57 protein-coding genes, 2 tRNA genes and 1 pseudogene are annotated in these 52,141 nt (G+C 56.2%); 28 read left to right on the plus strand and 32 right to left on the minus strand.

Features of this window, described 5'->3' with window-relative positions; translation table 11 throughout:
* Positions 1-22: 22 nt before the first annotated feature.
* A tRNA-Gln gene (locus tag NDI85_RS20765) sits at positions 23-98 on the minus strand.
* Between the two features lie 805 nt (positions 99-903).
* On the minus strand, positions 904-1,416 hold the full coding sequence (locus NDI85_RS20770) for a hypothetical protein (protein ID WP_310916871.1): 513 nt from the start codon (positions 1,414-1,416) through the stop codon (positions 904-906).
* Positions 1,417-1,636: 220 nt separating this feature from the next.
* Here NDI85_RS20770 and NDI85_RS20775 point away from each other — a divergent pair, with 220 nt between their 5' ends.
* Positions 1,637-2,014, plus strand: a complete 378-nt coding sequence (locus tag NDI85_RS20775) for a helix-turn-helix domain-containing protein (protein ID WP_251331570.1) — start codon at positions 1,637-1,639, stop codon at positions 2,012-2,014.
* Positions 2,011-2,361: a type II toxin-antitoxin system PemK/MazF family toxin gene (locus NDI85_RS20780; protein WP_310916872.1), complete on the plus strand. Its 351-nt coding sequence runs from the start codon at positions 2,011-2,013 to the stop codon at positions 2,359-2,361. The genes NDI85_RS20775 and NDI85_RS20780 overlap by 4 nt, the downstream gene beginning before the upstream one ends.
* A 220-nt stretch (positions 2,362-2,581) precedes the next feature.
* Here the strand turns inward: NDI85_RS20780 and NDI85_RS20785 are convergent, their stop codons facing one another.
* The 4 genes from NDI85_RS20785 to NDI85_RS20800 all read right to left on the minus strand — a co-directional run bounded on the left by NDI85_RS20785 (position 2,582) and on the right by NDI85_RS20800 (position 4,950).
* Positions 2,582-3,304, minus strand: a complete 723-nt coding sequence (locus NDI85_RS20785; protein WP_310916873.1) for a site-specific integrase — start codon at positions 3,302-3,304, stop codon at positions 2,582-2,584.
* A 72-nt stretch (positions 3,305-3,376) separates the two neighbouring features.
* Positions 3,377-3,937 (minus strand): hypothetical protein, encoded by a 561-nt coding sequence (locus tag NDI85_RS20790; RefSeq protein WP_310916875.1) that lies wholly within the window; start codon positions 3,935-3,937, stop codon positions 3,377-3,379.
* Positions 3,938-3,939: 2 nt separating this feature from the next.
* Positions 3,940-4,335: a hypothetical protein gene (locus tag NDI85_RS20795; protein ID WP_310916876.1), complete on the minus strand. Its 396-nt coding sequence runs from the start codon at positions 4,333-4,335 to the stop codon at positions 3,940-3,942.
* Positions 4,336-4,464: 129 nt separating this feature from the next.
* Positions 4,465-4,950: a hypothetical protein gene (locus NDI85_RS20800; protein ID WP_310916877.1), complete on the minus strand. Its 486-nt coding sequence runs from the start codon at positions 4,948-4,950 to the stop codon at positions 4,465-4,467.
* A 528-nt stretch (positions 4,951-5,478) separates the two neighbouring features.
* Here NDI85_RS20800 and NDI85_RS20805 point away from each other — a divergent pair.
* The 5 genes from NDI85_RS20805 (at position 5,479) to NDI85_RS20820 (ending at position 8,880) form a co-directional block, all read left to right on the plus strand.
* Positions 5,479-5,640: a hypothetical protein gene (locus NDI85_RS20805; protein ID WP_310916878.1), complete on the plus strand. Its 162-nt coding sequence runs from the start codon at positions 5,479-5,481 to the stop codon at positions 5,638-5,640.
* A gap of 275 nt (positions 5,641-5,915) precedes the next feature.
* Positions 5,916-6,149 (plus strand): SWIM zinc finger family protein, encoded by a 234-nt coding sequence (locus NDI85_RS22415; protein ID WP_396275605.1) that lies wholly within the window; start codon positions 5,916-5,918, stop codon positions 6,147-6,149.
* A 147-nt stretch (positions 6,150-6,296) separates the two neighbouring features.
* Positions 6,297-6,668 (plus strand): hypothetical protein, encoded by a 372-nt coding sequence (locus NDI85_RS22420; protein WP_396275606.1) that lies wholly within the window; start codon positions 6,297-6,299, stop codon positions 6,666-6,668.
* 467 nt (positions 6,669-7,135) lie between these two features.
* On the plus strand, positions 7,136-8,092 hold the full coding sequence (locus tag NDI85_RS20815; protein ID WP_310916880.1) for a hypothetical protein: 957 nt from the start codon (positions 7,136-7,138) through the stop codon (positions 8,090-8,092).
* Between the two features lie 65 nt (positions 8,093-8,157).
* Positions 8,158-8,880, plus strand: a complete 723-nt coding sequence (locus NDI85_RS20820) for a hypothetical protein (protein ID WP_310916881.1) — start codon at positions 8,158-8,160, stop codon at positions 8,878-8,880.
* Positions 8,881-9,145: 265 nt separating this feature from the next.
* Here the strand turns inward: NDI85_RS20820 and NDI85_RS20825 are convergent, their stop codons facing one another.
* Together NDI85_RS20825 and NDI85_RS20830 are read right to left on the minus strand one after the other, a co-directional pair.
* Entirely contained in the window at positions 9,146-10,114 is a 969-nt protein-coding gene (locus NDI85_RS20825) for a hypothetical protein (RefSeq protein WP_310916882.1), read from the minus strand.
* Between the two features lie 150 nt (positions 10,115-10,264).
* The gene (locus tag NDI85_RS20830) at positions 10,265-10,579 is read right to left on the minus strand and encodes a hypothetical protein (RefSeq protein WP_135806802.1); all 315 of its coding nucleotides are present in this window, start codon (positions 10,577-10,579) and stop codon (positions 10,265-10,267) included.
* Between the two features lie 774 nt (positions 10,580-11,353).
* Here NDI85_RS20830 and NDI85_RS20835 point away from each other — a divergent pair.
* On the plus strand, positions 11,354-11,743 hold the full coding sequence (locus NDI85_RS20835; protein WP_396275607.1) for a hypothetical protein: 390 nt from the start codon (positions 11,354-11,356) through the stop codon (positions 11,741-11,743).
* 2 nt (positions 11,744-11,745) lie between these two features.
* The gene (locus NDI85_RS20840; RefSeq protein WP_310916884.1) at positions 11,746-12,075 is read left to right on the plus strand and encodes a hypothetical protein; all 330 of its coding nucleotides are present in this window, start codon (positions 11,746-11,748) and stop codon (positions 12,073-12,075) included.
* A gap of 124 nt (positions 12,076-12,199) precedes the next feature.
* On the opposite strand, the gene NDI85_RS20845 is transcribed toward NDI85_RS20840, so the two are convergent.
* Entirely contained in the window at positions 12,200-12,760 is a 561-nt protein-coding gene (locus tag NDI85_RS20845) for a hypothetical protein (RefSeq protein ID WP_310916885.1), read from the minus strand.
* A gap of 119 nt (positions 12,761-12,879) precedes the next feature.
* Here NDI85_RS20845 and NDI85_RS20850 point away from each other — a divergent pair, with 119 nt between their 5' ends.
* Positions 12,880-13,002 carry a hypothetical protein gene (locus tag NDI85_RS20850; RefSeq protein WP_310916886.1) on the plus strand — a complete coding sequence of 41 codons (123 nt, stop codon included), beginning with the start codon at positions 12,880-12,882 and terminating at the stop codon, positions 13,000-13,002.
* Positions 13,003-13,301: 299 nt separating this feature from the next.
* Positions 13,302-14,381 carry a transcription initiation factor IIB family protein gene (locus NDI85_RS20855; protein WP_310916887.1) on the plus strand — a complete coding sequence of 360 codons (1,080 nt, stop codon included), beginning with the start codon at positions 13,302-13,304 and terminating at the stop codon, positions 14,379-14,381.
* A gap of 123 nt (positions 14,382-14,504) precedes the next feature.
* Here the strand turns inward: NDI85_RS20855 and NDI85_RS20860 are convergent, their stop codons facing one another.
* Complete coding sequence (locus NDI85_RS20860) at positions 14,505-14,789, minus strand: hypothetical protein (RefSeq protein WP_310916888.1); 285 nt, start codon at positions 14,787-14,789, stop codon at positions 14,505-14,507.
* Between the two features lie 259 nt (positions 14,790-15,048).
* Here NDI85_RS20860 and NDI85_RS20865 point away from each other — a divergent pair, with 259 nt between their 5' ends.
* Entirely contained in the window at positions 15,049-15,672 is a 624-nt protein-coding gene (locus NDI85_RS20865; RefSeq protein WP_310916889.1) for a hypothetical protein, read from the plus strand.
* A gap of 14 nt (positions 15,673-15,686) precedes the next feature.
* Here the strand turns inward: NDI85_RS20865 and NDI85_RS20870 are convergent, their stop codons facing one another.
* The 6 genes from NDI85_RS20870 to NDI85_RS20895 all read right to left on the minus strand — a co-directional run bounded on the left by NDI85_RS20870 (position 15,687) and on the right by NDI85_RS20895 (position 20,269).
* Positions 15,687-15,854, minus strand: a complete 168-nt coding sequence (locus NDI85_RS20870; protein WP_310916890.1) for a DUF1931 domain-containing protein — start codon at positions 15,852-15,854, stop codon at positions 15,687-15,689.
* 201 nt (positions 15,855-16,055) lie between these two features.
* The gene (locus NDI85_RS20875) at positions 16,056-16,283 is read right to left on the minus strand and encodes a hypothetical protein (RefSeq protein WP_310916891.1); all 228 of its coding nucleotides are present in this window, start codon (positions 16,281-16,283) and stop codon (positions 16,056-16,058) included.
* Positions 16,280-18,004: a DUF2254 family protein gene (locus NDI85_RS20880; protein ID WP_310916892.1), complete on the minus strand. Its 1,725-nt coding sequence runs from the start codon at positions 18,002-18,004 to the stop codon at positions 16,280-16,282. Before NDI85_RS20880 ends, NDI85_RS20875 begins: the two co-directional genes overlap by 4 nt.
* Before the next feature lie 179 nt (positions 18,005-18,183).
* Positions 18,184-19,578, minus strand: coding sequence for a ThiF family adenylyltransferase (locus NDI85_RS20885; RefSeq protein ID WP_310916893.1), 1,395 nt, complete (start codon positions 19,576-19,578; stop codon positions 18,184-18,186).
* Complete coding sequence (locus NDI85_RS20890; protein WP_049983777.1) at positions 19,578-19,964, minus strand: E2/UBC family protein; 387 nt, start codon at positions 19,962-19,964, stop codon at positions 19,578-19,580. Before NDI85_RS20890 ends, NDI85_RS20885 begins: the two co-directional genes overlap by 1 nt.
* A gap of 5 nt (positions 19,965-19,969) precedes the next feature.
* Positions 19,970-20,269: a multiubiquitin domain-containing protein gene (locus tag NDI85_RS20895; protein WP_049983778.1), complete on the minus strand. Its 300-nt coding sequence runs from the start codon at positions 20,267-20,269 to the stop codon at positions 19,970-19,972.
* A 732-nt stretch (positions 20,270-21,001) separates the two neighbouring features.
* Between NDI85_RS20895 and NDI85_RS20900 the strand changes: the two genes are divergently transcribed.
* The 5 genes from NDI85_RS20900 to NDI85_RS20920 all read left to right on the plus strand — a co-directional run bounded on the left by NDI85_RS20900 (position 21,002) and on the right by NDI85_RS20920 (position 29,302).
* Positions 21,002-21,193 (plus strand): hypothetical protein, encoded by a 192-nt coding sequence (locus NDI85_RS20900; RefSeq protein WP_049983779.1) that lies wholly within the window; start codon positions 21,002-21,004, stop codon positions 21,191-21,193.
* Between the two features lie 3 nt (positions 21,194-21,196).
* Positions 21,197-25,363 (plus strand): Eco57I restriction-modification methylase domain-containing protein, encoded by a 4,167-nt coding sequence (locus NDI85_RS20905; RefSeq protein ID WP_310916894.1) that lies wholly within the window; start codon positions 21,197-21,199, stop codon positions 25,361-25,363.
* On the plus strand, positions 25,356-28,325 hold the full coding sequence (locus NDI85_RS20910) for a helicase-related protein (RefSeq protein WP_310916895.1): 2,970 nt from the start codon (positions 25,356-25,358) through the stop codon (positions 28,323-28,325). The genes NDI85_RS20905 and NDI85_RS20910 overlap by 8 nt, the downstream gene beginning before the upstream one ends.
* Positions 28,322-28,870 carry a TATA-box-binding protein gene (locus NDI85_RS20915; protein ID WP_310916896.1) on the plus strand — a complete coding sequence of 183 codons (549 nt, stop codon included), beginning with the start codon at positions 28,322-28,324 and terminating at the stop codon, positions 28,868-28,870. The genes NDI85_RS20910 and NDI85_RS20915 overlap by 4 nt, the downstream gene beginning before the upstream one ends.
* A 159-nt stretch (positions 28,871-29,029) precedes the next feature.
* The gene (locus NDI85_RS20920) at positions 29,030-29,302 is read left to right on the plus strand and encodes a hypothetical protein (protein WP_310916897.1); all 273 of its coding nucleotides are present in this window, start codon (positions 29,030-29,032) and stop codon (positions 29,300-29,302) included.
* A 14-nt stretch (positions 29,303-29,316) separates the two neighbouring features.
* On the opposite strand, the gene NDI85_RS20925 is transcribed toward NDI85_RS20920, so the two are convergent.
* The 5 genes from NDI85_RS20925 to NDI85_RS20945 form a co-directional block, all read right to left on the minus strand.
* Positions 29,317-29,547 carry a hypothetical protein gene (locus tag NDI85_RS20925; RefSeq protein ID WP_310916898.1) on the minus strand — a complete coding sequence of 77 codons (231 nt, stop codon included), beginning with the start codon at positions 29,545-29,547 and terminating at the stop codon, positions 29,317-29,319.
* 78 nt (positions 29,548-29,625) lie between these two features.
* The gene (locus tag NDI85_RS20930; protein WP_310916899.1) at positions 29,626-29,955 is read right to left on the minus strand and encodes a hypothetical protein; all 330 of its coding nucleotides are present in this window, start codon (positions 29,953-29,955) and stop codon (positions 29,626-29,628) included.
* A gap of 56 nt (positions 29,956-30,011) precedes the next feature.
* Positions 30,012-30,704, minus strand: coding sequence for a hypothetical protein (locus tag NDI85_RS20935; RefSeq protein WP_310916900.1), 693 nt, complete (start codon positions 30,702-30,704; stop codon positions 30,012-30,014).
* A 94-nt stretch (positions 30,705-30,798) separates the two neighbouring features.
* Positions 30,799-31,089 (minus strand): hypothetical protein, encoded by a 291-nt coding sequence (locus tag NDI85_RS20940; protein ID WP_310916901.1) that lies wholly within the window; start codon positions 31,087-31,089, stop codon positions 30,799-30,801.
* Between the two features lie 64 nt (positions 31,090-31,153).
* The gene (locus tag NDI85_RS20945) at positions 31,154-32,035 is read right to left on the minus strand and encodes an MBL fold metallo-hydrolase (RefSeq protein WP_310916902.1); all 882 of its coding nucleotides are present in this window, start codon (positions 32,033-32,035) and stop codon (positions 31,154-31,156) included.
* 101 nt (positions 32,036-32,136) lie between these two features.
* Between NDI85_RS20945 and NDI85_RS20950 the strand changes: the two genes are divergently transcribed.
* The 4 genes from NDI85_RS20950 to NDI85_RS20965 all read left to right on the plus strand — a co-directional run bounded on the left by NDI85_RS20950 (position 32,137) and on the right by NDI85_RS20965 (position 36,154).
* Positions 32,137-33,183: a hydrolase gene (locus NDI85_RS20950; protein WP_310916903.1), complete on the plus strand. Its 1,047-nt coding sequence runs from the start codon at positions 32,137-32,139 to the stop codon at positions 33,181-33,183.
* A 144-nt stretch (positions 33,184-33,327) separates the two neighbouring features.
* Entirely contained in the window at positions 33,328-34,140 is an 813-nt protein-coding gene (locus NDI85_RS20955; protein WP_310916904.1) for a hypothetical protein, read from the plus strand.
* A 244-nt stretch (positions 34,141-34,384) separates the two neighbouring features.
* Positions 34,385-35,215: a type IV toxin-antitoxin system AbiEi family antitoxin gene (locus NDI85_RS20960; RefSeq protein WP_310916905.1), complete on the plus strand. Its 831-nt coding sequence runs from the start codon at positions 34,385-34,387 to the stop codon at positions 35,213-35,215.
* Positions 35,216-35,278: 63 nt separating this feature from the next.
* Entirely contained in the window at positions 35,279-36,154 is an 876-nt protein-coding gene (locus NDI85_RS20965; protein WP_310916906.1) for a hypothetical protein, read from the plus strand.
* Between the two features lie 174 nt (positions 36,155-36,328).
* On the opposite strand, the gene NDI85_RS20970 is transcribed toward NDI85_RS20965, so the two are convergent.
* Both NDI85_RS20970 and NDI85_RS20975 read right to left on the minus strand, forming a co-directional pair.
* Positions 36,329-36,997 (minus strand): helix-turn-helix domain-containing protein, encoded by a 669-nt coding sequence (locus tag NDI85_RS20970; protein WP_310916907.1) that lies wholly within the window; start codon positions 36,995-36,997, stop codon positions 36,329-36,331.
* A 181-nt stretch (positions 36,998-37,178) separates the two neighbouring features.
* Positions 37,179-37,475 (minus strand): hypothetical protein, encoded by a 297-nt coding sequence (locus tag NDI85_RS20975; RefSeq protein WP_310916908.1) that lies wholly within the window; start codon positions 37,473-37,475, stop codon positions 37,179-37,181.
* A gap of 163 nt (positions 37,476-37,638) precedes the next feature.
* On the opposite strand from NDI85_RS20975, the gene NDI85_RS20980 reads away from it, so the two are divergent.
* Complete coding sequence (locus NDI85_RS20980; RefSeq protein ID WP_310916909.1) at positions 37,639-38,214, plus strand: hypothetical protein; 576 nt, start codon at positions 37,639-37,641, stop codon at positions 38,212-38,214.
* Between the two features lie 75 nt (positions 38,215-38,289).
* On the opposite strand, the gene NDI85_RS20985 is transcribed toward NDI85_RS20980, so the two are convergent.
* Positions 38,290-38,910 (minus strand): hypothetical protein, encoded by a 621-nt coding sequence (locus tag NDI85_RS20985; protein ID WP_310916910.1) that lies wholly within the window; start codon positions 38,908-38,910, stop codon positions 38,290-38,292.
* A 98-nt stretch (positions 38,911-39,008) separates the two neighbouring features.
* Between NDI85_RS20985 and NDI85_RS20990 the strand changes: the two genes are divergently transcribed.
* Positions 39,009-39,419: a transcriptional regulator gene (locus NDI85_RS20990; protein WP_251331554.1), complete on the plus strand. Its 411-nt coding sequence runs from the start codon at positions 39,009-39,011 to the stop codon at positions 39,417-39,419.
* A 1,125-nt stretch (positions 39,420-40,544) separates the two neighbouring features.
* Here NDI85_RS20990 and NDI85_RS20995 read toward each other — a convergent pair.
* Entirely contained in the window at positions 40,545-41,801 is a 1,257-nt protein-coding gene (locus NDI85_RS20995) for an orc1/cdc6 family replication initiation protein (RefSeq protein WP_310916911.1), read from the minus strand.
* Between the two features lie 802 nt (positions 41,802-42,603).
* Here NDI85_RS20995 and NDI85_RS21000 point away from each other — a divergent pair.
* The gene (locus NDI85_RS21000; RefSeq protein ID WP_310916912.1) at positions 42,604-42,942 is read left to right on the plus strand and encodes a DUF6788 family protein; all 339 of its coding nucleotides are present in this window, start codon (positions 42,604-42,606) and stop codon (positions 42,940-42,942) included.
* Positions 42,943-43,056: 114 nt separating this feature from the next.
* Positions 43,057-43,506 (plus strand): winged helix-turn-helix domain-containing protein, encoded by a 450-nt coding sequence (locus tag NDI85_RS21005; RefSeq protein WP_310916913.1) that lies wholly within the window; start codon positions 43,057-43,059, stop codon positions 43,504-43,506.
* 222 nt (positions 43,507-43,728) lie between these two features.
* On the opposite strand, the gene NDI85_RS21010 is transcribed toward NDI85_RS21005, so the two are convergent.
* Positions 43,729-44,208, minus strand: a complete 480-nt coding sequence (locus tag NDI85_RS21010) for a winged helix-turn-helix domain-containing protein (RefSeq protein WP_310916914.1) — start codon at positions 44,206-44,208, stop codon at positions 43,729-43,731.
* Between the two features lie 261 nt (positions 44,209-44,469).
* On the opposite strand from NDI85_RS21010, the gene NDI85_RS21015 reads away from it, so the two are divergent.
* Positions 44,470-45,876 (plus strand): ATP-binding protein, encoded by a 1,407-nt coding sequence (locus NDI85_RS21015; protein ID WP_310916915.1) that lies wholly within the window; start codon positions 44,470-44,472, stop codon positions 45,874-45,876.
* A 356-nt stretch (positions 45,877-46,232) separates the two neighbouring features.
* On the opposite strand, the gene NDI85_RS21020 is transcribed toward NDI85_RS21015, so the two are convergent.
* Positions 46,233-47,000: a hypothetical protein gene (locus tag NDI85_RS21020; protein WP_310916916.1), complete on the minus strand. Its 768-nt coding sequence runs from the start codon at positions 46,998-47,000 to the stop codon at positions 46,233-46,235.
* Positions 47,001-47,097: 97 nt separating this feature from the next.
* Positions 47,098-48,324 (minus strand): hypothetical protein, encoded by a 1,227-nt coding sequence (locus NDI85_RS21025; protein WP_310916917.1) that lies wholly within the window; start codon positions 48,322-48,324, stop codon positions 47,098-47,100.
* Between the two features lie 277 nt (positions 48,325-48,601).
* Here NDI85_RS21025 and NDI85_RS21030 point away from each other — a divergent pair, with 277 nt between their 5' ends.
* Positions 48,602-49,468 (plus strand): ParA family protein, encoded by an 867-nt coding sequence (locus NDI85_RS21030; RefSeq protein ID WP_310916918.1) that lies wholly within the window; start codon positions 48,602-48,604, stop codon positions 49,466-49,468.
* Positions 49,461-49,850 (plus strand): hypothetical protein, encoded by a 390-nt coding sequence (locus tag NDI85_RS21035; RefSeq protein ID WP_248898450.1) that lies wholly within the window; start codon positions 49,461-49,463, stop codon positions 49,848-49,850. The genes NDI85_RS21030 and NDI85_RS21035 overlap by 8 nt, the downstream gene beginning before the upstream one ends.
* A 67-nt stretch (positions 49,851-49,917) precedes the next feature.
* Here the strand turns inward: NDI85_RS21035 and NDI85_RS21040 are convergent, their stop codons facing one another.
* The 4 genes and pseudogenes from NDI85_RS21040 to NDI85_RS21055 form a co-directional block, all read right to left on the minus strand.
* Positions 49,918-50,868 (minus strand): MarR family transcriptional regulator, encoded by a 951-nt coding sequence (locus NDI85_RS21040; protein ID WP_310916919.1) that lies wholly within the window; start codon positions 50,866-50,868, stop codon positions 49,918-49,920.
* A 160-nt stretch (positions 50,869-51,028) separates the two neighbouring features.
* The gene (locus tag NDI85_RS21045; RefSeq protein ID WP_310916920.1) at positions 51,029-51,367 is read right to left on the minus strand and encodes a hypothetical protein; all 339 of its coding nucleotides are present in this window, start codon (positions 51,365-51,367) and stop codon (positions 51,029-51,031) included.
* A gap of 15 nt (positions 51,368-51,382) precedes the next feature.
* Positions 51,383-51,455: transfer RNA gene (locus NDI85_RS21050), tRNA-Gly, on the minus strand.
* 27 nt (positions 51,456-51,482) lie between these two features.
* Positions 51,483-52,141 (minus strand): annotated as a pseudogene (locus NDI85_RS21055) (TROVE domain-containing protein); the annotation flags it as partial.

The following is a 52,141-nucleotide window of genomic DNA, read 5'->3' on the forward strand; positions in this document are numbered from 1 at the left end:
CGGATTACACCACGTCGGCATGTCGCCCCGGCCGGAATCGAACCGGCGACCTCCGGATTCAAAGTCCGGCGTCCCTCGCCAGCGGAGACTCCGGGGCTCGACGTAGCCGCAGCTCTCGCTGCGGGGCTGTTGGCTAACGACTTCCGTACGCTCAGCGCGGACGAAGTCCGCTCGCTCCTGTATCGAACGAACGGAAACCAATCAGCCGCGAGCCTGGCACCCCGCACTCACATCAGGCTGTGTCCTGAGCGAGTACTGGGCACAGGCAGGCGGCAATCCCGTGTTCCCCGACCCCTGACGGGTAGTCCGTATGGGGGCCGAGTTATGCGGGTGAGAGTGTCCGGACGTCGCCGGATTGCGTCGAACTCTCGTATTCGAAGTCGACGTGGATCCGGCGGTTTGCGCCCGGGTTCTTCGCACGCTGATCTTGTAGGCACTCGCCGAACACGGGACCCGCGGCTAAGCGAGAACGAGCACGCCGCGGGGTGAGGCGAGTGATGATCATCGTGTTGAACTCTCTCGGTTTGAGGGGTGTATCGGACGTCAGCCTGAAATATCGTGGCAATTGTATTAAAATTAGTTAGGGTGTGTTACCCACAGACACGGCAGTCACACTCCAAGATACGGTTGCACACGACGTTTAATGTCCTAGCATTGGCTGTCGTCGATAGCCGGACGCTGGCCGGTGTTCTCGGTTGGACCCACAGAAACTATTTACACCAACCTGCTCTCTGTGGCGATAGATGAGTGGCCGATCGCCGGTCCGGTGCTAGCCGGGAGCCCAGTCACACGGCGTGACTGACGGTTCTCGGTTAGATACCAATGACCGAGAATACCGACTCAAACGAATCTCAGAAGCCAGGGAGTGCAAACAGCGGGTGTTCCAACCACACAGAACAGCGATCATCCTCCGGATGCCAGTGCAGTGGTGCTTCCCCGCCGTGCGATGCATGTGACACCACCCAGTACGACAAACTCCACGAAGTCTCTCTCGGTGAACGGGCATATGATGTGTGTGGTGATTGCCTCCAGCTCCTCGTTGACGATGTCGAGGAGTACCACTGGTGGGACCGCCTGACTGAAGCGCACTACAATCGCGCTGCGGAGTTTCTCCGCTCCCTCGATGCAGTCTGGTGCGTCAAAGATCAGGCGTACGCTGGCGGGGAACTGTGGGTCCACACGCCCTATTGCGATGCTGCAGTCGTCAGAGATGTGTGTGACCACTTTGGCTTTCAGATTCGCTGGTTTAGCGTTGTATACCCCGTTGACGATGGCTTCGAATGCGTCTCCGAGCACGGCCCCTGTGTCGAAATCAACCTCACGTTCACGACCCACCGTTCGGATCCACTCCCGCTTGAATACGACATTCAGAACGACGTGACGTACCACGAGATCGAGTGGCTTGACCACCATCATCGCCTGTTCGACTCGATTCTCGATTGAGATAGAGGGAGCGAACGCACTCGAATTCAGTGATGGCGACGCGGACGCCGAGGAGTTCTCCCGGAGAGACAGTAGGTGAGACTGCCTGTTCCGATGCATACGGTCTTCGCGATTGACAGTGATTCACCTTCAAAAATTTCACGACTTTCATACCTAACACTCTTTACAGCAGACGACGTACCTATTTTCAACGATGTCCATCGACCGAGACACATTCGAGAACACGAGCGAGGACGAGCTCGCCGATCTTTCGGTTCCTGATCAGGTCCTCGGCTTCCTCATAGCAAACGACGACTATGCGTTCAAGGCCCGCGAGATTGCGTCTCAGACCGGTCTTGACGAAGGCGCGGTTAGTACGGCACTCTCTCGGTTGAAGGATCGTGTGCTGGTCGAGCACAAAGCAACGTACTGGGCAGTGACGGACGACGAAGAACGCCTCGAGGGATATAGCGGGTATGAGCGGGCGACTGCCCTCTTTAACGAACAGCTCGGACCGGAGGACAAGGACGCTTGGCGTGAACACGCGCCCGAGAAGGCGCATCCAAGCGTCGATACTGAGGACGACCAGTGAGCGACACATCCCAACCAATCTTCGAACGAGGGGATGTCGTGTATGGTGACGATCCATTCAAGGGTGAAGAAGAGGCTCGTCCGTGGCTGATCCTCTCGAACCACGAGGGCCGTCCATTCCACGGCGATCAGTATATCGCGCTGACACTGACCACTAAATCGTGGCTGAATGACCTCATCGAGATCCCCGAGGAGAGTTGGATTCGCGGTGGAATGCCGGATGACAGCAGAATTGTTCTTTGGGGCGTTCAATCAGTCAATCGTGATGATATCGATTTCTGGCAAGGACGTCTTGATGCTGAGCTAGTCGATGTAGCCGCCACAGCGCTTGTTAAGGAGCTCCGGTAGCACCTGATGTAGTTGCTAATCATATATCGATATGCGCTATATCGATTGCTTCGGGTGATTGGGTCCTGAGCTCTGACGACGTCTTCTTACCTCCGTTTCTAGCCAATCAGCCTTCCTATGCTTCTATATGATATTCTATAATATTTGCTATAGGATTCTCTATATGGATAAAAACGGGGTAGTCAGGAGTTAGCGCCGTACACTTCCTGAGAGAGGTTGCTTAGATTGTGCGGAAGTGATCGTACTCTCGGAGCGTCGTCTGGAGAGAGGCGTGGCGCAACCGATTCCGGACAAAGTAGATGTCGAACCGATCGTTATCGCGCTCGTGCAAGAGTCGATAGGCGAGACTATGACGCAGGACGTGAGGATGGACGTCCTCTGGATCCCCACGACCGAAGTTCCCATCCTCGTATTTGTAGGGACGAACGTCGGCTTCGACCGCAGCCCGTTTGACGAGATTCCGAACTGACCGCGTCGTGATCTGCTCTTTCTGGCGGCTCGGGAACAGATAGGGACTCTCCTTCCATCGATTGTCGAGGTAACTGTTCAAAGAGCGCTGTGTGCCCAGCGTTCCGTCGACGTCGAGCTCGAGGTGGTGAGACCGTGGCCAATCAGAGCGGCCGTTGTGACTCGATTTCTGGATCTCTTTCGGGAGATAGAGTTCTCCCTGGTCACGTAGGTACATCTCGACCGTCAGCTGCGTGAGCTCCTCGTTACGGAGCCCGGTATCCGCGAGCAACGTGATGATAGCTTCGTTGCGCTGTCGGAGGTACTTCGCCCCGGTATCGATCGCTACATCACGCATCGCGTCGACCTGGTCGGGCGTGAGCCAGACATCGGCCTGTTCGTTCGGCTGAGTTTCCGAATTCGTATCGGTGGACATCGGTTTATATACAGTTACCCGCGAGAACGCCCGCCAGCCACTTTGAGTTTCCGACTCCATTAACAAAGTCGGAAAGTGAGCGCTCTATGGGATGACGACAGGAGAAGCATCCATCCATTCCCAACGAGGGAGTCACTCTTTCAGATATTGTTTCCGTAGCTGGGAGACATAGTGTGTATCCCAGCCTTTGGTTTCGACGTAGTAGGTGAGCACGGCCTCAACGTATTCTACAGGTAGAATCTCATGCGTTGCGAACGTGCAGAGGATGTGTGGTGTCGTGAAGAGGATATTCCGATCGTCGAGCGCGAGGTTGACGAACAGGTAGTTGGTTGTATTGAACTCGTCCGTGATGAAGAGATCCGCCTCCAATTCGTTAGCCAGCCAGATGCATTCGGATTCCCCACGATCGAGCCCATAGTCGAGCGGTTCGTCGATCTGTGCGTCGATATCGTGTGCCGTTAGATGATGTGCTGCCTGAAGCACGAGGTCGGCAGCTGCAGCCAGGAGATCATCGCTCCCAGTTGCATCGGTGAGCTCTCCCAACACGCTCGCAGGTATCTGGACATCGTACCCGCTGAGTAGTGCTTTGAGCGGATCCGCACCGGAGGGGGCTTGCGGACGGCCGTCGACGACGGGGGTGGCGAGATTCAACAAGACGTTGGTATCAACGACAGCAACCGCTTTCTCCGACATCGTCAAGCGTGGGACTCGTCATCTGACGACTCAGACGAACTCGAGTCCGTCCATTCGGCAACCTCGCCGTCGTAGAACGCTTCGTCGCTGGGGAGGTCGTCCTCAAGCTGGGGGATGGCGGGTGTCCGGTCGATCGACTCCCGGAGGAGTTTCATTCGCATTGCTTCTTCGCGCCCGAGGATTGCTTCGACCGTGTCGTAGTCGACGCGCCCGTCGTAGTAGGCGTCGCTAAGCCGCCGGCGGAACTCCTTGTCGTTTGCGAGTGCTTCGAGTTCGTCCTCAAGAGCGTCGATGAGAAGACGAGTCCGGGAGGTATCGAGGATCTCAACGACGCTGTCGGCGCGCTCGACGAGGGACTTTGGGGCATTGAAATCGACCCGTGTTTTCTCTTCGGCCATCAATCGATGTGTAGAGTCTACACATACTTAGTTTCGTCGTCCGGCTCGAACGAGTCCAAAAATCACGATAGCGATGGACCTTCGATGAGATAGCTGCTCACTCAACCCACTGAGTGAGGCGGACCCATCTTAGAAGTCTATCTCAATATCTGCCACTTCGAAGCGACGTCCCAAATTGCTGATCAGACCAAAAACAAAGCCTACCAGAACAAACAACACTCCGCCAATAAACAGGAGTACAGCAATTGTGTAGATGTCTTGACCGATAGAGATGAACGGCAATTCCACGCTCCTGAGTAGGAGAATTGCAAAACCAACAGCTGCTGGAATCGCAGCATCTCGGGCCATATTCTCCCCTCTATCTCGAAGCTTCTCCCACCGATCAGGGTCGGGGTAATCAGGGTGAGCTTTGATCATCGACGTAGGAATCTCTTCAGGATCGATACCGGCCCAGTAGATCGACGAGGAATCGTTATCGCTCTCTTCGTCGCCTTCGTTCTGTGGGATCCACCAGACACGACCTCGTGAAACTTTGAGGCTACTCACTCTTCCTTCTTCTTCGAGGCGATCTAAACGCCTCTTGACCGTTTGTGGCTTGACGTCGATGAATTCCACATCAGCTACATCTTTTGTCTTAGCTACTGGGGGCTTCTGCGTCCGACAACAGTGCGCTACAGCGCGCTCTAATTCGTCATCGGTTACCTTCGGTCTGGATGGTGGTGGGTCGATGGAAATCGTCATTCACCCCTGTTCTTGGTTGACTATAGGTGATTCATAGTCAACCGTAATACTACTTTGGGGGATCTTACTTGACCGTAGGTGGAGTCCGGACAACCGGGACAGTACGTTTTAGTGACATGCTTGTGTATGGATAATCACGGCATGACAATCGCGCCAAGCATATCTCACCCTTGCTTGGCTCTGGTTGGGGAAACGGTCCCCGACTGGGCTGCTCAGCCAGCCGAGGACATCTTTGGTAGGGTGGTCTCGGCTGGTTGGCGTGCCCGAGTCGTGGAATCAATTACTCGGCTGACGGGCAGTGCCCGTAGTGCCCCGTATGTTGTCGAGCCCAAAGTGTTTGTGGCTCAGGCATTTCGGGAATTCTGCTCGTCGCCATCTCAGTGCCACAACGGAGGTGAAAATATGGCGACGATTCGACCCGATTCAGGAATCCAGCTACTCATCATCATCGGCGCGATGTTCATCTTCGCGAGTGTCCGGCCGGATCTCGGGATGATGCTACTCGTGCTCGGTGTTGGTGCCTGGGCCCTGTACAACGTAGCAAACCTGACGCGGCAGTTCTGAAACTACTTGGTGATTAGGATTGGGTTCTATTGCTGGAACTCAATTCCCGACCACCAAGCTCAGCGTTCAACTCCTGCTTTTCGAATTGCGCGGTCTCAGTTTGCACCCTAACCGGTCAACGATTCGTTCTCTTTCCGAGCTTTCGCTGTCTTCGTCAGCACCCACTTGTTGGCAGCGTTACGCCACCCCATCGGCTCGTACGTACGCCCGCGGCTCACGTCGTCGCTCTCGATGACTGCCGTAACCACATCGTCGAATCGGACGATCCGCACGATATGATCCGTGGGGTTCGTGAGCGCGTCTTCGAGCGATACCTCGACGTCTACTGCAGCTGCGGCGACGGCACGAAGCGTTGTCGGCATATCCTCGGGGTCCTCCTCGCCGCCAGCCTCCGTCTCGTCGGTCTCATCTGGCTCGACATCTTCGGGTTCTCCGCCGTCAGCGACCGACTGAGTCTCGTCGTCGCCGGCGTCTTCGGAGTCCAGCGCTTGGCTTTCTTGCTCATGTAGGTCCTCGAGGAACCGCGAGATCTCTTCGTCGAGGAGTGGCAGCATCTCTCTGTTGTTCGGGTCGAAGAACGCCCGTCCAGTCCGCTCATGTAGAATGAACCGACCGCCCCCTTGTGAGACTTCGTCAACGACGTTGATATCTTCGAGATGGTCAAGGAGTGTGTCCACGCCGTATTCAAGCCGGTCGCCGAGGATCTCTTTGAGATCGCTCGTGGGGACCACGCGGTCATTGGTCTCGAAATACTCGTTCGCGTAGAGCCAATTCGCGAGCGCGATCATGCTCTCGCAACTGTCGAGATGGCCCTTCTCGTCGCGGATATACTGTTCGAGTCGGTCAGTGTCGTCGGAATCGCTGGTACTCATTGTGTAGTGTGGTGGGTTCTCGATCACTACGGGTGGCAGTTCCTCGGCGTGAGTCCGGGTTCTGTTCGAGAAGTAGGCGTCCACGGCACTCTGAGCGGGCTCTCACCGGACGACGTCGCATTCCCAACGGCCTACTCTAACAGAGGTTCTGTCTGAACTTAATGGTTTTCCACCCTATTCTCTGTATTACTATTGTCTTATACGCAACAGACATATCCTGAAACACCGAAATAAGTCCGAGTAAGCGATTTTACCCCGATATTTCTGGATACAGATCTCTTAGAATCAAACGAATTGTATCAAGATATTGTAACGGTCGCTCTCGGATAATCAATTCAGTCAGCTCCTCGTCAGTTTTCCTAGCTCCGATTCACCCCCTGATTTCGGAGATACTCTACGAATAAGGCACTAAAACTGGATTTCACAATTGGAATTCGGTCCGCTAGTAGACGGAGTTATCCCGATTATGATCGAGTGTGAGACTTCTCCGCCCCCAGAGAGTACAAGTTCCATGCGGTCCTGTTACTCACTAATGTCGCCCTCCAGGTATCGACGCTCTACAGGACTGTGGCCCAGTTCGGACAAGACGAGGCGTCCCGGCCATCAAGAGGGGGGTCATACCGATGCTCAATGAACACATTCCCGATTGGGAGACAGTTCCCGAGGCGCTTCGCAAACGCGAGCAGTGGGTCTGCTGGCGTGCAGTTGACACTGATGACTCAGCAGACGGAATTTGGCTTACACCGATCGATCCGGCCACTGGCGAGCGCGCAACCTTTGATGATGAAATGACCTGGGGAAGTTTTGAGGATGCATACACCGCGGCAACGACTTCCGAGATGGATGTCAACGGACTCGCTTTCTACCCGACTCGTGAGGACCCATTCACTGGCGTCGTACTCGGCAGCTGTCGCGACCCAAAGACGGGCGATCTCGATGACTGGGCCCAGACGGTGATTGAGACGCTTGATTCCTACACCGAAATTGTATCTGGCGGCCAAAGCATTCGGATTATCGTTGCGGGGCAGCCACCGAGTTGGACCTCCAGGCCGATCAATATCTGTGATGCGGAGTTCCATATCCCAATCACGGGCGAGCAGTTGTCGTCGACATCGGCGACGATTACCGAGCGGACGGCGGCACTCCGGGCCGTCTACAAGGCGTGGAAAGGAGCTACCGACCCAGCCGAAGCTGCAGCCACGCTGTCTGCCGTCGATATTCAGGAATTCGGTGGACTACCATCAGAGTCTGGTGTCGACGTTGATTTGAGTGATACCACCGTCATCGAACGGGCACAGTACGGGCCCGCTGGTGACGTCTTCCGGCGGTTATGGACTGGCAGTAGTGCAGGGTATGCGAGTCAAACAGAGGCTGACGTCGCGTTCTGCAGCCAGCTTGCGTATTGGACTGGTGGTGATGGCGAACAGATGGAACAGCTGGTTCGACAATCGGATCGACATCGGGCCAGGTGGGTGCGTCTTGTTTCAGAGGATACGCTGTACGACGAGCGAACTATCGAACAGGCACTCGAGCTTGTCGACGATTACCACGATCCCCAGTCAGAACCTGGTAGGCTTTGAGAGCTCTCCGGATCCCGATTCAAAAAGCCGGTAAGATTGTACGTCGCGGCCTTGAGTGACTGAGTATGAAATTCAGCGGTGAGATCCTCGTTGAGCACACACATAGCGAGGTCAAAACACATTGGCTCGAGCGATCTGGGCCTCAATTAGTTCTTGATATCGACGACGCCGAACTATTGGATGAAGAAATCGAGAACACGATTGAACAGTACATAGCAGACACGGGGATACATTACGTGGATGAGTTCGCCAGCGGTGGTGACTGGGTGACCTGCCAATTCGGACGAGTTGAAGTTCCTATCGATAGTTGGCATTGCAAGATTACAGGTACTAACTGTCCGATCCAAGCAAAAATCGATCTAACCAACAAAGAGCGATTCCTCCATGGATGTAACATAGAAGCCTCTGAGGAGACTGTCCAAGCGAAGTATGATCGCAGCCCAGAAGAGTTCAAGGAAGACATCTGGGACACTGTTACTGACGGTGATTATGAGGGTCATCATCACCATCCAGGAACTGCGCCCTGCTCTTTCTGTGAAGACGCTAACCGACGTGACTCGTATTATCTCCCTTGGGAAATGACCAGACTAACTGACCATCTCGGTGATTACGAAGATGCTAGAACGTCTGTAGAACTTGTTCAGGAGGGTATTGCGTACAAATTGGGGAATGCTATTTGTTCAACGTGTTTCGTCTCTCTGGAAGAGTCTTACCCGTCAGTCGATTTCAGTGAGTATGGGCTTGACTTGAATACCTATGATACGGTTGAATATACGTTTGAGCCATAGATCCAACGCAGCAATTTGTGCGATCCGTCAGGGTATATTCTAGTATTTTTACCACTCCGGATTTGAACCTCCGTAAATTAGTCCCGATCTGAGAGTGGGCATTTACACAGGTATTTCAGGACTATTCTGCAGGTTCTGGGTACTGAAACACTCTCGAACCGGTGGCTCTCACCTCTGTAAATCTCCGCGATTATTAGGGGTAGTGAGGGTTGGTTATTCTGCGAGAGAGGTGTCTAGGTGAGGTATGTTCGAGAAGTGAAAGGTATCAGGAGTGGGTGGTGGATGTCGATGTCGCGAGGTGGGTGCGAGCGGCGTCGTCGTAGTGGCGGCCGTACCAGCCGGTGATCGTGTCGATCCGGTCGATGCCGGGACAGTGGTAGTCGGCGTCGGTGTGGCTCTGATCGAGGTAGCGGTTGCCGACCTGGATGCTGTAGTTTTCTGGCGTATCGAACGGCGCGTTCGCGATCCGGCAGTCGACGTCGTCGGCCTCGTGGAGGCGGTTCAGCGTCTCAAAAGCAGTTTCTCTGTTCTCGAAGATCCAGAGGTGCTGGCGCTCCGGCTGTTCGGCGAAGGTCGCGAACTTCGTGCGAGGCATAGCCCGGTCGTGGTGGTCAGTCAGCACCTCGGCTTCCCAGGTAGCCCCGTCGAGTGCTGTACTCCGGACGTCCGGCTGAGCCTGCCCCTGTTCACCGGGATACAGCTCGACGGAGCGGCCCTGCTGGCGCCAGATTGCGGAGACGACGGCGACGCCGGTGCGGTGGAGAAGCGATTCGTCCCAATCACCGACGAGCCCAGTGTCGGGCTTGAGCTGGTGCTGTGGAAGCTCGTCGTCATCAAACAGGCCGGCGAAGAGCGTGTCCATCGCGGTTCGAGCGCTCCGAGTCGGTGTCCATCGAACCTTGCGCCGGAGGATGTACTGCTCCGTGAGCCACGGCTGTGACTCCTCACTCTGGCCGCTGTGCCGGTCGTCGACGAGCGGCGGCGCCGTCGTGGGAGCCTGGAGGTCGGTGAACGCAGCTTCGTATTGTTGCTCCCACTCCACGTCGGAACAGCCGAGGAGCGTCTGGAGGTCCGGCGGACGATGCCATCCGATGTGATAACGCTGGTTGTCTCGCTCCAGCACGGCGCCGTTGTACCACTGCGCGATCGCCCAGAGAATATCGAGCGCCGGCGGGGACCAGTCCTCGAGGACGTCGTCAGCTCGCCTTCGAGCTTCTGGCGGTGCGTGATCCATTCGTTGTGCCCTCGGTTACACTCATCTAATTGTGCTGTCGTCTTGAAACTCATCTTGCGGCATTCACCCAGAGAAACTGAGCCGCTCTCCCGGTCGATAGCTTCTAAGAAAGTCCGCCCGTTTGACGCTCTTATGCGTATTTAGAACGGCCTACCAACCGCCGAACAGTTGATCATCATCGTCGATTTGGACCAAGCGCTCATCTGGACCAATCCCAGACTCAAGATCATCTAGTTGGCGTTGATCGCGTTTGGAGGTCGTCGTACCGCTATCTATCTCGACTACGGGGTCACGGCCAAACGGGCTATCAGCTGTTACATCGGGTACTCGTCCGTTTCGTTGCTCGGGATCAGGGTAGTCCGATGTGTGATCCGCCCGCACATCTGAATAACCGAGTGTATTGAACAGATCTGCTTGGGCCTCCACACGGTCGTCGTGGCCGTCGTCGCCGAAGAGATCGAACATGTGCTTCGATAGCACGCGCCGCCCCTAAGGATTATCGGTGGACTGACCGTATCAGGCAGTTCCTGGTGCTACTTCACCGCACATCACGCCCGGACAAAGCTCCGGAAACAGTGGAGGGGGTAGATTATTAACCAACAGGCTCTGGTTTTGATTCGGATTGTTGGTTAATACTCCGAACGTGTCTACTGTCGAGTACGGGCTGTGAACAGGCCGAACTCTCAGGATATTGAGAGGATGGCTGTCGTACTGTCGAGCTTATACTGAAACCTCGTCGGGCAATTTTGAGTGGGTTCAACGTCCCGAATTCGCGAGAATCGGGGATTTCTTTCGCCATCTCCAGGGGCGCGCGGCCATCCAGCGAGGCGTTCTTGACACAGAGTCGTTCGTGGCTCTCATCGGTACTCCCCGAATTTGCCCCGTTTATCCCGTAGTCGAGCAATTTTAGCGAAATAGTGGTGAGGCGGCAGCTCGTCGAGGTATTTTCTATCGGCTCAAATCGGCCCGACGGGGTTCTTCTGCGATTTGAGTGCGTTATTCCGCCCTGCATATCGCGGAATTCGTCCAAAGAAAGAGGCGATATGCAATGTGCGAAGGCCTCCGGCTCTCTCCGGCCGAGGGGCCATCTGTGGAGTCCTGACTTTCGGAATGTATCAATTTGAAAGAACAGTCTGGTGTACTGAGTCACCGGGGCGATTGTCGTTCCAACGACCAGCCGGAGGTATCGGGTTCGCCGCCTTGACGGCACTATTTGTGAGTCCGTCTCATGGGCCCCTGATGTTGATGACCGCGGCGCGCATCCTGTCGGATATGGACTGTCCTGCGTGCGGTGGCCCGGTCACGCTCGAGGTCGGGCCGGACCGACCGCCGTCGACGTCACTGTCCGACGCGGTTCTCGATGCTGCTGAAGACGAGCGTCTCGACGTCGTCCGGACGTGCTGGGACTGTGGGTGGCAAGAGGAGCGCCGGCTCCGCGTGGAGGCAATCGAGACGACCGCCGGCGATGCAGACGCAATCGAGCGAGCCCGCCTTCTGGAAGAGATTACCGATGAACTCGAAGCCATCGAGGCTCTCGGGACGCTGGAGGACACGCTTGCGGAGGTTCGTCGACAGCGACGGCTGGAGCCAGCGGCGGAAGACACGAACGAGAACGCGACGGAGGAGTAGTGATGGCCGACTCTGAGCCCCTCTATGACGTTCGTGAGCGCACCGGGAACCCCGAGCATCCATCGGTTGATGACGTCATCGACCTCGTCCTCGAGCGAGCAGAGAACCCACGAGCGGATCATCAAGACGCCCACCTGGACGAAGCGATGGCGACTCTCGTCGACAGATATGACTCGGAGACCGTCCGGACCATTATCCATCGGATTCTCGTAGAGGAGTATCCGTTTCGCACTGCGACGGCGGACCTCGACGTCGACAACATCGACGGCGTTCGAATCGGGACGGCGGCCGGCCAATTTCTTGCAGAGCTGAACGCGCGAGAGGACGATTGAGATTGATTCCTGCCGCAGCGTCCGGGGTATCCTTCTGACAGTGGCGTTGGTTGTTAGCGAAGCCTGTAGTAATTCCTATAGTCCCCGAACACGGCCACCTACCGCAATATTTCCTGTTTCTGTCCTACAACAGGTATGGGACATAGGGGCCGAAGGCAATGAGCAGCCCACTCAGTACGTGGGGCCACTCGTTCGACAGTTTCCAATTCTCGATCAGCAGATGCAGGTACCACATACCGACTACGAGCAGGAGGCCGGTAGTCTGGACAACGACGAACGGGAAGGGCTCCACCAGCTGGGGAATGACGACGTCAATCAGGAGGCCAGCGCCGACACCGACGCCGAGAATGATCAGGAGCGCCCGTTCCTTGCTCTGGAGTGTCTGCCGACTCCGGAACGAGATGTCGCTCGTACTGTAGGCGAAGTGTGTAATCATCCCGGCGGCAACCCCTTTCAGTGCCATCACCAGCAACTGTCGTAGCTGCGTGAATCCGTCAAGCGACGCCAGAAGTTGGTCCAGGGGCCGGACATCGACGAGCGCAACGAGGACGACGATGGAGCCAATCCCGAGCGGCCAGACGTGTTCGGGATCGATGTACTCACTGTCCGCAGCCCACGACATAATCGCATCATACAGGCCAGACATTCGGGTGCCGATAGCCAGCCCGCAATTGTAAAGCATCATCGTCGAAAGCCCTCGGCCGCTCGACGCCCCGCGACCGCCCCTGCGCGCCTCGTCCCTGCGGTGCTTGCGGGGTCGGGGGACGACCGAGGCGGCCTCGCCCTTTCTGAGTCCGCCAGGTAGTGGCCTGGTTCCTCATCGACGATCTCGGCTGTCCGGTGTGTCTCGAACGGCTCGCGCCGCTCGCCGCTGCCGCCCTCCGCGTCGCTCGCGACCGACCATTCCGGGCGGTCTGCCTGCAGTAGCGGGCGGACTGCCGGGCTAAAGTGAATGTGCCCTCGACGCCAGCGGGAAAGCGCGGGGGCTGCGCGGCGTCGCTGCTCACCCCCCACGCTTTCTCCGCTGGCCGCTCGCTCCGGGCGGGTCGGCGCGCGGCGCTGGTTGTGTCCCTCCGTGCGGGCGCGCTCTCGCTCGCGCCCAGGAGGGCGCTCGCGAAGGCGCGAGCGAGAGCGCGCAGACGGCTCTGTCGGTCGTGACGTCGAGGAAACCCCGTGCTGGAACACGGGGAGTCGGGCGCTGTGGTGAGCGCCTTCGGGATACTGCAATGACGAGTAACAACGCGAGCGAAAAGACGGTTTCGGACGTACAGAGTACGACCACCGAGGAACGCGGTCACGAGCCGACGGTCGAACACGAACCGTCGGGGCGGTCGGCCTGTCCGGAGTGTGAGGGCCAGGTGATCACCGAAGACGAGCAGTCGTTCTGCACGGACTGTGGGCTGATTGTCGCCGACGAGTGGGTCGACCTGAGCCCGACGCTGAACGACCTGGGCCTGGTCGGAGACGCCGACCAGAGCATCGAGACGGTGGACCCGCTGCGAACGGACAAGGGCCTGCACACGAAGATTGGGAGGAACACAGACGGTCGGGGTAATCCCCTGAGCAACGAGCAGTGGGAGAAGGTCCAGCGCCTCCGGAAGTGGCACAAGCGGATGCAGTTCGGCGAGAAGCGCAAGCGAACGAAGCGGCTCAACGAGGGGCTGCGGGATGTCGAGATGATCGGCGGCAACCTGAGCTTGCCGGACCACGTCGTCAAGATGGCGGCACAGTTCCTCCGGAGCGCCTCGGAAGCGCGGCTGCCGGGCGGGCGGATGGCCTGGGAGGCACTCGCCGGCGGCGCCGTCCTCCTGGCCGCGCGGGCCTCATCGGTCGACCGGGACGAGATCGATATCGCGGTCGCGACGCACACCAAAGCGCCCCACGAGCGGGTGTGCGCTGCGGCGCGGAAGATACGGTGCGAATGCGGGTTCGACGCGCCGCTCATCAGACCCAACGCCGTGATGGAGGTCGTCGACGCGCTCGATGACGACGCTATCCCCGGGGCGCGAGCCGTGCGGACGTGGCGGCTGGCTCAACACCTGATGAAACTCGGCGACCAGGTGCCGGTCGGGCCGGGAACGCCACGGTGCACCGTCGCGGCGTCGGCGCTGTACGCGGCGGATCGCTTGCTCTCGCGCAAGCATCTCACCCAGGAGCAGGTCGCTGTGGCGGCGAGCACGATTGTGCCGACGTCCCGAAACCGGATCGCGCGGTACAGTCGGGAGCTCGTCGACGCCTACGAAGCCGAACACGGTACGAACGACCCGGGTGTCGGGCTCGAGGCGGAACGGGACACCCTGCGCTGAGCGGGGCGCTCCCTCGTTTTATTGGTGACCACCGCCCGTGGACGCCCCTCCGCCCCACCCACCGCTCCGTGCTCGCTCCCTGCGGTCGCTGCGCGCGCAGCCACAACCTCGCTGACAGCCGTGTCATACACCTCTCGGGACCTCTGTTGATCCTTTAGGAGAGGATTCATTTGGGGACGAAGCCGAAAGATACAGTGTATCCACTAGCCGGGTTGCCGGCAGGGAGAGGGGAGTGTGGGGGAAACGGGCCTTCGCCCGATTAACGACCTTCTTGCCCCACGTGGCCGCTTTTGATTTGATGCTGTACTTCTCGTTCAGCCTCGCCGCAATCTTGTGCATCATCTGTTTCGTAATGTAGATGAACACCTCCTTGACGCCGCCCGTGACCGCCACCTTGCCCAGTTTCAATAGCGCCTTCCCAACCGACTGGGAGTCAAACCCATTCCCCTCCGGGGATTTGAACCCCGACTATCTCCCCTGGAAGGCGGACACGGGTATGTCAACGTTAGACGTCCACAATAATCGAAGTTATGGTCGGTCTGAGAGGGGAATACCGACTATTTCACCGTCGGCTCTCTACTCGAGCTGATTCCAACAGGGACGCTCTCGACAGTGCCTATGATCTCTGTAGGTTTGTCGTACCCACGAGGAGCGGAGTGAGAAACAAATGAAGGCTGTTCCATCATATACCGTCGATAGAGAAATCGCGGCGACGCTCCGCGAATGGCTGTTCGAGAGCGCGGTCGAGAAACACGGTGAGTCCGAGATCTCCGAGCCACTCGCTGAACTGGCGGCTGCCATCGACGGCGTGCTCTACGAGGAAGCGGAGGCCGTCGAACTCGGTGCGTGGACACAGACGGATCCTCCCAGTCACCGAGATGCATCACACGTCGATGGGAGCCCAGTCGGTGAATCTCGATCAGATGACGCACGCGAACCAGCTGAGCCTGATACTCTCGATATGAGCATCAGCAGGCCAAATCGTATCTACGACACGCTTCCCGATTCGGCCTGGCAGCTCGATCACGATCAGTCCACGACGAACCGGGAGCGACCGCCGACAGTAGCGTCTCACGGCAAGGCGATACCGGCAGCGAACCCCCGTACACGACGGCAACAGCACCGTCCGTCAGTCCGGTATCGCACCGCGTACAAGTGCTCCGTGTGCAGCAGCGTTCGTGAGTTAGAAACCACGCTTCGAGTCTGTGCGTTCGTCGACGAGTGTTCCAGCTGCGGAGCGGTCGCTCGCTTTACTGCAGACGGAATCCCCACGCCGCTCAGAAAGGACTGATCGCAGCACGTCAGTTACAGATCGCGCGGCTGGACCGTCTTCCGGTCGTTCGCCTCAGCCCGTCGTGCGGCGTCGTCGAGCAGCTCGGCGACTTCGTCGTCCAGGGCCTCGTAGAAGTCTGTGGAGACGTTGTTGTCGTCGAGTGCCTCCTTCACGGCCGATTTGACAATCAGGTCTGCCATACGTTCTCGTTTCAGCCACCGCTCACATAAGCGTAGATATTCAATTGCGGCTCTCGACTGCGAGTCGTCGATATAGCGGGTGATTTGGGATGGTCTGACAATATCTTACCAAACAGTAGGAGTGTATTGCAGACGCTGAGTTTGGTAAGAGTGTGTTGTCCAAATACAGCCACCGCTTGGACAATAACGTGCGACGATACCTCAGGGTGGCCGGAGATCGCGCCACCGAACATCCGTCTTTGTCCCGTCGTTCAGCTGAACACGGTACAGCACGGCGTCACGATCATCACCCGTGACGGCGCCGGCGTCGTCCTCTAAGATAGCGATGATTTCGCCGTGCCGCCCGTGGAGCCGGTCATAGTCCGGGTCCGTCTCATCAGGAATATCGATTCGCACACGGTCACCCTCCTCGAACTGGTGATCGGTCATTCTCGGTCCCGGAGGTACTCCGTTCGTTCGTGGACGTCTTCCTCGAACTCAACGAGCCACTCTTCGAATGGTGCGTCTTCCTCTTCAGTACTAAGGAACCGTTCAATGAACCCCTCCTCTGCATCTGCCGACGCCGGGTCGACGGTCCTGACCGAGATGTTTTGCCCCTCCGGCTGTTCGCCCGCCTTCAGGAGTTCGAATGCCCTATCGACGATGGCCGGATCATAGTCCAGTCGGAGACGTCCGAGATTATTCGTCCACATCCCGAGGCGGCCGTTCTCGAGCTGGTCAACGCGATACGCGAGTTGAAGCGTCGTCATACAGCACAGCGTTGCCAGATCGTCGATCCCAGCATCAGCAGCGCACTGCGTGATCCGCTTCCAGCCGTCATCGATTGACCCCTCCACAAATGGGTACTCCTCTTCCGAGACGCGATACTGCAGAACGGTTTCTGTGAAGCTGGCGTATTCACGCCAGACGTGTCGAAGTGGTTCTGCTTCATCGGGAAGCGTCCACTTCCGCCCCTCTGTTGGGGAAATCCAATTGATGTCCTGATCTTGTACAGCGGGGCCGTACCGGTCGACAAGAGCCTCGAATATTTCGACGATTTCTCGGCTGTAGTAGTCTCCAACGACGTGGTGGGTCACGTTCGAATCCGGTCGGCGTCGCAAGAGGAGCTTCATTTGGAAATTCAGTGGATGGAAGACCGCTCGAAATGTCGAGTACTCGGCGTCGCTGGCTGTAGCTTTCGTCAGTTCGAGCAGTGACTCTTTGACTGGGGTTCGAAGGCGGTTCCCCTCCCACGTCAAGGGCGCCGCATCGAACGTGTCTCCGAGTCCCTCAGCAGCGTCCTCGGCGACGTCAGTAAAGCCGCGGTCGAGCCCGTTGAGAGCGACCGCTTCGACATCGTCGACTGCGTCCGAAACCAGGTCGTATTGCTCGTGGGTGTATGCTTGCTCCAAGATCGGCGGGACATACTCCGTGAGGACCTCAGTCGAAACAGCCGATGCGTACTGTGCGGCGTCTTCCTCGGTGTGCTCGCTTTCGAGGTACTCGAACGTCCGGATGAGAACCGTCCGAAGTCCGTCGATTCCCTGTTCTGCGGTTTGGTATTCGCCCAGCTCGATGGCCCGGGCAATCGTTCGGTACAGTGGCCGAATCGGATGGACCTCGATTTCGGTGAATATCGTTGCGGTCGCTGGAAGGTATTCGTCGGGTGCGAGTTCCCGTTCGACCAACACCGAGATGAGATCGTCGGGCGAGCTGCGCTCGATCATCAGCTGGATGAATTGGTACAGCGCAAACGTGGAGACAGCAGCAAGCGCAAACGCGATCCCGACGACTGCGTTCAGTAGGCGACTGTTCTGTATCGGGAGCAGATAGACGACCAACAGGTTGAACCCGATGGCACCAACGAAGAGCGCGAACGTCGTACGGAACAACGGCTCCTTGATGAACAGTGAGGTGAGGCGGGCCGAATATCGCGTCACAACGAGTTGTAGGGCGACGACGGTCACGGAGAACACGATTGCCAGAACGGAGGCTTCTGCCGTCGCTAACGTCGTCAGTAGCGCCCTGATATTATCGGTCTGAACAGCAGGGTTGAGGAGAGCGGTCAGCGTCGCGACCACCGTAGCCGTAGCCACTATCAGGGCAGTATATCGAACAATTAGATTGTGGGACCACTCTCGGATGGAGTCCTTCAGATTCTGGCCACTCATACCCTTGTTCTCATAGAGACTCCTTTACTAGCTTAACATAAGTAATGAATTCCACTCCTTTCTTACCAAACAAACTGAGGTTAAATTCCGAAATTGTTTGGTAAGGTAGCGGATGTTTGGGACACATGTCAATCTGAGATGCCTGACGTGTATGAGAATGTTCGAGCCGAAGAAGGGTGTTAAATCTCCCAATCGGTGATCTCTGCAGCATCTCCATCGCCAGCACGTGAACACGTGAAGCAATCTGAATCAACGTTTACACGGCGACTTGCAGTCCGTTGAGTTTGCTGTCCTGGCTCCCGAAGGTAGTGGTAGTGGAGGGGTGATATAGCACCAAACTGCGTGGCGTAGATCAGGATCTCACTGACCCCCATTGACGCAACTTCGCCATTTAGCGAGACGACGGATGGATCAGTTACGTCATCAATATACCCGAGATCACGGTCCTCAGCACTGACTTCAGCTGGTGCAAGGAAGTCCCGAGCTTCTTCTCGATCGATCTCGTCCAAACAGTGAAGGCAAGGCCCATCCGGGTGGATAAACGCTATACGGCCGCCCAGTTGCTCAACTGGGCCGTCTGGAGGATTGATTCCTGTGGCCAAGTCTAAATAAGGAAGGTGGGCTGCACGTGCGAGTCGGTTGAGGACAAGCCGTGGCCCATCATTATCCAGACACCCGACTACGAGATCTGTTGTGAGGAGGGTCTGAAGAGCTTCTTTGTCTCGAACGTCGGTCTCAAACACTGCCATACCAACGTCATCGCTGGTGATCTTCTCGATAGAGTCCGCAGCTATTCTGGCTTTTGATTTGCTTACGTCATCAGGGGCAGCGGTCACCGTCCGGTTAAGATTGGATACCTCAATCTCGTCCGGGTCCACAAGAACAAAGTCTCGAACACCAGCGAAGGCTAGCTGCTGCACTACGTGTGATCCGAGGCCGCCGAGCCCGACGATTCCTACCCGAAGGGTCTGTAGCCGGTCTTGTCCTTCTTTGGAGAACGCCCGAATCTGGCGATCATATCGATCATCCAAGCCGTCAGGTGCTTTTGATGACTGGGACCCCGAGGTTGGGAATTGGACATCGAGGTGTTCACCTGCGACAACTACTCGCTCAACAGCGGTCCCATTTCCTGGTTCATTCCAGTATCGCGCATCAATCGACTCTCGCCCCAGAACGATTGCTCCATACGGCGTGCCGTCCAGCGAGTCAAGCACGTACGCTGCGAAGTCTGGCATTTCCTGCTCATCCGTGAAAGAGGAGAATGTGACGTTTTTCTTGGTGAGCGGGTGTGTGTGGGCTTCGATGATTGCCAGATCCTGTCGCTTTGCCTTGTTGATCACATCCAGTATCGGATCGAGATCAACCTCATAGGCTCCGCGACCGTGGAACTCTACATCTTCATCAGCGATTGGAATGAACTCTTGAACCGTGAATCGAGGGCCGACGGTTGTTTTTGCCACACCGGCGAGGAAGAACCCGAACTTTTCGGAAGGGCTCTGCCGATCGTCGTCAATATCCCAGAGATGTTCCTCTGCTTCACTCCAAGTAGACTCTGGCGTGGCAATAACAGCCATCAGACGCCCTCCTCAAGACGTGCTTCGACGGAGCTCATGAACGTCAGCAAGTTTGACCCGTCTTTGACGTCCTCTGATGGCTTCCAATTGTTTTGTACCCGCCACGAGAACCGGTCCCAGTCCCGGCCATCGTGACGCTTGTGGTTGGTAGCAAAGCTCCCAGGCTGCTGCCCATTACACTTGAGACCGGCAGGAACCCAGAAGTTCCGTGGTGGTGTCTCCGGGTAGCCGGACGGCAGCTGGAGTAAGACCTCGGTGGTCTCGCGGTTCCACTCCTCGTCGAGTTCGACACCCTCCACGAGTACCCAATCGAAGTTACCCCCGTGCTCGATTGATGGGTACTGCTGCTGGAGCAGGTCGATCTCGGCTTCGAGCCTGTCTTGCATCGGAGTTATCCTCGCTTGAACTGGGGTGCCTGTTTGAGTCGTCGTCCTGGACCGTCGAATTCGACCTCGTCGTCGGGATCCAGTTGCTCTTCGGTACCGTCGTCGTGAATCAGGATCAGCCCGACATCGATTGAAATGCCGGCCCGTTCCATTATTTCACGGGCGGTTAGCGAGGATTCGTCCGTTTGGTACTCGTCGCCATCGACGAAGAAGGTGTAAAACTTCCCGTCAACGTCGTCCGAGGGTGGACTCTGGTTGTTAGGCGATGCTCCGTCTGCGTCCGCGGAAGTCGTGTCGTCCGTCATTGTTCTGTGTGCTTGATGTCCCTCAAGCGGCGGGCATCCCGCGGTGGATCGATAGCTGTGGCTCTACGGGCATAGGTCACCGGCTTGAACCGGGACGTCGCTCCGCGTAGTGCTGTTTCCAGCGTAGCTCACAACCACGGCTCGCGTCGAACCGCGGACGTAGTTTTTGAGCCCACCTGTTCTGCCGCCTACACCCGGAGAAATCCGAATGTGTCAGGCGGTGGCTCCGAACTGGTGGCTGTCTTCTCGGACAGGTAAGTATTGCTGGTTGCTACTTATAAATATTTCGCCGGATTAGGTTCACCTTATCACAGAGTATCGAGCGATAGAGGCTCATTCTCGGAGTGTTATTTAAAACAGTCAGTGGTATATAAAGGAGAGTCGAAAAATAGGATATGCTGTATTTATATCTAAGGTAGTGGGTTGGAGCGACATATATGAAAATAGAGAAGAATCTCGCGGGAGTTGATTAGGTGACGAGAGTAAGTAGACTCGCCACCAGTTCGGAGCCATAATCCCCTATGATTCCATTATTTTTAAAATTAGCGGCTCATAGCCTGAGACGGAATAATTCTCATACATAATCTTGACCGAGCATTGGCTGTGGGTGTTTCTCCGACGTACGGTGGTAATCATACGGAGTATCAAGATCTCATATGATATCAGCAATAGCGAATGGAATAGTCTAAGTAAAGACTATATTGGGGGGCTGAAACAGGCTTAGTATCCGAGATGACTCGTAAATCAATCGCCCGGAATTCGGGTAACTCCGGGCGGGTCAACATCTCCGGCTCCGAGCTCGAAGCACTCGAGGCCGAGATTGGCGACGACGTCGACGTCGACGTTGCCGACACGAAAGACATCGCTCACGCGCTTATCGACAGCAAGGACGCGGATCGGTTTCTCATTGTCACTCCACGATAATTCATGCAAACGGCACTCACCTATCGGACGAATCGCGACCTGTTCTCGAACTACTACCTGGACGAGCACCTCCCCGAAACCGAGGCGTGGGACGAGCTAAGCGACGACGAACTCCGCGAGGCGAAAGCGGACATCATGGATCTGTGGGAGCGCGAGAAGGGGACGGCTCCCAAGCGCAACGAGTCCCAACTCGAGGAGAAGTTCATCCGGCCGATGTTCCGGAAACTGGGTATCCCCTTCGAGGTTGAGGAGAGCACCAGCCGGACCCAACGTCGGCCCGACTACGGCTTCTTCGAGTCCGAGGACGCCGCACGCGGTGCGTTCGAGCGCCGCGAGGAAGGAGGCGATTTCTACAAGGACGCCGTCGCCGTCGCGGACGCCAAGCGCTGGGGTCGGCCACTCGACACCCGTGGGAGTGGGGAACACGAGCGGGACTTCGAGAACCCGAGCTACCAGATTCACGTCTACCTGCAGGAGACGCCGGCGCGGTGGGCCGTCCTCACTGACGGGAAGAAGTGGCGGCTCTATTACGGCCCGACGAGCCACCGCCTCGACTCCTACTACGAGATCGACCTGCCGACCGTCCTCGAAAAAGGCGATCTTGAGGACTTCAAATACTTCTACCTCTTCTTCAGGCACGGCGCGTTCCTCGAGGACTCCGGCGGCGAGTGCTTCCTGGACGAGGTCTACGACGAGTCCAACGTCTTCGCTCAGGAGTTGGGGGAAGATCTTCAAGACAACATCTACGAGGCGATCAAGATCCTCTCGGAAGGTTTCATGCAGTACCCGGACAACGACCTCTCCGAGGACGATCTCGGCCTCATTCACGACAGTTCGCTGATCTACCTCTACCGGCTCATTTTCGTGCTCTACGCAGAGAGTGAGGGCCGTGACCTGCTCGACACGAACAACGAGATCTACGAGGAATCCTACAGTCTGAATACACTCAAGCAGGACGTCGCTGAAGAACTCGACAGCCCGAATCCGAAGTATCGCGACTGGCAGGACAATCTCTGGGACCGGCTAGACGAGCTGTTCAAACTCATCGACCAGGGGAGCAAGTCGCGCGGTATCCCGGAGGAAGACCTCTATATCCCAGCGTACAACGGTGGGCTGTTCAGAACCGATCCCGACGAAGACGATAGCGTCGAAGCCCGGTTCCTCGCGAACCATCAGGTCGGGGACGCCTACCTCGCTGAGGTCATCGAACTGCTCACCCGGAGCCAGAACGGCAACGGCGGCGGGAAGATCTTCGTCGACTACTCGTCGCTGGACGTCCGCCACCTCGGAAGCATCTACGAAGGGCTTCTCGAGTACCAGCTCGACGTCGCCGACGAACCGCTCGCACTGGAAGATGGTGAGTACGTCCCCGCCGGCGAGGGTGATGAGGTGATCGTCGAAGAGGGAGAAGTCCACCTTTCGACTGGCTCTGGCGAACGGAAAGCCACGGGGTCCTACTACACGCCAGAGTACGTCGTTGAATATATCGTGGAGGAGACGTTGGAGCCGCTGGTCGAAGACATCAGAGAGGATCTCGCAGGGCAGACTGCACATGGCGAGGGAGGCTTTGCCGAAGAGTTCGCCGACCGGATCTTCGAACTCAAGATTCTTGATCCGGCAATGGGGAGTGGTCACTTCCTGACAAGTGCGATCGACTATCTTGCCCGTGAAATAATCGACGCTCAGGAGAAGCAGGCCGCACAGGAAGGCATCGAGACGGTCGATGAGCAGCGGGACATTAATTGGGCGCGCCGGCAGGTCGCCCAGCGGTGTATCTACGGCGTGGATCTGAATCCGCTGGCGGTCGAACTGGCGAAGGTGTCGCTGTGGCTTCGGACACTCGCCGCCGAGCAACCGCTGGCATTCCTCGACCACCATCTCAAGACGGGAAACTCGCTGGTTGGCAGCGACATCGAGACGGTCCTTGACAACGGCGACCCCGACAACGAAACTGAAGAAGGTCAGTTAACCCTGCAAGAATCGTTCGACCGCACGCGCCGGCAGGCCTTAGAGCACGTCACGGACCAGTTCGAGGACCTGCTCGCTATCGACAACGAAACACTAGACGACATCAAGGAGATGGAGGCCGTCTACGATGAAGTGCGCAAAGATCCGCTGTACCAGCACCTCATCGCTATGGCGAACGTCCACACCGCCGGGCAGTTTGGACTAGACGTGCCCGAAGACGCATACGAGCGCATGGCCGAGGCCCTGCGGGACGACTCTTGGGCGGACATCGAAGGGCAGGACTGGTACAAGTCGGCGCAGGCGATGGCCGAGGACCAGCGATTCTTCCATTGGGAACTTGAGTTCCCGATTGCGTTCTATGAGCAGGACGGCGAGCGGAAGGAAGACAGTGGTTTCGATGCAGTAATTGGAAACCCACCGTATGTGCGGATGGAAGAATTCAAAGAATTAAAGAACTATCTAAGCCAGGAGTACACGACTCACGCAGACCGTACTGACCTGTATATTTATTTTATCGAGCGGTCCACTTCGGATCTCCTTCGTGAAGACGGGGAATATGGAGCGATTGTTTCCAACAAGTTCCTCCGAGCAAACTACGGTGCGTCTGTCCGCTCGCTGCTTGCGAATGGGACGAACATCCGCGAGATCACGGACTTCGGCGGACTCCCCGTATTCCCAGACGCAACCGTGCGCTCGGCAATCTTGCTAGCCAGAAATACAGAACCAGATGGGGCCCCACCTCGCTATGTTCCTGTTGAGTCTCTCGACTTCGACTCATTAGGTGCTGAGGTAGAACGATCCGGGTTTGAGGTGGACCCTGACGGCGTTCAGGGGGAAGAATGGCGATTAGTCAACCGGAGGACATCAAAAATAATTCAAAAGCTGGAACAAGGGCGGATTTCTCTGATAGAATTTTTACAAGATGGTGAAATCTGTTGGGGTATCAAAACAGGCAGGAATGCTGCCTTCTACATTAACGAAGAACAACGTAGCGACCTGATCGATCAAGACCCGAGTAGCAAAGAAATCATCCAACCGATGGTCAGGGGACAACATGTAGGGAGATACCATATTGAGAACCCCCACCAATATCTCATATATACATATCACGGTGTGAATATTGACAAGTATCCCGCTATTGAGGAATATCTCCGCCAGTACAAAGAGGAACTGGAGGGAAGGGCTACGGAGCAGGCGTGGTACGAGTTACAGCAGCCTCAAGAGGAGTATGTCGAATATTTTGATGGTCCAAAGATACTTTATCCTGAGATAGCGCCAGAGATGCGATTCGCGTACGATGAGGGTCCACTCTACCCGAATAATAAGTGCTTCTTCCTGCCGACAGAACGCCTCTCACTAATGGCTCTCCTCAATAGCACCCTGTCTGCCTTCTATCTACGGCAGATACTGGCCAAGTTAGAGGGTGTCTCTGGCGATGATGTCTACTATGAGTTCAGGCGCCAGTACATGAAGCGACTCCCCGTCTGTGAAGGGATAGACGAGGTTCACGAAGAGACAGGCAAGTCGCTGTCAGAACTGGCTGATAAGATGATGCAACTACGCGACGAACGACAATCTCTCAATCTCTCGCTCTTGGACTACCTCGGAATCTCAAGCGGTGACCTGCCGAATTCAAAGGCGGGCGAGTCGCTGGAGGACCTGCAGATGCCAGTCGCGGGCGTCGCGGATACGCCGCTGACCGAAACCACAGTAGAGTACGACAGCCTGCGAATCGAGGGCGTATCCTTCAAGGACGATGGCGGGCGTGTGGTGCTGTCGGTAAGCATCAGTTACAAGCCCGACAAGAACGACCCGCGAGAAACCGACAGCTACGGACGACTCGCCGAGTCAGAGTTCGAGCGCTACGATGCGATGGCCTTTGTCGGCTTCTCGGAGGCCGAGGAGACGCTCCTTCGTGAGTTTGTCCCCGTTGCCGTTGAGGAGGGTGGCGGCTTCGCGGGCTTCCGGCAGGGCGCGACTAAGACGAACTCACCGTTAGATCGACTGAAAAACCTGATGCTCCCTGACTTCGACGAGGTTCAAACTGGGCTGGAGCAGTATATTGAGGTGCGTGAGCGTGCCGACGAGCTGGAGGAGAAAATCGAGAAGACCAACCAGCTCATCGATAAAATCGTCTACGACCTCTACGGACTGACCGACGAGGAAATCGAAATCGTCGAATCGGCAGTCCGGGATGACTGACTTCGAGGTCGGCGACCACGTCAAGTTCGCCGGCGGGCGGGGAGAAATCACGAAAATCGAGGAACGGCCCAACGGCGGTCATCTGCTCCACGTCTATACCTCGGAGGGCCAGCTCCGCAAACTCCCCAACGGCCTCCCTCACATCGAGAAGCTCGATTCGCTCGTGGACCGCCTCGCGGCCGGCCAATCCGACGCCCCGCTCCATTACGACCTTCGAGAGCGGGCGATCCGGCTGGATCTCGCCTACAAGTACGACCGCTTCCTCTCGCTGACCAGCAACCGTATCGAGATCGAACCGTACCAGGTACAGGCGGCCTACGAGATCCTCAACTCCTACGACCACCGCTACCTAATCGGTGACGAGGTCGGCCTCGGGAAGACCATCGAAGCCGGCATCGTCATCGAGGAGCTCATCGCCCGCGACCGGGCCGACCGGGTACTCATCGTCGCGCCGGCGCCGCTGACCGTCCAGTGGCAAGAAGAGATGCGCGACAAGTTTGACCGCAACTTCGTCATCTACGACCGCGAGACGGTTCGTACACATCGGAAGTCCCACCCCAACCAGAACGTCTGGAAACAGGAGGACCTCATCATCACCTCCATCGACTTCGCGAAGCAGACCACAGACGACCCCGAGTCGGACCGCGTCTCCGTCCTCGATGCCCTCCAGAATCTCGACGAGGAGTGGGACGTTGCGGTCTTCGACGAGGCCCATCACCTTACGGCCAGACGGTCGAGCGACGACTCCATCGAGCGGACACAGCGATACCAAGTCGGTGAGGCCGTTGCCGATAACTCCGATGCGCTGCTGTTGCTCACCGGGACCCCGCACAAGGGGAAATCAGACCAGTTCTACTTCCTCGTGAGCCTGCTCGACCCGTATCGCTTCAGCCACGAGTCGCAGATCAGTCCTGAGGCGCTTGAGGACCTGATGATCCGCCGGCTGAAGGATGATATGTACGAGACCGACGGGACCCGAATGTTCCCTGAGAAGAACATCGAGGCACTCCCGGTCGAGATGACTCGCGAGGAGCGGAAGCTGTACGACGACGTCACCGAGTACATCCGCGAGTACTACAACCTCGCCCAGCAGGAGGAGAACCAGGCGGCGGGGTTCACGATGGTCATCTACCAGAAGCGGCTGGTCTCGAGTATCTACGCGATCCGGAAGTCCCTCGAAAACCGGATGCGGGCGATTCAGAACGACACCGTCGCAGAAGACCTCCCTGACGAGGTTCAGGACCTCATTCCGCGGTATAGTACCGAACCCGAGACGCTCACCGACGCAGAACGCGCTCGGGTCGAGGAGGCGCTTGAGACGGTCACGATTACGCTCAATCAGTCGCAAGTCCAGCAGGAGCTGGACCGCGTGAAACAGCTCTGGCAGCAGGCTAAGAACATCGAGACGGACTCGAAGGCCCGATTGCTCCGGCAGTTCGTCGACCGCATTCTCTCAGAGGACCCCGACGAGAAAATCCTGATCTTCACCGAATACACGGACACGCTGGAGTATCTACGTGACGAGGTCTTCGCTGATCATGATGTCGCCCAGGTGTACGGCGACCTCGAGCAGTCCCGTCGACGGGAAGAGATGAGCAAATTCGAGGAGGAGGCCAACCTGATGCTCGCGACCGACGCCGCCCAGGAAGGGCTCAACCTCCAGTTCGCCCACATCATGGTGAACTACGACCTCCCGTGGAATCCCATCAGGATCGACCAGCGGATGGGGCGGCTCCACCGCTACGGCCAGGAGCACACGGTCGAGATTCGGAATCTCTTCTTCGCCGATACCCGCGAGAGCGAGATCCTCAATCTGCTCATCGAGAAGACGAACCAGATCGAGTCGGACCTCGGGATGCGCTCTGATGTCCTCGGTCGCGTCCTCGAGGATGTCGACTTGGACGAGACGATCATGGCGGCTATCGCTGAAGGTGAGCCGACCGAACGTGTCGTCGCCGATATCGAGGCGACCATCGAGGAGAAACGCGAAGCGATTCAGACCGTCGAAAACGAGTTCCTGATTCGCGACCGCTTCGACCTCTCCGGCGAAGACGATGAGATTCTCGACGTGATCGAACGCAGTCAACACGGCGAGGTGTCCGAGGACGATATCGAGACGCTCGTGCGAGTGTTCTTCGACGAATTCGGCGGCTCTATCAAGGGCGTTCGACCGGGGCCGGCCAGGATGGAAGGGGACGTGTTCCAGTTGGACGTCCCTGAGGTCTTGAGTGGAAATCAGGTGGCACGACAGTACCCACGGGCCACGTTCACCAAGGATATCGCGATGGAGGCGGATGATGTCGAGTTCATCTCGCTTGACCATCCTCTCGTCGAGTCGCTCATCGAATTCTGCCTGGACAGCGACCGCATCCAGGGTGAAATTGCGACGAAGGTCGCTGCGACGGCGTCTCGAACCCCTGGAATCTTGTTCAATTACCGCCTTGGCTACGTCTCCGGTGCCGGGGATGTGGTGACCGAGAAGCTGGTTCGTCTCTTTGTTCGCCCAGATGGTAGTGTGACGGCTGATGTTCCTGAGCTCTCGAAGACGACGGCTCCCAGCGATATCTCATCGTCTCACGAGGTTGATCGGCTCTCGAGTATGGCGGAGGACCTCTATGAGGCTGCAGAGATGGAAGCATGGACGCACGTTGAGTCGTTCGCCGAGGAGGCCCGAACCGAACGCGAACGGGAGATCGAAATCAAACGCGAGCACGCTGATCGATACTTCGAAGAGCAAATCGAAGAATGGGAAGAGCGGTTAGAGCAGTACCAACACCGTGCTGAGCAGGGTGCGGATATGTCCGCGCCGATTGGGAACGCGAAGCAGAAACTCGAGAGTCTACGACGAGAACGTGAAGAGGAGCTATCCAGGCTTGAGGAAGAGAAGCACGTTACTCCCCAAGAACCGGAATTAGTAACAGCGGCGTACGTCGTCTCTCCTACAGAGGCAAAGGACGAATGATCTCTATTGCGAACGCTGTCGGGTCGGGAGATTTGGGTGTGGAACTCGATGTCGGCGAGGTCGAGTCCGATTTGGATCTGCCATACACCGAATACGACCCTTCGAACTACCATGGTCTCTATCTTCGGCTTGTTGAGGGTGGTCCGCTCATTACGGTTTATCGGAGTGGGAAATACATCATCAGTGGGTGCTCTACGTTCGAACAGTTGTACGAGACGAACGACGCGTTCCTCACGACACTGTCCGAGTTGGACATCGTAGATGCAGAGACTGAAACCGGATTCACGGTACAGAACGTCGTCTGTACGGCACAGTTGGACGACCCGGTCGATCTGAATACACTCTCCATCGCGTTAGGCTTAGAATCCGTGGAATATGAGCCAGAACAGTTCCCTGGTCTCATCTATCGGCCCGCTGACCACCCGGCCGTTCTCTTGGTTTTTGCCAACGGGAAAATAGTCATCACAGGGGCTTCTGACGTGGACACTGCCGAGGATGCGTTCAAGCATCTTCAGGAACAGGTGACGACCTACCTCGAACAGTAATGTCTCTGCATTCTATGCGAAAACACGTCTCTCGCGGTTCGTAGAACGACGCTTCTGAACACCTGCTTGTCGAACTGGTTGTCGGAGGTGGTAGTAGTCGATAGAATTCTCTCCAATCCCGTCAGGTGTGATCGTCTCCAAAGCGCCCCTCATCCAAATATGACCTCAGACCCAGTGGATATTCTCGATGACCTGGCTGACCAGGTCGCCGAGGAATTCGAGGCGTACAGACAGCCGGACGAATTCAAAGACGTATCGCTTGTCATCGACAATAACGATCCAGACCGGCCAACGCTGATCGTTCACGTCGAGAGAGAGGACGCCGATACGCTGGCCGAGGAAATCGAGAACTTCCTGCAAGAACGGGGTGCTCGAACTCAGCGTGAACGATACTCGGACACAGATGTCCGGGTGCTAGCGACCGTCGACTGAGTTCTCAGTCCTCTCTAATTTTTCTGACCCGTTCTCGGTAAGTCACACCTAAGTCCGGTCCGATGGAAGGCGACGTACGTGTCGTCGGGGGCAAAGCGCATCTGTAACCAGTGGTTGTCAGCCGGTTTGTAGGTGACATCCGTAATTTCGTCTCGCTCGTCGAACGTCTCAGCAAGCGCCGCGAGGTCGAGTTCCTGCTGGTAGGTAATCACCCCGACGACGTTGGCGACCTCGAGCTCCGTCACTACCTCGTCGTAGACAGTACCAGAAGGAAAAGTCCGACTGATGCTGCCCTTGATATAGTTCCTTCAAGCGACTATCCATCACACCGGGGCTGTCGCATAGTTCACCAGGAAGCCGATGAAAAAGTAGAGAAACGCAGCACCGATGACCCCGCCCTTGATGGACTCTTTAGCACCCTGTAGTAGTCCCACAGAAGCGATCAGAGCAGCAACTAAGTCAATAGCTATCGCCAGCTGAGATGTCGGAGCAACGGTCATCACGCCGGCATAGAGGAAACGTGAGAGTTTGTTGGCAGTCTCTACAGTATTCGGCGACCCGCCGAGTGAGAAATCAATCGTAGAGAGAAACAGAGCAGTAAACAGAAAGAACGCTGCCAAGCCCCCGGTTTCAATCGCTTCCTCTGCGTCCATATCTCCTATATCCGACTCCGGAGACGTGAAAGTGCCGTCTAGTCAGATATCAAGCCTCAGCTCCCGGGGCCAGAATTTCCGAATGCAGTGGATTGCTGAGCATTATAAAAATCGATGAACAGGTACTTCACGAAGGTTTTGTCGAACTTGTTTTTGCGATTCCAAAAGACAGCGACGCCGACAAGTGCAGCGATAGTAACTCCACCAGTGACGGTAATTGAGGGGAGAAGCGAGTGGCCCAGAGCGCTAAGACCACCTAGAACGGCGAGCACCACAAGCAGAGACCAAGACGCGGCCCACATACTCCGATGAAACGAATAGACTGACTGAAACCGGAGGGCACGCGTATAGGGTGTTGTCTCAAGATAACTCAATACCATCTTCAGGAGCTTCCCGTAATGCTCGAAATCTGATGGAAGTGCAAACTGCTGTTCACACAGCGTCAAAAATGAGTTTTCAATGTGCGTGACCGTAATCGGCGCCGTCGCTGGTGTCTCATTTTGAATTGCGGTAAGTGTATCACCGAAGGTCGTGGGTGAATCAGCCCAGCTACCCAGCGCCTGAAGCAGATGGCCAGTCACGTATGCGAGCGTGAGAAATCCCCCGACAACTACCCCACTGGGAAGGCCCCGTATCAGCTCGTCAACCGGGAGTAAAAGAATGAGAGCGCCAATCCAGAGCGCGCCAGGAACGAGATTCGTGATGACATCATAGAATCCCAGCGCTCGGAAGCTTCGCGCAAGAGCCATAGCCTGTTACTACGGACAGCCCGATAGCCCATATATCATCTCATATGCACCACTGAAGGAGTATGTTGAGAGATCCACCCGACCGAAGATCTAATTATGCCGACGCGAGGATCTGTTGTTCGACAGCAGTCAGATCTGCCCCGGATCCAAAGATCTCTCCCAGGATCTCACCAGCGAGCCACGCTGCGCCGACTAGGACGAGCGCACCCCCAATAGCCTCTCCCAACGAGGGTTGCTGAGACTGCTGCTCCGACGTTGTCGCTGTGGAGTCCTGAATATCGTCGAATAGTCCATTCGAGGTAGTCCTCGTGGTGGGGACAGTAGTCCGAAACTCGGGACCGTCGCCGATCCCACCATTCTGGGCGGGGTCGAAGGTGGATACCATTAGCTGACACTTGCGGCTAACGCATTATAAATACTTGGCCGAGATTCACGAGTATCGAAGTCGGTCAATCGATTCGTACACGGTACTCTTCGTCGTCAATTCCGAGATAGATGACGCCATCCTGCCGCGTCGTAACAACATTCCGATTTGTTTTCGTTCCTGATCGTCGGGAGACGGTAGCGCCAGTTGCTTGCGCACTATATTTCTGGCTTGCATTCGTCGACCCGGCTTTCGCATCCGATATCGCGACTAACTCCGGCGTCATATGCTGGAATAATTTCGGTGTATAACTGCTTTCACGGCCGTGGTGAGGGGCGACGAGAACATTCGTATTGCGAAGGTCATCACGGACGGAGGACTGCTCCAGAAGGGTTTCAAGCGCCTCCTGTTCGAGATCGCCCGCAGTGACGAGCTTGAACGATCCATATTCAAGCACCGTCAAGATGCTGAGATTGTTCAGGTTCACCGTCTCTCCTCCGCTTAAATCGCCGATCGGTGTCGTTCCGGCCTCTTCTAACGAAAGAATGTGGTGGGTGAATGTCAGACCTCCATTCCAGGAGGGGTCACTCGGTGAGAAGGTTGCTCGTCGATCGTACGTATCAGTGAGTGTTAGGTAGGCTTCTGTCACTGACTGATAGTGTGAGCGGTCAGGATAGAGATCGTTTTTCCGCCGTCTGATGTACTCGTCTGCTTCGTCACGACGGGCAATCACTTCGGGTGAGAAGTACGATGAAAACTCGGGGAGATCTTCGATGTGATCTTCATCTGGATGCGTGAGCACTAGATAATCAACCGAGTCGATTCCGTGCTGTGTATGGATGTGGCGACTGGGCGAAAAGCCGTTCGCGTGCTGTCCCAGATCAATGACTGCGTTCCGTTCTGGCCCCTTAATGAAAATCGCATCCCCCCGCTCGACATCCCAAATGTAGATCTCGACAGCAGCCATACTGGTATTAGATTAGCCGCCCGTTTAGGAAGTTCGGACAGAACTGAAGAGGAACTGCCACCGCGAAAGAAACATACGGGGCTGGTGTATGTTCACATCTAGTGCTCTATAATCACCTCCAGGTTCATTTTTTGAACGTTGACCATGGTGATTGCACCATCGTTCGGCACCCTGGTGATCAACATCGGGACGAGGGGCGAATATCGGTTATCGATATCAACGATTGGCCGGAGCAGAAGGAACATGTCGAGGAAGACGACATCAGCAGCCTGGAGTACTATCTTCAATTTCCGGTGAAAGACGACCAGCAAAGCCGCTTATCTGGGGTTCGGCAAAAAAGTCAGATCAGCCCTGAAGAGTACGCTCAAGAGTACCTCAATGATCCAATCGAGTACTATAACGAGAATTTTGACGAGGTGACACACAAGATCTGGCGCTTCATCGCGACTCATCCAGATATGGATCATCTATCGGGGTTGTACCGACTCGATGAAGAAATCGGATTTAGCGTGTTTTGGGACACCGATCACAATCGCGAGCGTGATGAAGATGACTGGTACGAAGTCTACGAGTGGGCAGATTGGGAACTTTACGAGGACATTCGAGAGGGAGACACGAACCACGACAATATCCAGCCGACTCAAGGACAACAAAAGAAATACTGGAAGCACGACAATATAGAAATCCTCCATCCCTCCCCGGAGTTCGTTCAGGAACTTAATGAGCAGAATGCTGAGCTGGAAGATCCGGAATATAACGACTACAGCTACGTCCTCAAAATCCAGCACGGGACACGCTCAATCCTGCTCCCGGGAGACGCTGAAGAGGATGTATGGGACGAAATCTTAGAGGAGTGGGGGCCTGAAGTGCTCGAAGACGTCCATGTGCTGAAAGCCGCTCATCACGGTCGCAAGGATGGCTTTCACAGAGAAGCAGTAGAGGCGATGGATCCTGCGTACGTGATCGTGAGTGTCGGGAAGAAAGACGATCAGGACGCCTACGACAACTACCGCTCCGCATGTAGTGACGAGACAGAGATTCTGTCGACCCGCCAATACGGTCGCATCAAAGCGATTTGTACCCGTCCAAACTCGATTATTGTCGACAAGGCAGAACCAGACGGGATATTCGATCTCCCCGACGACTGAACGTAGTCCAGCAAAATTCAGAAAACACGTCTTGTACCGCTTTTCTTACCAAACATTCAAGCAGGTATATGGGAATTTGTTTGGTAAGACATTCAAATCGTATCCTCCAGAAGTACTTTCAGCTACAGACGGATTCGATAGAATATGACAGATATACCGACAGAGAACACCCTCACTGTCAACGCCACCCACCATATGCTCGGGGATCTCGAAGAAGAGTTCACCGGGCCCGCAGCCCTCTCACCAACTCGGGAGATGGAGAACATCTTGGGGTACGACACGAACTTACCGTTGCTCAAATCCGTCGTCTTTCAATACAAGCGGCCATACACCGTCGAATCGGATTCAGACCGCCGGTTCTCGGTAAACCGTGATCAGTGGCGTACACTGACCTCCCTGTACGAGTACAACCAGGCCTTCTTCGTGTTTCCCGAAGTCGTCGACGCGACGAACGTGGAGCATACGCTTTCCCGCTCGGTCTTCATCGACGTGTTCGGGATTCGGAGAAACACGTCACTGGTGTACGTCCCGGAGAATGCGTGTTCTGCAGGACGGCCAACCGGTATCAGAGCGAAGATCAACGGCGGTAGACGGTACCCCGTTCCGGATGCGTTGGTGTATGACTGGGAGACGCTCAAAGAATCAGTCAACGCCTGTGAGTGTGGGCTGCGCTTCACATCGCAAGGGGAGCAGACGGACGCGTACAGCACGTTCAAGCAACGAGTAAACCGGCTCGTAGAGGGTGATATAGACTGGTTAGTGGACCGCGTTTCATCCGTAGTGGAGCGCCAACACTCAGGCGACATACGAATTCCTAAGGAACAGCCGGATATCGACCGAGAAGCGCTCAAGAGCTATCTCTTAAGACTCGACGAGGAAGGGACCGATCTATCCACACACGGCATCGGTCGTTCACGACATACGATGCTCGAACGACCGGAAGAACGGACTGACTAAATCGTGCTCGACGCGGTGATCGCTACGGTTTGACGCGAGCCAGATGCGCTAGTCGTCGCCGGAGATGGGACTCCACTCACGAAGAGACGAAACAAGTCATCGACATCGAGCAATACTGACGGACTCTGGTTCAAGACCCCTGAAACGAGACGGGTTCTTTTGCGAGAGCCTTCTATCCAGCAAATTTCGGATGAGCAACGTTCAAAACCCGCTCTTATTCATATTCTATGTCTAAAATGCAGGTATGAACGACTCACAAGACACGCAAAATACACGACAGGGACTGTCCACCCGTGAGAGCCGACTCCTCTCACGACTCGCCAGCGCGGGCAACCAGATCATCTCCGTCGACGACATCGAGACGACCCTAGAGGTCGCCCCGAACACCGCCCGAGAGATCGCCTCCCGGCTCACTGAGAAAGGATGGCTGGACCGACTGTTCCCCGGTCGATACCTCATCATCCCGCTCGCGGCCGGTGAAGAGGGTCTGTATACGACGCACGAGTATCTCATCGCCTCGCACGTCGCCGATCCGATGTACGTCGGCTACTACACCGCCCTTGACCACCACGGGCTGACCGAACAAGTGCCCCGGACGGTGTACGTCGTCACCCCCTCCCGGGCGCAGAGTCGGGAGATCCACAGCGTCCCCTATCGCGTCGTGACGGTCACCGAGCGCAAATTCTTCGGGTACGAGTCGACATCCATCGAGGGTACCGCCGTGAACGTCGCAGACGTGGAAAAGACGCTGGTTGACTGTGCCGACCATCCCGAGTTCGGTGGTGGCATCCGGAAACTCGCACAGGCGATGGTCGCCGCGGACGACCGGGACTGTTCGTGGGCGACGGTCGGTGAGTATCTCCAACGACTCGACAACGGCGCTGCGACCAAGCGGATCGTCTACCTCGCAGACCAGCTGGATATCGACCTCCCGACGCGTGAGACGTTCCTCGAGTCATTCACAAGCGGGTACTCGCTGCTCGACCCAACGCGAAGCGAGCAGGGACGCTACGACAGTGAGTATCGTCTCCGAATCAACGTCGATCGAGAGAGACTCGATTCGATGGAATCCTGATGGCAGGTCGATCCGAGGGGGACGTGAATTAAGATGCTCCTCCAAGTACAGCGAATCAGGTAGATGGGCCACGTCTATTATCACCATCCGGGCGACAATCAGTTCTCTCTTGATTATGTCCACGACACTCCATCGGAGATCGTTGCCAGGATTGTCGAGTACGACGATGACGTGGCGGTGAAGGTTCGCAAGTACGATCTTGACAACGAGTTCTTCGGTATCTATACCTCCCGCGTTGGTGGTGGGGACGTCGGCGATCTCGAATTCGATCTTGGCGAGGCACTCTCAGAGATGGGTGCTGACAACGGTACTATCGTTGCCCGGCTCCTCGAGATCTATCAAGCGCTCATAGCCCAGAACGAGGAAGAAGAAGGAGTTCCCGTTGAAGCGTACAAGAGCATCGACATCGATGCACTCCCAGACGCGCTCAACCGAGTGTCGTGGGAGGGCAACGCGACTGATGTTGCAGGCCGTCTCGCCTCAAATCTCATTCTCAAACACGCGCTTCCGAATGCGAACCATCGGACTGCTGTTGCCCTGATTCAGTTCTACCTCCGTCGGATTGCTCCTGATTTCTCGATGCCAGAGACCTCCGTGGAAATCGACTCAGAGACATACGACTGGCGGGAGTGGGTAAACGAGTATATTAACGAGTCAAAGCGTCTCTTGACGGTTCGTCGGAAGAATGTGCTCCTCAAACATCTCTCTGACTTCGGAGCGACAACGCTTGAGCGGAAACACGAGGTCCAGATCGACCTGACGGCATACGATCTGGATATGTATCCCGCAGAAGCGAAGACAGTCTACGCAACAGCGCACGAGGAGCTCTGGGTCGAATTCGTCGAAGAGGCGGTTGAACGCACCGACAACCCCGAGCTGATGGAAACCTCTGGGCTATCGAAGACGGAGTTCGCAGAGAAAATCCGGAATCTCGAGTAAGCGGTGTGCGCTAGTCTTGGAGCGTCGCGACTGTGCGGCCCGTCTCCTCGGCCTCTTCGCTCCGCGACATCCCGTATGTTGCGAGAGCTTCTTCAACCGCGTCGTCCAGACTCATTGGTCAAACGAATCTTGGCTCTGCCGAGGTATAAAGTCTCGCACGATTTGTGTATCTGCCTAGGTACGCTCGGTTTCACGGTAGGCAACGTCAAGATCGAGGTCCTCGTACATCCGGTCAAGCATCGCGAGCGCCGACTGGAACTGAGCGTAGTTCTCGCGCATATACTCGATTGTCTCGGCTCTCGGGATCACCGGGTAGCCCTCGACGTCCTCGATGTCGAGTGACGCGCGTGGCTCGAGGACGATCTGCAGCGGTCCGTCCAACTCGTCTCGGGGCTGTCGTTCGAATGCGGTCGGGAGGTCGAACCACTCGAAAAACACCTCCCAGGCGTCGACGTCCTGCTCACGAACAGCGAGGAACAGCGGATAGTCGTCGGACTCGCGACCGACCTGGTAGCCGCCCTGAGTCCACACGTAGACGGCGTCGATCCGCGTGAACGCGAACGGCCAGTCACTGAACTGTGGGATGATGTAGGCCTCCTCAATGGAGGGTGGACTGACGCCGGCGCTGGCAGCGACGAGGTCGCGGGCTGCGTCGCGGACGCGCTCGTCGACGACAGTAAGGCCGTCGTCATAGCGGACATAGCCTGCGTCTTCGAGCCGGTTGACGGCCTGTCGCACCGTCTCGTACGGCGTGTGGAGGTGTTGGGCGACACGACGGATGGAGTCACCACTCTCGATGGCGAGGACGATCTGCGCCGCCGTGTCGTCGAGTACCTCGTACATCTGGTAGTTACCAATACTTCGGTAACAGTTAAAATAGCAGTAGACTCGCTATTGTACAGGCTTATCTTGACTAACACACCGGCATAGGTCTGTTTGGTAAGAGACGCCCGTGCTGTAGCGAACAGCACAGTCCAATTTTGAGATGCTCAAACCAACCTCAACCACCCAACACAGGTGTGTTTCACCGGCGAGATCCATCCACGGTAGCTACTATGTCGTTTATAAACGTCGTGAGGAGATCAACAGGGTCGCGATCAGCGTCCTCCACCGGCGGCTCCCAGAGTGCGACATCGAACGCCTGGGCGGCCGATGCGTCCCCTTCAGTAGCCGTGACCATAAGAATGGCACTCTGATAGATGACAATCGTCCGGGTGTCGTCGACGTCGAGATACTCGATCCCAGCTGCCTCGAGCGCATTCGGAATATCCACACCCGTATCCAGTCGACAGTGTTGCACCGGCTCATCGTCGTCCGCCATAGCAGTTGCTACTCCCTGTCTGTACAAGTATACCCGGTCCCGTGGCGGCCAGACGAGCGAAGTACACGGTTCTCAGCCAGGTCAATATTCCACAAAGATGTCCACCCATCCGTTCCCGGTCGTAGTCCGAGGAGTTACACAGGTCGGTAGAGAACACACGAGCATGGACCAGACACCCGACGCATTCGCTGCTGCACTGGCCTCGGGTGACACCGATCGTGTGAATCGTGCGATCAACGAGATCGAGGATCTGGATCTCGAGGAGCGAGCAGCTCTCTTCGAGGACTGCTTCGAGCGGTGTCGCGAGCTCTACAAGAGTGGTGATGGGTATCAACGTCAGTCTGTCGTTCGCTTTGCGGCCGCGCTGTATCCACGACTTGCGTTCCGAACAGTCGGCACCGAACTCACTGATGAGGCATTACCGGGTGACTGGACACTCGAGGAAATCGAAACCCACCGCCGCCGACTTCGCGAGTTCTACCTGGACGCTCTCATCGACGACGATGGACGAGTCCGACGCGCCGCAGTCAAGGCCCTCAAAGAGCTGGCCGTGACGGCAGAGTTGGTCGGCGCTGATGACGAACTCCAGACGATGCTGACCGAGTTAGAGACGCTGGCCGAGAACCACGACAATGAGGCCGTACAGAAACACATTGACCAGGCGTACGAAAACGTCGCGTTTCACGCTGAGAAGCCGGGATCGCTACTCCCTGACGCCTTTCGAGACGCACTCGAATAAGTCAGGTCGTACCAAACCAGTATCGTGGTTGAGGGACCTCTATTTGGTAAGATAGCTTCAAAGATCCATTCGTTTTCACTCCAGCTGATCGAGTTCCCCTCGCCGTTCGCGATGCATGATTCCGCCGGCGAACCGCCGTAGTTTGGCCACGAGTTCGTCCTCAGTCTCGTAGGTTTCAACACGCAAATCCCACCGGACGGACGCCGACCGGATCATCGCACTCGTCACGTCATCCTCGTGGACGAAAATCAACCGCTCCCCGTGGGTTGCCGCGAGGTTTTCGAGAATACTGCCAGCCTCTTCGCCGACGCCAAAATTGTGGCCAAGAAACGGCACTACGAACGCGGTCGCGTTGCTACACCGGGCGTACTCGATGCTCTGGGTCACCGCATCGACATCGTCTGTGTCGATGTCGACGTCAAGCGCGAGAAACGCATTCACTCCGGGGTCGGTCCGAAGTTCTCCTTGTACACGTCGTAAGAGACCCTGTGCGGCGTTGAGGTCGTCCTTGCTCCTGAAGAGCCGGCGTAACGGCCCAGGAAGATCGTCGACGTCGATCTCGCGACGGTCCTCCTCGCTGAGGACGTAGTTGAGGTTGAACGACTTGTACGGCCCCATCAGATAGAAGAGAAACCGGTCGTATGTCACACGCCCGAGCCGGTCAGCGATCAGCTCGCGCGTGATTTCGACGGGCATAGCCGGTCCTATTCAGCAAGAATATATAAAAGACGGTGTTTTCGAGAATTCTCGGCTTGACAACGACTAAGCGTCTCCGACGCATAGCGTGACGTACGATGGCGACGGATCAAACGCGGACGATTAACGGCGACGCCCCGGACGATCCGGCAGATCTGCTCCCCGAGGAGAGCATTCTTAGCCTTGAGGAGTACCTCGATATGCACGCGGCTGTCGGTCACCGCACCCGCTATGAGATCCTCTATCGACTCGTCCACAGCGGCGAGATGAGTCCGAAAGAACTCGAGGACGCACTCGACATCGACGACAGTACACTCCACTACCATCTCAACAAGCTCGTCGACGTCGGCCTCGTCGAGAAGCGCCAGCGTACGGAACGCGGGCAGGACGGCCTGTACACGTATTATCGAGCGACCGTCTTCGGAGAGGTGACGCTCACTGACGGCGTCGACGAGTTGATCCGTGGCGAGCAAGCCTTCGAAGAGATGTACGACAGTTCGACCGCTTAGCCGCGATACCATCGCTACTGTTCACACGCGTTTGACGGGCTTCCCATTCAATACCGACTGTTTCAGAAGCTTATCAGCGGCTCGCATTCTTACCTAACAAATCACGTCTCCTCTAGTCAGTCTGTTTGGTAAGATTCTGTGCAATCGTAGTGAGAGGCCCACCACTATCGCAAGTGAAGTGCGTCAAATGAGAGTCAAAGGTGAGTATCTCGGCAGACACACCACTGCTGCAAGTGAAACTGATTGAGAATCGTAGATAAAGCCGGTATATCTCCGGTCTTCACTTGCAAAAGTGGTGTGTGGTTCCCACAGATCGATGGCAATCTGGAAAGACACACCCACCACTGTTTCACGAATTTGGCGAGAGTGTCGATCAGAAGATCGGGGAGACAAATCTTCAAGGAGACACCGTCAGTTCACGAATTCTGTTCCGAGCCAGAAGGAACGAGTTCGGACAGATCCGCGAGACACCCACCACTGTTTCAGGAATTAATCTAGCTGGAAGAACATTACACTCCAGAATCAGATTGAGTGCGTAACTCGAAGCTGAAGTTACGAATGGCCTCGGGACCCCCACCACCGTTTCAGCAATTCCCGTGGGAAAGGGTGGAGTCGGTCGATTTTAGATCAAACACACGATACAGTACAAGACACGCTGGCTAGCCGTTGGGTACTTGCCCACTCTCTACTCTGGGTGAATTCCTGAAACGGTGGTGTGGGTGTGATCTGCCTATTTCTATTAGAACCTCCCATTCAGCGTCACGCGAAAGATCTCCGACAAGACGTCCCGGACATCTTATTCAGCAGAATACAACACGGCCAGCCCGTACGTCGATTGTCTTGCGGTCTCTATACGTACTGCTTCAAATTGACCGAAATGAGGACTCCCCCTCCGGTGTTTCCGAAGCTTTGCTACCCCTCCACCATTTCCGAAGCTTCCACTATACATCTCGACTAGCCTTACCAAACTCCTCAGCACTATTGGTTCAAGTTGTTTGGTAAGATATTCCTAGTGGTATACGCTCTCACTCTACTATTTTCGGAGTTTTAGGACAATCCTCCCCCTCCGTCGTTTCCGGAGCTTTCAGGAACTCAGTACCACGTTAGAAAACACGAAACTCCGATTCAGTAGTCGGAGATATCCGACTGGAGGAGGTTGTTATCGTCGGCCGTCGACTCGATGATGTTCGCGAGTTCTTCGAAGCGAGTCGTCGACAGGAGGACCTCGAGCACGGCTTTCAGCGGAACGTCAAGCTCATACTCGTGATACCGCCCAGCCGAAAGCCCCTCATTCCGTTCATAGACGCTGATGAGCCCGAGCATATTCATATCCGAGAGGTGGTCGCGAACACGGCGCTCGCTCACGCTGTCGGCGTCAAGTCGGTCGCAGATCTTCACGTATCGTTCGTAGAGATCGCGAGAGCGGATGGGGACGTCATCGAGCGCCTGGTGGTACGCGAGCGCACAGAGGACGGCGTGTCCCTGTGTCGTGAGTTCCTGCATCCCCTCGTAGAGTTGGTTCTTTTCGAGCTCGTCCTGGGCGTCCCGGACGTGCTCCTCGGTCACGGTGTCAGAATCGGCGGCTTGCGCGAGCTCGCCGGCCTCACGGAGCAGTCGGATCGCCTGTCGGGCCGATCCCGTGTCTTGGGCGGCAAACGCCGCACAGAGCGGGACGACATCTTCGGCGAGGACATCGTCGTGGAACGCTTTCTCGGCACGTGGGTTGAGAATCGAACGTAGCTGATTCGCGTCGTATGGGGGGAAGAGAATCTCTTTTTCGGCGAGTGTGTCCTTGACCTTCGGCGAAAGGTTATCCCGGAACTGGAAGTCGTTGCTGATGCCAACGATCACCGGGCGGACGTCGTCGACGTAGCCGTTCGACCGTGCTCGTGGGAGCCCGTAGAGGATGTCGTCGGAGTGGCCGATGTTGTCGATTTCGTCGAGGACGATTACGACGGTACCGCCGAGCGCGTCGAGTTCCTCGTAGAGGATGTCGAAGACGCGTTGCTGAGAGTAGCCGGTGGTGCTGATGCGGTTCTTGTCCTGGCTTTCGCGAAGTTCGTTGACGAGGGCGACGGCGACCTGGTAGGACGAGGAGAGGTTCTCGCAGCTGACCCAGACGGTCGAGAGATCGACGTCGTCGTACTCGGCCGCGTCGTTCTCGAGATGGGACAGCATAAACTTCGTCGCGACGGTCTTCCCCGTTCCCGTCTTGCCGTACAGAAAGATGTTCGACGTCGGGCGGTTGTCAATGATCGGCTGGAGGGCTCGTTGATATTTTTCGAGTTCCTCGTCCCGTTCCCGGATATCCTCGGGCTCATAGGAGTCGTCAAGTGGTTCGGCATCAGCGAACACCTGACGGTCTCGTTGGAACATCCCCATGATAGACTGCCACACGGGACGATATGATAAAACCACCGCTTCCTTAGTTTCCGGAGCGTCCGGAGCTCGGTGGTTTAAAAAAGATAGCCACACCACCGGTTCCGAAGCTCTGTTTCTTTATAACACCCTCTCACTCCACTGTTTCCGAAGCTATCGAAATGACGTGGGGCTTCCATTCAGCAGAGACACTATATAAGACAAAAGAACTAAGATACTTACCGAAAAACAGTAACCGCAATACCGCAAAAACAACACTCTAGAAAAAGAAATGTTTGGAGTGGAAGGACAGAACTTGTGGAGCGGATCGTCTTCTCGGCAATCTATGCCGTCTCTGTCGTGGCCCCCTTCCTTCTCACGTGGATAGCTCCGGAAATGGTGGAGTGAGGGTTCGCGTTACTGGCCGTCAGCAAAAGCTTCGGAAACGGTGGAGGGTTCGTGGACTCTATCTTCTCCGATTTGTCCTGCGGCTTCTCCCCTCGAGCACCTCTCAGCTCCGAGTCAGTTCATACTGCGTGGCAGGGAGTGTAAGTCTCCATCGTGGTCAGCGACTCCCTGGACGACAGCCGTCACTGTGTACGTCACATCAGCCTTCGGAACGATTGGATCAGCGTCACAACCATTAGCTCCGGAACCGACGGAGGGGTAGCTCAGACGATGAATCCATCTCTTCCGCTGCTACTAAACTCGCGATAATCACACGATAGCGTTGACCTCAGCGGTGTTTACTTCGGAAACGTTGGAGGGTATCTCCGAATCTTACCAAACATTTATTCCTTAACAGGGCTTATTGTTTGGTAAGACAATGCCGACACGCCCACCAGCTCCAGAGGGGCTGCCGCAATACCTTGCTGAGGGCGTCCCGAAACAGGACGACACAGACTTGCGTGCTCTTCAGGACTGGATCGACGATCTCCTCGAGTACCGCCAGGATGTCGCCGCTGAGGATATCGACGCCGGCGAGGGTGAATCGATCGAAGCTGTCGAAGAATCGGGTGGTGGGACCGTGGTGATCAAGAAAGTCAGCTGTGGCAAAGACAACTGTAAGTGCCAATCCGGGGCACTGCATGGCCCCTACAAGTACGTCGTTCGTCGACAGGGGGACAGTCTCGATTGGGAGTACAAAGGGCCGGTCACGGAGTGACCGTCTCTTTTTGGCTTGGTCTATACCAATTCGGTGCTCGCCAAAGTAGTTAACATTCAGGCAGTCATAGCTCCGCGTGAATCAACGGTCGGCCTATGATTCCGAACGCCTACTATGCCATCTGATCCCTCGAACTCGGATACGCCACGGACGATCTCCGATCTAGACAGCACCGTTGAAACTCAGCGCCAGCGTCTCAACACCGTCACTCAGGAGACCCGCTTCGTTTTGATTCAGAATATCCTGTCCCATCCGAAGCAGCTTCCCTCACTGAAGGAACTCAGCTACGTGAACCCCAGTAAGAGCCAGAGTACGATCCGCGAGCATCTCGAGATCTTGATCGAGGACGGTATCGTCGAGGAACGGGTGCTCCCCGACGACCGTCGACAGCGTGATCTTCCCTGGCGCTTCTACGGGCTGACCGATGAGGGGCGAGCGTTGTTGTCGGAGGCGGGCCTCTTGCGAGCCGAAGCGACATTGCAGGATATGTATGCGCGGCTGGACACCACGCCCGAGATCGATAAGTATGCACAAGCGCCACGTCCGGGACACGCAACCGAGTAAGCCGAGAAACGAGTCAGACGCTGAGCTTGGCTACTGTGCTCTCTATGTTCGTTTCGTCCTACGACGACAATCTGGTAACGAACGCTCTCGGTTCTCCTCGTTTGAAGGGTTCTCTCCGATTAATCCGCCTGTATAGGTTCTCCTATAGACACTCCTATATTAAAATCTATAGGACACCATTTAGGGATTCTACCTCGGATAGCGCGTTATATTGTCGGCAAGTTATCGACCCGTACTGACGTCGACGTCGTCGATGTCGAGATCTGGTTCGTCAAACTCGAGTGCTTTCGCAACAGCCGGCGGCAGGTCCGGACGTGGCGCCGCTTCGTGGCGCTGGATCTTCTCCGTTTTCCGGGTGTTCTCATAGAGGGCTCGAGCAACTGGGATCCCTCGGAGGTATTTGTAGTCGTGAAGGATTTCGACACCACGCTCCGTGAACCCATAGAACTGCGCTGGGAGTCCCCGAGTTTCCTTGTTCGGCTCGAATATGTACTGTACGATGATGTCTTCGTCGCGTAGCGTGTCGAGATGGTTCTTGATTGTCGCACGGTTCTTCCCCGTCATGTACTCGAGTTCCGCGAGAGACATGAGGTGGGCAGGGTGGCCGAGGAGTTCTTGGACGATGAGCTGTCGGGTGTCCTGCGAGAGAAGCTCAAATAACCGCTGTTGCTCTGCGAATGGATTCGCGTCCCCGGTGTCCATAGGTAAGTGAACGAGGAATTAGCCTAATAATTCTCGGTCTGTAAGGGGTGATCGACGACTGTCTTCGCTCTAACTAATTAACCACGCAAGGGCGGTATTTTCTGATCTGTTGGTTGAGTTTTCTGCGCCCGCACAGGCGCATTCTGGCCTTCGTCGAATCATTGGCTTCCTATATTAGAGCTCAGAATATTATCGTACAGACTATTATAGTTCTACCTCTAACTTCGAAACACGTATGTTCTCCCCGCCACGACTGGGAGTATGGACCAGTTCGTCAATCGTCTCGATGAACTCGATCGGTTGCAGGCCCTCTACGAGAGCGACGCTGCAGAGCTCGCCATTATCTATGGGCGCCGCCAGATCGGCAAGAGCGAGCTCGTTCGCCAATCGATTGCCGACCGCGACGATGCTGTGTACTATCAGGCAGTCCAAGGAACAGCGACGACACAGCTCAGGCGATTCGTCGAAGCAGCAGCGACGACCTATCCAGACATCACGGCCGTCAAAGAGGAATGGGAACCGCTCTTAACGTACCTCACCGACAGAGACGCCATCATCGTCATCGACGAATTTCCGTACCTCATCGAATCGAATGAGGGGCTTCCATCGGTGATTCAACACCTGTGGGATACAGCTGTCGACGAGAGTCAGGCGACGCTCGTACTCACAGGCTCTGCGATCGGTATGATTCATACCCACGTCCTCGATGGCGGTGCGCCACTCTACGGCCGGGTATCTCAGACACCGAATGGCCGTCTCGAACTCGCCCAGCTGCCGTTTCGCTCCATCCAAGAGTTCGTGCCGACGTACGATCCCGAAGAACGGGTGTTCGTTTATGGCGTCTTCGGCGGTACACCCCGATATCTCAGCCCACTCGATCCATCACAGAACCTGGGGGAGAATATCACGCGGCTGCTGTGCGACCCGGATGGCCCACTCCACGACGAGCCTGAAACCGTCCTCCAGATGGAACTCAACGAGGTGAACACGTACTTTTCCGTACTGGAATCGATGGCCAGCGGGAACCGCAGTCGAAACGAGATCGCCCAGGGAGCCGGCATCGAGAGTACCAACACGTCGTACTACTTCGACCGGCTGGAAACGCTCCAGATCATCGAGAAACACCATCCAGCACTCGCCGACCCGGCACGCAGCAAGCGGACGCGATACCAGATTCGGGACCCCGTGTTCCGGTTTTACTTCCGGTATCTCTACGGCCGCGGGGGGCAGTACGAACTCTACGGCGACAACGCCTACGCGGATCTCATCGAACCGGAATTGCCCGACTTCGTCAGCGAAACGTTCGAATCGCTCTGTCACCAGGCGGTGCCGGCGCTCTATGCAGACTACCAGCTCACACAGGTGCCACGCCAGTGGTGGTACAAGGGCCGGGAGGTAGATGTCGTCGCCCCAACTGACGAGTCAACGCTGATCGCTGGCGAAGCGAAATTCACCAGCACCCCCCTCAGCTATGATGTGCTTTCGAATCTCGAAGACGACGTGGAGCACATCGACTGGACACCCAAGGGAGGTGATGATCCGACCTATGAATTCGCCCTGTTCAGCCGGTCTGGCTTCAAACGCTCTGTCGAGGAAGCTGCAGACGAGCGTGATGACCTCCGGCTCTTCGATCTTCCCGATATCGTTGCCATCCTCGAGAGTGACTGATTCGAATCTTGAATCGAAAGGGCATATCATTCAGGCCGCTCTCGAGATAGTGTTCGCAGACGATTTGTCGCGGATGAAGTCCAAGCAAACGTCGAGTCGCTCGTTGATCGCGCCCAAGAGAGCGGTCTCGACATCGACGAGCAGGATGTTTGGGATGTGATCGACGACCGGGGAGATGAGGACGAAGAGTCGGCAACGTACAGTTGGATCCATCTCAACAAGTTCCGTAAATTCGAACTCCACGAACGGTGCTTCCCGTGGACGACAGAGGACGAACTCCGACCTGTGGTTGACGAACTCCCATCCCCGACACCACGTCCGGAGTGGGAAGCAGGGGATGAGAGTTAAGTGTCGTTTCAGTTTTCCACAATCCACTCCCAACCCTGGGGATAACTGTAGAGTACTGAGGTCACATCACACATCTCCGATATCTTCTCAACGGCGGCATCTGCGAGTCGCTGGTGTCGCTCATTTGTATATGAACCGCGTCGCAGAATGTCGTATTGTGAAGTCAAAACGAAATATACTGTCGTTGCATAGTTCTCCCCCACGTCTTCCAGCTCCTCCAAATCCGCCTTAATTCCCGGTCGCTCAAGATTCACGACCTCTCTGATTTCATCGCTGGACAAGTCATCTAACGAGCCCCGCTTGTTTGACGGCATGGCGGTTTGATTGCGCGGGTGTTTGATTTCGACAGCCGCGTCGACCATCTCGATTTCGATGCGATGTTTCCCGTTCTCTATGTGTACTGGTCGGTCGATTGGCGACCGAAGAATAGCTAAATCAAGTATCTCTATCCCGTCGTCACTAGGAATCGGCCGTTCATCCGAAATCATATCACCGAGGGGATGCCAAATAGGCAACTCGGTACGCACACGGCTCAGCGTCTGTTGTCTGGCCGATGTTTCGAGACGGGCATGATAATCGCCGGTGTATAGCGGGGGGGCCCCATCGAGTTGAATATCAAACCCCTTCGAGATCGTCGTTGAGAGATTGTTTTTCTCTTGGAGATATTCACGTGTGGTCTCGTAAAGACGTGCCTGGACATCATTCTCATTGTTGAACTCCAGTGGCACGGTCGAATACTCCCGGGCAACTTCCTCGAGCGGGCTTCTAATATCCATATGAGGGGACTCTCCTCTGATTGATAAAAAATGACCACACGGAACGACGTTCAAACCTATTGAGTTTCAGTAGGAATCTACAGCCGGAGCCACTCTGCTAGAAAGAGAACGTCTGTTGCGGGTGGGTCGCTCTTCGAGCATGGAGTTGGTCATTTTGCTCGACGAGAACCCGCTCCTCGAGAAGCTGTTGGATGTAATCTCGAGTCTGGTCGAGGATCATTCCCTGTCGTTGGTTTGCACTTTTGACGTTCCCATATGAGTCCGTGAACTCGTCCCAGCCCATGTCGAGAGCGACCGGTCGAGTCATCCCGCCGATCCGAAGCAGTAGGTTGTAAATCTCCTGTAGCACCAAGCTGGCTTCCCACTCAGTCCGCTCGGATGCGCTCCGATAGAACGAATTGACGTAGAAGAGTTGGACTCCTCCGCGAATCCGTCGTACGTATTGATCAGGAAGCGTATCGGCAGCCACAGCTAGTTCAGCCGGTGGTCGAATCAGGCCCGGATTGTTCGTTACTGCGTTGTCATAGTCAGCGCCTACGAGGTCTGTACCGCTGTCGGTCGTCAATGGGGGAAGCAGCTGTACAATTCCACCGAGATTGAACAGATCCAGGACTGCCTCGAGATCTGGGTGAGTTTCTTCACACCCGAGGATTACGTCCGTGTCAATCACCATCCCATTCAGCTCTGCCCGAACTCTACTTTTGATATCGGTGTCTGCTCGTCGATTGATCAAGAGTGGGTTACTCATCGGCTGTTCGTCGATCGAGTAGTCGCAGAGCTGCTGGTATTTTCCGCTGACTGAAAGATAATCGGCTCCGTTGTACACTTCGACCGGGATGTACTCGTTACGCAGCTGCATGAAGCCGTCGAGCTCGTTGTCGATCCCGTTCAGTCGATGCGGTCGCTCTCCTTTCGGGAGAACGTCCATCGCGGTGATGTCCGCTCCGATCTCGTCGTAGACCTTGCAGAGTGCTACGTAGGCCGTGAGTTCAGCGAAATCTGAGCTCTCACGCAAAAACTGATTGAACTCTCGTGTCGCTGCTCGAATTTCATCATCTGGTTCCGGTGGTGGGTCTTCTGGACGGGTAACAAATGGTATGTCGGACCCACCTAGGGGGATTTTCGTCTTGCCGACCTCTCCGTTGTCGAGCAGATCGCTCAGGATTTCACCAGTGCGGTCTTGGTAGATCTCTGCGCCCTCGAGTTCTAATTTGAAGATATTGGCTGGCCAGGCGGGGTGTTCGTCGAGCCGTCGTTCCAGGGTGTTTGCCACGAACTGGCGTTGTTGCTCCCGTTTCGGCGGACCGCTTGATGACCCGCTCATCCCACTTCCCACTTAAAGAAATCCGGGTTCGAGAGGTAGTTCACACCTGTGACCGCCTCCGGTCGCTCATCTCCGTATCAATTCCTTGCCTGCCTGGTTTGTATAACCACTGGAGCCGAAGACTCTGCGGGATGTAGAACCATTCGTTGGTGTAGACACACGGCAATCGATCCGCTTGGAATACCTATATGATTTCCTATAGCCTAGAGAAACCGTCTGTCTGACGTGGTTTTAAGACTACAGGCTTCACTATAGGAGATGCTATAGGGATACCACAATGAACGATACACTGCGCGCCGCCGCGTTCCTCGACAAAGGCGGCACCGGAAAGACGACGACCGTCGCCCACCTCGGCGTCGCCCTCGAGGAGCTCGGTCACGAGGTCTTACTTATTGACCTCGCTGGGAAGCAGGGCGATCTCGCGAAGCACTTCGGCGTTTGGGGCGATTACCAGGCGCGGATTGAGGCCGACGAGGCATGGCCGAACATCAGTACGGTCTTTGATGATGCCTGGGGAACGATCGCTGAGAAGCTGGGCGACGATACTCTGGCTGATCTCGTCGTCCCCACCGACGAAGGTCCGGATCTAATCCCGGCCCATCCCGGCCTCGACACACTTGACGCTGAACTCGGGAATATCGACGATGCGCGTGAGCGCTATAGTCGTCTCGAACAGTTCCTCGACGAGTACGTCGACCCGCTCGGCTATGACGTCGTCTTGGTCGACCTTCCGGGGATGACGAACAACGTCGCGTACAACGGATTGTGGGCCGCCCGCCACGTCATCACGCCCGTCGAGATGGGGCCGTTCGAGGCCGAGCAGGCCGATGCCCTCCGTCGCGACCTCGGGAAAATCGCCGACAATTTCGCCGTCGACATCGATCTCGCGCTCGTACTTCCGAACAAGGTCGATACCCGAACGAATCTCGCCGAGGAGTACTTGGACGCGTTCGAGTCGGAGTATCCGGACGCTATCGCGCCCGACTACGTCCCGTATTCGCAAGACATTCGGAACGCTGCGGACCGCGGCCAGACTGCGTTTGCGCTCGAAGAGCCGTCGACGACAGCACGCCGGGCCCGTGAGGCGTATCTCGCTGCCGCTGAAACGCTTGTCGAACGGCTCGGAGGTGAACACCATGGCTGAAGACGACGACGATCTTGCGGCCCTTCGCGAACAGACGTCCCACGGTGACCGAATCGAAGAGGCAGCTGCCGAAGACGCAAAGCGTGATCTCGTCGAGGACATCCTCGATGAGTTGGAGGCCATCGACGCCGGCGACAAACAGAAGACCATCAGCGTGTGGGACGGGCCTCTTGCGGCGTTCATTCGTGCGCTTGAAGAGAATCCTGACCGCTTGGAGGAAGTCGGCCACGCGCTTCAGCGCCAGCTAGACATCGAGGAGGGTGACGTTGACCGGAGTGAAATCCTCCGCCTTGCCCTCCGCCTTGGATTCCAGGAAGCCGCTCCCAAGGAGTTCGAAGCGGTTCGCGAAGCGGCCCGGAAACAGGCGACAAAAGGTCTGTAGATTCTGCTATAGTTTTAGCAATAGCTATTCCTATAGGATAGTTCCAGTTTTCCCACTAAGATGGTCACTAAGCCACTCCGTACTGTTCTTTGAGTGCTTCGTACTCCGTTCGACGCGGCAAGTGAATTCCATCTTCCGCTGCTGGCTCGTTTTCTCCGGCTAGGTACCGATACATCTCTGAGATAGTATCCCCTAACCCGTACCACGTTGCGACGTCCATAAGCTCCTCTTGGGTGATTGCTTCTGCCTCGATCAGTAGGAGGGAGTAACTCACTCGTCGCGATCCGCTGTCGAGGACAAGGGTATGGCAGACGATCTCGGCCGGCGTCAGCGTCTCTTCTGGGGCATACCAGAACGCGGGCTCTCCGGCGAGGAAGAACTGTAACCCGAACTGCTCGAACCGGGCTAGTCCGGTTACTTCCCACTCTTCGGCCGCGTAGAGCGACTCTGTATCGTGCCGTTCCTGGACACGAATGAGCGCTCGGTGAGGGTCACACCATTCGACCGTGGTGCTGGGAGCGAGGTTTCGAGCACGATTTCGGTGATCGTGAACCACGACTGCCTGGATGAATTCCAATAGTGGTTGAATGCTGTCACTGAGTGCGTATTCCGGGCCAGCTGGGGACAACAGCGCTCGGTTCTTCAGTGGCGATAACGCCTTGTGGACGCTTTGTCGAGAGATCTCCAGCCTGTCCGCAATTGATGTGATACGGCGTGGTTCATCGAGATACCAACAGATGCGCATCGTCGCGGGAGTGAGTAGCTCCGGCCAGTCGACGTGACTGAATTCCGCTGTGAGCTGACGATATTGCTCGATAACGGGGTGCTCTGTGATCTGGACCACTCGCTGGTTGTGATGTCGGCGCGTTTCACGAAGGAGCCCGGCGTCGATCAGCTCGTTGAGGAGGTGGTAGATGTGGTCGCGTGTATACCCTGTGTCTGTTGCGAGCTCTTCAGGAGTCGCTTCACCGCCCGTGATGAGTGCGTCGACGATCGTGAATTCGCCCTTCGAGAGCACTGTGAAACAATACTACTGTACACTTATAAGTGGTACTGGATATTAGTTTACAAAATTGAGCCATAATTGGCCTTTAGGTATACCTATATGAATTTCTATAGCTTGTCACATTCCCTACTAAACACAGGCTAGAAGTTGAGGAGGGACTCTGCCGACGGACTCATTTGGCCCACTGGATTGACTCCAGGCCGGAGACCTCGGCAAGTCGGTCGCTGAGCTCTTCATCCGTCACCGTCGCCGTCCAGTGAAGCGTGATTTTGACCGTGATGATCGTGGCCGAAAGCTTCGGATCGATACTGTGGAGCTCGTCAATCGTGACCGCATTCACGTCTTCCACCCGTGAGAGGCGCTCCTCGGCATCGGTGACGAGATCACCGTCTGCGCCGCAGGGAACGCGGATCGTCACGACAGCAGTTGTCGTCGAAGCTGAGTCATTGGTATTGGTTACAGCCATTCTATCATCTCCGTAGAGGAGCACCTCACGGGCTGGTTGGTCCACGAGCTGTGCTCCGAGTGCGCGAGGGACGATTCGAACGCCCGTCTCGGTCGTGGCACGACCGCGTGTTTCCGAATTCCACCACTCGCGCATCCTCAAAGAAAAGATCCGAACAGGGCTAGGTCGGCTCGAACGCCTCGATTTCATCGATGACCTGCTTCGGCTTCTCGGCGTGTTCGATGAACGAGAGGACGTTCTCCGACCACCCCGAGATGTTGTAGACGTTCTCGTAGCCTTCTGGCGTCACCAGGTCGCCGTAGGCCGCGAGATCGACGAGATACAGCGCGGTGTTCGCAGACACCTCGTCCCGATACGCATCGAACGTGTCTTTGACCGTCTGGGAATCGCGGGCCGTGAACGGCGTGTTGTCCCAGATCTGCATATCGGTGAAGACGACGATCCGTTCAACAGCATCCCCTCGGTCGTGGAGGTGCTTGATCGCCTTCCAGCCGTTCGTCGAGTTCCCGACGTCCTCGTCGATCGCCAACACCGCCGCTTGGCGCTGCAGGACTGGCGTGTCGACGTGCATCGGAACGGTCTGGAAGTCGTCGCCGAATCCGCCGACGTCAGCACCCTGGTCGGCCAGCATCGCACCGAACAACGCACCGATCTCCTTCAGTCGAAGCGTGCTGTTCGCGGACAGCGGCTGATCCATCGATCCCGACAGGTCGACCGCGACAAAGGTATCGCCGAATCCGCCAGGCACCGTCTCGACCGCGACATCAATTGCGTCTTCGAGCCACTGCTCGACCGTCGGTACCTGGACATCCGCGTCTT

Source organism: Haloarcula sp. S1AR25-4 (genome assembly GCF_031624555.1).
Classification (GTDB): domain Archaea; phylum Halobacteriota; class Halobacteria; order Halobacteriales; family Haloarculaceae; genus Haloarcula; species Haloarcula pellucida.

Excerpts from the sequence above, each read along its gene's own strand:
- NDI85_RS20770 (WP_310916871.1), bottom strand. The coding sequence starts at position 1,416 with ATGATGGTGGTCAAGCCACTCGATCTCGTGGTACGTCACGTCGTTCTG.
- NDI85_RS20815 (WP_310916880.1), top strand. The coding sequence starts at position 7,136 with ATGCTCAATGAACACATTCCCGATTGGGAGACAGTTCCCGAGGCGCTT.
- NDI85_RS20865 (WP_310916889.1), top strand. The coding sequence starts at position 15,049 with ATGAAGGCTGTTCCATCATATACCGTCGATAGAGAAATCGCGGCGACG.
- NDI85_RS21005 (WP_310916913.1), top strand. The coding sequence starts at position 43,057 with ATGCCATCTGATCCCTCGAACTCGGATACGCCACGGACGATCTCCGAT.
- NDI85_RS20840 (WP_310916884.1), top strand. The coding sequence starts at position 11,746 with ATGGCCGACTCTGAGCCCCTCTATGACGTTCGTGAGCGCACCGGGAAC.
- NDI85_RS21020 (WP_310916916.1), bottom strand. The coding sequence starts at position 47,000 with ATGGATATTAGAAGCCCGCTCGAGGAAGTTGCCCGGGAGTATTCGACC.
- NDI85_RS20905 (WP_310916894.1), top strand. The coding sequence starts at position 21,197 with ATGCAAACGGCACTCACCTATCGGACGAATCGCGACCTGTTCTCGAAC.
- NDI85_RS20995 (WP_310916911.1), bottom strand. The coding sequence starts at position 41,801 with ATGGGGATGTTCCAACGAGACCGTCAGGTGTTCGCTGATGCCGAACCA.
- NDI85_RS20985 (WP_310916910.1), bottom strand. The coding sequence starts at position 38,910 with ATGCCCGTCGAAATCACGCGCGAGCTGATCGCTGACCGGCTCGGGCGT.
- NDI85_RS21015 (WP_310916915.1), top strand. The coding sequence starts at position 44,470 with ATGGACCAGTTCGTCAATCGTCTCGATGAACTCGATCGGTTGCAGGCC.
- NDI85_RS22420 (WP_396275606.1), top strand. The coding sequence starts at position 6,297 with ATGGTCAAGGAGTGTGTCCACGCCGTATTCAAGCCGGTCGCCGAGGAT.
- NDI85_RS20825 (WP_310916882.1), bottom strand. The coding sequence starts at position 10,114 with ATGGATCACGCACCGCCAGAAGCTCGAAGGCGAGCTGACGACGTCCTC.
- NDI85_RS20945 (WP_310916902.1), bottom strand. The coding sequence starts at position 32,035 with ATGGCTGCTGTCGAGATCTACATTTGGGATGTCGAGCGGGGGGATGCG.
- NDI85_RS20915 (WP_310916896.1), top strand. The coding sequence starts at position 28,322 with ATGATCTCTATTGCGAACGCTGTCGGGTCGGGAGATTTGGGTGTGGAA.
- NDI85_RS20785 (WP_310916873.1), bottom strand. The coding sequence starts at position 3,304 with ATGGAGTCGGAAACTCAAAGTGGCTGGCGGGCGTTCTCGCGGGTAACT.
- NDI85_RS20830 (WP_135806802.1), bottom strand. The coding sequence starts at position 10,579 with ATGTTCGATCTCTTCGGCGACGACGGCCACGACGACCGTGTGGAGGCC.
- NDI85_RS20955 (WP_310916904.1), top strand. The coding sequence starts at position 33,328 with ATGACAGATATACCGACAGAGAACACCCTCACTGTCAACGCCACCCAC.
- NDI85_RS22415 (WP_396275605.1), top strand. The coding sequence starts at position 5,916 with ATGATCCGTGGGGTTCGTGAGCGCGTCTTCGAGCGATACCTCGACGTC.
- NDI85_RS20940 (WP_310916901.1), bottom strand. The coding sequence starts at position 31,089 with ATGGTATCCACCTTCGACCCCGCCCAGAATGGTGGGATCGGCGACGGT.
- NDI85_RS21035 (WP_248898450.1), top strand. The coding sequence starts at position 49,461 with ATGGCTGAAGACGACGACGATCTTGCGGCCCTTCGCGAACAGACGTCC.
- NDI85_RS21010 (WP_310916914.1), bottom strand. The coding sequence starts at position 44,208 with ATGGACACCGGGGACGCGAATCCATTCGCAGAGCAACAGCGGTTATTT.
- NDI85_RS20835 (WP_396275607.1), top strand. The coding sequence starts at position 11,354 with ATGTTGATGACCGCGGCGCGCATCCTGTCGGATATGGACTGTCCTGCG.
- NDI85_RS21025 (WP_310916917.1), bottom strand. The coding sequence starts at position 48,324 with ATGAGCGGGTCATCAAGCGGTCCGCCGAAACGGGAGCAACAACGCCAG.
- NDI85_RS20845 (WP_310916885.1), bottom strand. The coding sequence starts at position 12,760 with ATGATGCTTTACAATTGCGGGCTGGCTATCGGCACCCGAATGTCTGGC.
- NDI85_RS20870 (WP_310916890.1), bottom strand. The coding sequence starts at position 15,854 with ATGGCAGACCTGATTGTCAAATCGGCCGTGAAGGAGGCACTCGACGAC.
- NDI85_RS20885 (WP_310916893.1), bottom strand. The coding sequence starts at position 19,578 with ATGGCTGTTATTGCCACGCCAGAGTCTACTTGGAGTGAAGCAGAGGAA.
- NDI85_RS20900 (WP_049983779.1), top strand. The coding sequence starts at position 21,002 with ATGACTCGTAAATCAATCGCCCGGAATTCGGGTAACTCCGGGCGGGTC.
- NDI85_RS20855 (WP_310916887.1), top strand. The coding sequence starts at position 13,302 with ATGACGAGTAACAACGCGAGCGAAAAGACGGTTTCGGACGTACAGAGT.
- NDI85_RS20910 (WP_310916895.1), top strand. The coding sequence starts at position 25,356 with ATGACTGACTTCGAGGTCGGCGACCACGTCAAGTTCGCCGGCGGGCGG.
- NDI85_RS20965 (WP_310916906.1), top strand. The coding sequence starts at position 35,279 with ATGGGCCACGTCTATTATCACCATCCGGGCGACAATCAGTTCTCTCTT.
- NDI85_RS20960 (WP_310916905.1), top strand. The coding sequence starts at position 34,385 with ATGAACGACTCACAAGACACGCAAAATACACGACAGGGACTGTCCACC.
- NDI85_RS20880 (WP_310916892.1), bottom strand. The coding sequence starts at position 18,004 with ATGAGTGGCCAGAATCTGAAGGACTCCATCCGAGAGTGGTCCCACAAT.
- NDI85_RS20970 (WP_310916907.1), bottom strand. The coding sequence starts at position 36,997 with ATGTACGAGGTACTCGACGACACGGCGGCGCAGATCGTCCTCGCCATC.
- NDI85_RS20975 (WP_310916908.1), bottom strand. The coding sequence starts at position 37,475 with ATGGCGGACGACGATGAGCCGGTGCAACACTGTCGACTGGATACGGGT.
- NDI85_RS20795 (WP_310916876.1), bottom strand. The coding sequence starts at position 4,335 with ATGGCCGAAGAGAAAACACGGGTCGATTTCAATGCCCCAAAGTCCCTC.
- NDI85_RS20875 (WP_310916891.1), bottom strand. The coding sequence starts at position 16,283 with ATGACCGATCACCAGTTCGAGGAGGGTGACCGTGTGCGAATCGATATT.
- NDI85_RS20790 (WP_310916875.1), bottom strand. The coding sequence starts at position 3,937 with ATGTCGGAGAAAGCGGTTGCTGTCGTTGATACCAACGTCTTGTTGAAT.
- NDI85_RS21030 (WP_310916918.1), top strand. The coding sequence starts at position 48,602 with ATGAACGATACACTGCGCGCCGCCGCGTTCCTCGACAAAGGCGGCACC.
- NDI85_RS20820 (WP_310916881.1), top strand. The coding sequence starts at position 8,158 with ATGAAATTCAGCGGTGAGATCCTCGTTGAGCACACACATAGCGAGGTC.
- NDI85_RS20775 (WP_251331570.1), top strand. The coding sequence starts at position 1,637 with ATGTCCATCGACCGAGACACATTCGAGAACACGAGCGAGGACGAGCTC.
- NDI85_RS20990 (WP_251331554.1), top strand. The coding sequence starts at position 39,009 with ATGGCGACGGATCAAACGCGGACGATTAACGGCGACGCCCCGGACGAT.
- NDI85_RS21000 (WP_310916912.1), top strand. The coding sequence starts at position 42,604 with ATGCCGACACGCCCACCAGCTCCAGAGGGGCTGCCGCAATACCTTGCT.
- NDI85_RS20935 (WP_310916900.1), bottom strand. The coding sequence starts at position 30,704 with ATGGCTCTTGCGCGAAGCTTCCGAGCGCTGGGATTCTATGATGTCATC.
- NDI85_RS20890 (WP_049983777.1), bottom strand. The coding sequence starts at position 19,964 with ATGCAAGACAGGCTCGAAGCCGAGATCGACCTGCTCCAGCAGCAGTAC.
- NDI85_RS20920 (WP_310916897.1), top strand. The coding sequence starts at position 29,030 with ATGACCTCAGACCCAGTGGATATTCTCGATGACCTGGCTGACCAGGTC.
- NDI85_RS20895 (WP_049983778.1), bottom strand. The coding sequence starts at position 20,269 with ATGACGGACGACACGACTTCCGCGGACGCAGACGGAGCATCGCCTAAC.
- NDI85_RS20805 (WP_310916878.1), top strand. The coding sequence starts at position 5,479 with ATGGCGACGATTCGACCCGATTCAGGAATCCAGCTACTCATCATCATC.
- NDI85_RS20930 (WP_310916899.1), bottom strand. The coding sequence starts at position 29,955 with ATGGACGCAGAGGAAGCGATTGAAACCGGGGGCTTGGCAGCGTTCTTT.
- NDI85_RS20980 (WP_310916909.1), top strand. The coding sequence starts at position 37,639 with ATGGACCAGACACCCGACGCATTCGCTGCTGCACTGGCCTCGGGTGAC.